Source organism: Sphingobium sp. RC1, assembly GCF_059738765.1.
In genome coordinates, this window is sequence record NZ_AP027306.1 from 1,093,845 (window position 1) to 1,149,753 (window position 55,909).

Sequence of the window (55,909 nt, forward strand, 5' to 3'; positions counted from 1 at the left end):
CAGTGGCATCTATTCCGCGACTGGATCGGTCGAAGCATCGGCCATAGCAGGAAAAGGGCTGGTACAGCGTCTAGCTTCGCCGCGCCTTTCGCTGGAGGCGCATGGGGAGCTGAAGGATCGTGTGCTGGACGGCAAACTGTCCCTGCGTTCTGAAGCGATCGCGCTGAGTGCTGATGGTGCCCTCGATCTGCGTAACTCCGCATTTGATAATATGCTGATCGATGTGAAGCTTGCGCGGCCCCAAGCCTTGCTGAAATCCATGCGGGGCCGCGACGTCACCGCGCGGGTGCGGCTGGATGGTGCCTTCTCCAGCGTCGGCTACGAATATTTGCTGAGAGCCAGACAGCTTGCGTTCGACCGTACGGTGATCAGCGATGTGCGCGCAGAGGGTAAAGGACGCAAGGTCGGCAATGGGCCGTTGCTGATTCCCCTGCACCTGCGTGCGCGGCGGCTGGATGGGCAGGGCGACCTTGTCGAGGGCATCATCCGCAATTTCGTGCTGGATGGCGTGTTGCAGGTCAAGGGGCAGCAGCTCCTTACCAATCCCATGCCGATCCGGTCGGACAAGCTGAGCGGCAAGCTGGTCATGCTCGCCGACCTCAGGACCGGTCGTTATGATTTCGGTCTGGATGGACAGATACGCGGCCTTGCCATTCGTGGTCTCGGCATCGTGGATCTGACGTCCAAGCTGCGGGCAGTCCCCGGAAAAAGCGGCGCGTTCAGTCTCAGCGGCACGGCAATGGCGCGCATGCGACGGTTGGACAATAGTTTTCTGCGGGGCCTGGGTGGCGGCCTGCCGGTGGTGAAGAGCAATCTTTCCCTTGGCGCCGACAAACGCCTGATGTTCACGGGGCTGCGTCTGGAAGCGCCGTTGCTCAGCCTTTCGGCTGATGGGTATCGGCGGCCCGATCGGAGCTTCCATTTTGAAGGCAGCGGCACGCACAAGCGATATGGACCGGTACGCCTGACGCTTGACGGCAGGATTGAGCAGCCGACGATTGACCTGCTGCTTCACCGGCCCCTTGATGCATTGGGCGTCGCCGACATGCGCGTGCATCTGGTCCCGGACGACGCCGGGTATCAATTCACAGCTCTAGGTGGATCGACGCTGGGCGCCTTCAATGGCGAGGGCCAAATCCTGTTGCCGCGCGGTGCTCAGGCGGTTGTGAGGGTGGCGAAGCTCGCCGTGTCGGGAATAACCGCCAGCGGTGATCTGCGTCCTGTGACGGGCGGCCTTGAAGGGCAGCTGAATGTCGCTGGCCCCGTCAATGGCAGCATCGCCTTTGTCCCCGTCAATGACATTCAGCAACTGGTCCTGAAGCTCGACGCCACGGATGCCAGCTTCGATGGCCCCACGGCAATCGCGGTACGTCGCGGCAAGCTGGATGCGACGGTTCTGCTCGATCCCGCCGGGACGTCGATCAATGCCGTGGCGCAGGCCAGAGGTTTGCGGGTAGGTGGCATCCTGATCGGCAGACTGGCGGCCAATGCCGATCTGACCGGCGGGCGTGGAACGGTGAAGGCCAGTCTTTCGGGCCAGCGCGGCCGTCTTTTCGACTTGCAAGGTGAAGCGCAGGTCGAACCCGACCGCATCCGCATCGCGGCGCGAGGTATGGTGGACAAGCGAGCGATCCGGCTGACGCGGCCTGCGCTCCTGACCCGCAGTGCTGACGGTTGGCGACTGTCCCCGGCGACCATCAGCTATGCCGGCGGCTCCCTGCAATTGGGTGGAGAGCTAAGCGGTCTGACGACGCGCATCGAAGGTCGTGTGCAGAAGCTGCCGCTTTCCCTGCTGGATATTGCTTATGATAATCTGGGCCTGGGCGGCACCGCCACAGGATCGCTCAGCTATGTGCATAGCCGGGGGGGCATGCCCACCGGGAAGGCGGAACTACGCGTGCGCGGCCTGTCGCGCTCTGGATTGTCGCTCAGTTCCCGGCCCGTCGATGCCGGGGTGAACGCAGTTCTGACCAATGACCGGCTTGCGGCGCGCATGCTATTCGCCGCCGATGGCCAGACTATTGGGCGGGCGCAGGTCTTGTTGACGCCGCTTGGCACGCAAGGAAGCCTGATCGATCGGTTGAACCGGGCGCCTCTATTCGGTCAGCTGCGATTCCGAGGGACTGCGGATACGCTCTGGCGCCTGACCGGGGTGGAGATAGTCGATATCTCCGGCCCCGTGAGTGTCTCCGCCGACGCGCGTGGTACGCTCGGCAACCCCTTAATTTCCGGCGCGCTCGCGACTGACACGGCATCAATCAACAGCGCTGTGACCGGTATGCGGCTGCATAATGTGAAGGCGCGTGGACGGTTTTCAGGCGCGCAACTGGTCATGTCTAGTTTCACCGCCAATGCAAAGAATGGCGGAACGGTAAGCGGGACGGGCAGCTTCACCTTCGCAGGAATTGCCGGGGTCGGCATGGACTTGCGTTTGCAGGCGGACGATGCCGCGCTGCTGGACCGCGATGACATAGCCGCTACGGTCACCGGCCCGATCACCTTGCGTTCGGACGGCGTCAACGGAACCATTGGTGGCGACCTGCTGCTCAATCGCAGCCGTTTCACCTTGGGCCGTGCAGCCGCAATCGCCCAGATTCCGGAGCTTCGCGTCACAGAGGTCAATCGTAACGGCGAAGAGGTCGAACGGCCCCGCACAAATCGGCCGTGGGCTCTTGCCATCAAGACGCGGGCGCGTAATCGCCTGACGGTCACAGGTTTGGGCCTTGATAGTGAGTGGCGCGCCAATCTGGATATCGGCGGCACCGTGACCAGTCCTGCAATCTCCGGCACGGCAGAGCTTGTTCGTGGAGGTTACACCTTCGCCGGGCGCCGTTTCGAACTGCGTGAGGGCAAGATTCAGTTTGATGGTCGCACGCCAACGAATCCCACGCTCGACATCGATGCGGAAGCCAACGTCAACGACCTCACCGCGATGATCCATGTGGGTGGTACAGGTCTCAGGCCCGATATCAGCTTCACCAGCGTGCCCGCCCTGCCGCAGGACGAACTGCTTTCACGCATATTGTTCGGAACATCGATAACCAATCTTTCCGCGCCCGAGGCGTTGCAACTCGCCTCGGCCGTAGGATCGCTCCAGGGTGGCGGAGGGCTTGATCCGATCAACGCAGTGCGCAAGGCTGCCGGACTTGACCGGCTGCGCATTATCGCCGCCGATCCTACGCAGGGGCAGGGGACCTCAGTTGCGGCCGGAAAATATCTGACGCGCAAGACCTATGTTGAACTCATTACCGATGGCCAAGGCTATTCCGCGACGCGCATGGAATATCAGGTCACCCGTTGGCTTTCTCTGCTGGCGTCGATTTCCACTCTTGGTCGGGAAAGTGCAAACGTCCGCGTATCCAAAGATTACTGACCTTCCCTGCTTCCTGTTCGTTGCCAAAATACCACAATTTCAGCTGTTTATCTCAGGTTCATGAAACCATTGCCTGCCGTGGGACTTCCACCACTTCCTCCTCAAGGAGGTGAGTGACAATGGAGTATCCTATGCGGAAAATAATGGTCGCAACCCTGCTGGCTGGATCGGCCGTCGCGTCTCCTGCCCTGGCACAGGATGCCGGCGCCACTTTCACCGGTCCAAGGGTCGAAGCGATTTTGGGCTATGATCATACTGGCGCGGGCAGCAGCGTGGACAATGACAATAGCAAAGATGACCAGTCCATCGACGGGCTGCTATATGGCGTAGGCGCGGGCTATGATGTCAATCTCGGCAGCGCAGTCGTAGGTGTCGAGGGCGAATTCACGGATTCAACTGCCAAGAGCAGCAGAAACCCATTCACCAGCCAGTTCGGTTTCGGCCGTGTCAGCCAGGGCCGTGACCTGTATGTCGGCGCCCGTGCTGGCATACTCGCCAGCCCCAACACCCTTGTCTATGTGAAGGGTGGCTACACCAACACCAAGCTGAACGTGCTTGCAGGCGACACCGACGAAACAACCGATACCTCCTTCAAGCTCGACGGCTGGAGGATCGGTGGCGGCGTGGAACGCGCCTTCAACCAGAATATGTTCGGAAAGCTGGAGTATCGCTACTCAAAATATGACAGCGCGCACATCGACTTCATGAATGGCGCGACGAGCAGCGAATTTGACATCGATACCGATCGTCATCAGGTCGTGGCCAGCGTAGGCTGGCGCTTCTGACGGGGCGGGGGGATCGGCTTTGCTGATCCCCCATCACGTCTTTCCCGCTATAATGTCGCTTCGATTTCCCGCGCGGCCATGTCGGGGTTTTCCGCGAGGCTGATTGGCCGTCCCACAACAAGGATTGATGCGCCCCGATCCAGTGCTTCCCGAGGTGTGACCGCGCGCTTCTGATCACCCAGGGCGCCGCCTTGCGGCCGGACGCCGGGCACAACGAAAAAGCCGTCCGGCCAGGCACGTTTGGCTAGCGCGACTTCTTCCCCGGAACAGACGATACCGTCCAGGCCGGCACTGCGCGCCAGGTCGGCAAGCCGCGTCACCTGATCCTCAGCCTTGCCGCCAACCCCGATATCCATAAGGTCGCTATTATCCAGGCTGGTGAGTACGGTTACCGCGACGACCTTTGTATTGACGCCCGCAGCTGCTTTTGCATCCTCCAACATTGCTCGCCCGCCCGCCGCATGCACGGTGAGGATTGCTGGTTCGAGGCCATGGAGCGCCTGAACGGCCTTTGCGACCGTATTCGGGATATCGTGCAGCTTCAGGTCGAGAAAGATCGGCAGATCGAATTTCATCATTTCCCGCACGCCGTGATGGCCATGTGCACAGAAGAATTCGAGCCCCAGTTTCAACCCACCTACATGTCCGCGCACACGCCGGGCCAGATCCTGGGCTTTGGTGAGGTCGGGCGTATCAATGGCGACGTAAATGGGGCTGCTCATGCTGTTCCTGTAGCGGGTAGGGAAGGAGAAGAAATGGGAAGGTCGTCGGCGATGCTGGCAGGCGGTAAGGTGGGAGCAGCGGTGGCGGTTGCCGCGATCAGCGCCCGCTCCGTGCTTTCCAGTTTCCTCTTCATCCGCCAACGCGTGGTGCGGGCCATGATCCAGAAGGGAACGGCGCCCACCAGGAAGGCGATGAGTATGGGGAACCAGATACGCGTCTCCCACACGATGTCGCCCCATACCTTGATTTCGGTAGGCCGGTTGTTCGCCTTGCAGAACAAGGCAATCGCGACGGCCAAGACAACCCAGAAGGCAGTCCGCAGGAATTGCATTCGGCATGTCCTCTAGCTGATAATCGAACCAGCTTAGGCCATTTCGGCGTAGTTCGGAAGCGCCTCGTCGGATTTGCTGGTGTCGGGAGGGCAGAAAGTCGCTCCACTGCATGCCGGAACCCTTGTGCCCGCCTGCGCATTTTCCTTGCGGCAAGGAGGTTCAGGACATGGCGGCGCGCGCATATTGGCAGGGGCAAATCAGGTTGGCCCTCGTGTCCATTCCCGTCGAAATCTATGCGGCGACCAAGTCCGGCGCCCAGATAGCCTTCCATCAGATTCACGAGCCCAGCGGCAAGCGCGTCCGCTACGAAAAAACGGTTCCGGGCCTCGGTCCGGTCAAGCCAGAGGACATCGTGAAGGGCTATGAAGTCAGCAAGGGCGACTATGTCTTGCTTCAGCCCGAGGAGATTGATGCGGTCAAGCTGGACAGCAAGAAAACGCTCGAACTCACGCAATTTGTGGACGCTGACGAGATCGACGTCCTCTATTATGAGCGACCCTATTATGTCGTGCCTGCGGATGACCTAGCCGAAGAAGCGTTCATCGTCCTGCGCGAGGCATTGCGGCGCGCGAAGAAGGTTGGACTGGGCCAACTGGCGATGCGCGGCCGGGAATATATCGTTTCGCTAAAGCCTTGCGGACGAGGCATGGTGCTGGAGACTCTTCGCTATGCCGATGAGGTCAATCGTGCCCAGTCCTACTTCCGCGAAATTGAGGATGTGAAGCCCGATCCGGAACTGCTCGACCTTGCCGAAGCGCTCATCGAAAAGAAGACCGCGCCCTTCAAACCCGACAGCTTCCACGACCGCTATGTCGATGCGCTTGAGCGGCTGATCGAAAAGAAGAAGAAGGCCAAGGGGCGCCGCATCATCGAGGATGAGGATGAGGCTCCGGTCAAGCGCAGCGGCAATGTGATCGATTTGATGGCGGCGCTAAAGAAATCCGTCGATACCGGGACGAAAAGCACGCCCGCCAAGAAACCGGCCGCGCGGCGCACCGCCAGCACCAAGGCTACCACGCGCAAGCGGGCCTGACTTATGGCCGAAGCCGACCCCCTTAAGGAATATAACCGCAAGCGCGATTTTACTCGAACGAAGGAACCGGCGGGAAAGCGGACGCGCACCAGCGGCAACAGCTTCATCGTGCAGAAGCATGATGCCACGCGTTTACATTATGATTTCCGACTGGAAGTGGATGGTGTCCTGAAAAGCTGGGCGGTGACACGCGGCCCTAGTCTTGACCCCGCCGACAAGCGTCTTGCCGTTCGCACCGAAGATCATCCGTTATCTTACGCGAGCTTTGAAGGCGCGATCCCAAAGGGCGAATATGGCGGCGGCACCGTGATGCTCTGGGATGAGGGCACCTGGGAGCCGGTCCCCGGGAAAAGCGCGAAGGACCTGGTGAAAGGACATCTTCACTTCGTTCTTCACGGCAAGCGAATGAAAGGCGAGTGGCTTCTGATCCGCCTGAAACCCCGGCCCGGCGAAGGGAAGAGGGAGAATTGGCTGCTCCGAAAGATCGACGATGCCTATGCTGGCCCCGCCGAGGATTTGGTCGGGCGGGAATTGACCAGCATCAAGAGTGGCAGGACCATGGGCGAGATTGCCGCCAACGCGCCAGCGATCTCGCTAAAGGGCAAGCGCGGAAAGGCTTTCGATGCCGCTATGGACGAAGCGAAGAAGGCGACGCCGGTTCAGCCTTCCGCCAAGCGCCGCCGACAGGAAAAAGCACCACCATTTCACGCGCCGCAGCTCGCTACGCTGGTCGATGCCGTCCCCACGGGCAATGGATGGCTGCACGAGATCAAATATGACGGTTATCGCAGCTTGATCAGTGTTTCCGGCAGCCGCGTTCAGCTGTTCACGCGCACCGGTCTCGACTGGACTGACCGCTTCGCGCCGCTGGCGAAGGAAATAGGCGCCATGAACCTTCCCCCCATGCTGATCGATGGAGAAATCGTCGCACTGGGAGCCGATGGAAACCCGGACTTTTCCACATTGCAGCAGGTGTTGAAGGGCGAAGGCAAGGGCGCTCTCCACCTCTTCGCCTTCGATCTTCTTTCACTGGAAGGAGAGGATCTGACATGGCAGCCCAACATCGCCCGTAAGGAAAAGCTAGCGGCTCTGCTGGGTCAGGGTAGCGCGCATGTGCATTTTTCCGATCATATTCTGGGCGCTGGCGAAAAGCTTTTCCGGACGATGTGCGAGGCCGGGCAGGAAGGCATAATCTGCAAGCGAGCGGATGCTCCTTATCGTGGCACCCGAACGAAGAACTGGCTCAAGGTCAAATGCACCCGTCGGCAGGAATTTGTCATTGTTGGATGGACTCCCAGTTCCGCAAGCGGCCGCGCGATCCGTAACATCCTTCTAGCGCAGAATGATGATCAAGGACTCGTCTACGCGGGCAAGGTCGGCACGGGTTTCAATGCGCGGAACAGTGATCAACTGCTTCGCCAACTGAAGGCACGAGCCCGCCAATCCCCTGCCTTGAACGTACCACGCAGCGAAACTCGGGGCGCCAAATGGGTGCGCCCTGACCTGGTGGCCGAAATCGCCTTTGCGGAGTTCACCAGCGACAATGTCGTGCGCCACGGCAGCTTCCTTGGGCTTCGCGAGGACAAGAAGGCGGGTGAAGTAGCTCGGGAGAAGGTGATGGCTGTGCCTGAACAGGAAAGCGGCGTTCATGTCTCAAACCGCGAACGGCTGATCTTTCCGGAGGCGAAGGTGAGCAAGGGGCAGTTGGCCGACTATTATGAAGCGGCCGGGGCGATCATGCTGCCCTGGATAGCGCACCGTCCGATCAGTCTGGTGCGCTGCCCACAGGGAAGGGCGAAGAAATGCTTTTTCCAGAAGCATGACAGCGGCAGTTTTGGAGACCATGTGAAGCACGTCCCCATTCGCGAAAAGGACGGCGACGAGCAGGATTATCTTTATGTGGAAGACATTGATGGGCTGGTCGCTTGCGTTCAAATGGGCACGATTGAATTCCATGGTTGGGGTTCCCGGGTGGAAGATGTCGAAAAGCCCGACCGGCTGATCTTTGACCTCGATCCGGACGAAGGCCTCGACTTTGAGGATGTGAAGAAGGCCGCCCGCGACATTCGCCGCACGCTTGAGGACATAGGGCTCACCAGCTTTCCCATGTTGTCCGGTGGAAAGGGCGTGCATGTGGTTGTCCCGCTTACGCCTGAAGCCGAATGGCCGCAGGTCAAGGATTTTGCCGACCGCTTCGCAAGAGCGCTCGCCGCCGCCGAACCCGATCGTTTCACGGCAACGATGAGTAAGGCCAAGAGGAAGGGCCGGATATTTATCGACTGGCTGCGCAATCAGCGGGGCGCTACGGCAGTGCTCCCCTATGTCGTCAGGGCGCGTGAGAATGCTCCGGTGGCGGTGCCCGTCAACTGGAACGAACTGGAGGATATTGATCGGCCGGGGGCTTTCACTATCGCGGACGTGGATGAATTGGTCGCCCGGGCGGCATCACGAGAGATGCGGGGATGGGGAGAAGCGCGGCAGACGTTGCCCGATTATTGAACTGATATCTGACAGCTATCTTTTCTCCGGCGCGGGCTTGTTGCATAAGCCGATTCACCATGACCAAGTCCGACAAAGACGCGCCCGACGCGGGCGCCCCCGAACAGGCAACAGAAGCAAAGCCCGATCTGGCAACGGCTGCCCGAAAGACAGCGGGCCGAGGCGTATGGATGGGCACCGCAGTCGGCATAGGATCGGCCGCTATCGTTGCAGCGCTTCTGTATACCAATAAAAAACGCGGCTGATTGATTGGTCTAAAAGGGAGGCGGCATGGCCTTCGCTCCACGCCGCCCCATGCTGTGACCCATAGACCGGGTTCTTGTCAGCCTAGATAATAGTGCGAGGCGATTAAGCAGCGCCGCGGCTCAGATAGGTGATGAGTTCGGGCTTGCTTACGGACGTGCTTTTGTCCGCATCGGCTGTCTTGAATGCGCCATCAGCCCAAATTGTGACGTCAGCGGCGGATAGTTTTTCACCGCTGCTTTTCATCTCCTGATCCTTGAGTGCAACCATCCAACGCGAAAACTCGGCCTTGTCGAGTTGTCCGTCTCCATTGGCATCATAGGCCGGGAATTCGCTATCGACGATGGACGCGACGGTATCGGCCGGTGTCGCCGCCGGGCTTTGAGGAGATGTGCTCGCACCTGCCTGTGGGCTGTCGGGCACAGAACCAACCTGTCCGACAGCCGGAACGGCGGCAGACAGCGCAAATGAAAATATGAGGCCGCGTAACATCACTTTCTCCCTCGGCAGCGGTAGAGCGGGTCAGTTGCTCGATAGCTTGACCCATGAATACATGAGTGACGACCGCGTTTCCTGAATATCCATTCAGGCTCGGCAATTCGCCTTTGAAACTGGCTCATCCCGTCCTTGAACGCTGCGATATTCGGGGTAAAAAGTTACTGGTACAGACGCGCGAACCCAATTGAGGGCGCGATTTGCCCTTGAATGGCTGGACTGCTAGGCGGCGCGCGAACTTTTATCAGCAATCAGGATTCGTTCGATGGTCCCGCGCTACGCCCGCCCGAAAATGACAGCTCTCTGGGAGCCCGAGGCTCGATTTCGCATTTGGTTCGAGATCGAGGCGCACGCCACCGAAGCGCTCGGTGAATTGGGCGTGGTGCCCCAATCAGCTGCCAAGGCGCTGTGGGACTGGTGGGCGACCAACCCGACCATAGACGTGCCAGCGATCGACGCCATCGAGGCCGTGACCAAGCATGATGTCATCGCCTTCCTGACCTGGGTTGCTGAGCAGGTCGGCGACGAAGCGCGCTTTATGCATCAGGGCATGACCTCTTCCGACGTGCTGGACACCTGCCTTGCCGTGCAGCTTTCCCGCGCGGCCGACATCCTGATCGAGGATCTGGATCAACTGCTCGACGTCATCAAGCGTCGCGCGTTTGAACATAAATTGACGCCGACGATTGGGCGCAGTCACGGCATTCATGCCGAGCCGGTCACTTTCGGTCTCAAGATGGCCGAGGCCTATGCCGAGTTCAGCCGGTGCCGGACCCGCCTCGTCGCGGCGCGTGAGGAAATTGCGACTTGCGCTGTTTCCGGCGCGGTCGGCACGTTCGCGAATATCGATCCGCGTGTCGAAGAACATGTCGCGGCCAAGTTGGGGCTGGCGGTCGAACCTGTTTCGACCCAGGTCATTCCCCGTGATCGCCACGCGATGTTCTTTGCCACCCTGGGCGTTATTGCAAGCTCGATAGAACGGCTGGCCGTCGAGGTCCGGCATCTGCAACGCACCGAAGTGCTGGAGGCGGAGGAGTATTTCTCCCCCGGCCAGAAGGGCAGTTCGGCAATGCCGCACAAGCGCAATCCCGTTCTGACTGAAAATCTGACGGGCCTTGCGCGCATGGTGCGCAGCTATGCGCTGCCCGCGATGGAAAATGTCGCCCTGTGGCATGAGCGCGACATCAGCCATTCGTCGGTTGAACGCTATATCGGTCCTGATGCTACCATCACGCTCGACTTTGCCCTGGGCCGTATGACCGGCGTTATCGACAAGCTGCTCGTCTATCCCGAACGCATGATGAAGAACCTCGACAAGATGGGTGGTCTTGTTCATTCGCAACGGGTGTTGCTGGCGCTGACGCAGGCGGGCGTTTCGCGCGAGGACAGCTATCGCTATGTCCAGCGCAACGCGATGAAGGTCTGGGAATCGGACGGCCAGCTTTCGCTTCTGGAACTGCTGAAGGCCGATCCGGAAGTATCCGCAGCTCTTACCGCTGAGCAGATCGAAGAGAAATTCGACCTCGGCTATCACTTCAAGCAGGTGGACACCATCTTCCGCCGAGTGTTTGGAGAAGCGTGAGGGGCGGTCGAAAGCTCATATGATAGAAGGGCGCGGAAACGCGCCCTTTTTTATGTTCTGTGGTAGAATACTACAGGCGATCGGCAGCAGCGCATATTGCGCGGCTGACGCCTTTATGGCTTTTGATATGAAAAAAATATGGTCGGGGAGAGAGGATTCGAACCTCCGGCCCCTGCCTCCCGAAGACAGTGCTCTACCAGGCTGAGCTACTCCCCGACCGATAGCGGCATTGCTTGCAACGCCGCTGGGCAGGCGGGGTCTATAGAGGGGGCTTTTCGGGCTGGCAAGCGGCTGGGCGCGCTTTTTTTGACATGGTCAGAGCAGGCCTGCCGCGCGAAAGCTGAACTGGTCCGCGGTGCCCCGGATTATATGATCGGCGAGCTTGACCTCCATGGGCCGGAAGCGGCGAGCGATGGTTCGTGATAGGCGAATGTCGCTCCAACATGGATAGGGGGAGCGCTGGCCGGGGCGCTGCTGTTCGATTGTCAGCCAGTGGCTTTCGCGCAGCAGCAGTTCCTGCACGATGCAACGCCAATCTTCATTGCCATCCACGCGGTGCACGGGGCGCCAATCATCGTCGAGGAGCAAAAATTGCATGTTTGCCGTGATAGTCATCGCAACAAGATGCGGCCGGGCCGATCAGTGATCACGGCCAACTGTCTCCACTGTGGAGGGGAAGGCGGGTAGAATGATCCGAAGCGAAAGCAAGATTGGCTAGCGGCTGTTCGCTCGGCTAAAGCGGGGCGGCGAGTTTGGAATCGTCCCAGCAGGAAAGAACCCCCGTTGACCAATACCGTCATCCCGGCCGAAGCGCATTACGAACAACAATATCTGGACCTGATGCGCCGTATCTGGACGGAGGGGGACGAGCGGATCGACCGGACGGGAGTGGGTACGCGATCTCTGCTGGGTGCGAGCATGCGTTTTTCGCTGGCCGATGATGCGGTGCCGTTGCTGACGACCAAGCGCGTTTACTGGAAAGTCGCGGCGCGGGAGATGCTGTGGTTCCTGACGGGCGACACCAATATCCGCGAGCTTGTGCGCCAGGGCGTGCATATCTGGACCGACTGGCCGCTGGATGCCTATCGCAAGGCGACGGGCGAGGACATCAGCCGGGACGATTTTGAAGCGCGGATCGTCGAGGATGCGGGCTTTGCGAGGCAGTGGGGCGATCTGGGGCCGGTTTATGGGGCGCAGTGGGTGAACTGGCCGCGCTATGAAGTGGTTGGTGACGGGCTCTTCCGGCGGGCGGAAAAGGGGCATAACCAGATTGCGGAACTGGTCGAGGGGATCAGGAACAACCCGGGATCGCGGCGCCTGCTTTTTACCGGGTGGAATGTTGCGGAAGTGGCGCAGATGGCTCTGCCGCCTTGCCATATGACCTATCAGTTCCAGGTGGCGAATGGGCGGCTCAACGGGCTGCTGTTCCAGCGCAGTTGTGACCTTGGCCTTGGATTTGCGTTCAACATTTTCGGGCTGTCGATGATCACGCGGATGTTGGCGCAGCAATGTGATCTGGAGCCGGGGGAAGTCGTCTGGCACGGTGGGGACGTGCATCTTTATCTGAACCATGCCGCACTGGTTGAGGAGCAGATTAGCCGGAAGCCGGAAGGCGCGCCGAAGCTGAGGATAAAGAAGCGGCCGGAAAGCATTTTCGATTATCGGATCGAGGATTTCGAAGTGGTGGACTATAAGCCGCAGAGTCACATTGCGGCGCCGGTGGCGGTTTGAATTCAAGAAGGAAATAGCGGGAAAACGGAACTCTTGCTTTCGGCGAGCGTTGTAATATAATAATTGCATCAAGCAATAATATTGCAAATGCGAGTAGGAGGCAGGATGGGCGACCGGAACGGTTCGGGCGCTGGAAAGGCCGGAACTCAGAGCGGCCAGAATGCCGGAGAGCAGCTTTCGGCGGACGGCAGGAACCTGCCGCCATTGCGGTTGCATGTGCCGGAACCGCAGTTTCGGCCCGGCGATGAAGCCGATTTCGGTCATTTTGACATTCCCCCCGCCGGAACCTCGCGCAGGCCCGATGAGGCGGCGGACGCGGGTACGATGCGGGAAATGGCCTATGACCTTGTCCGCGTGCTGGATGAGGAAGGGCGCGCGGTGGGGCCGTGGGACCCAAAGCTGCCGTCCGAGATGCTGCTCCGCATGCTGCGCGGCATGGCGCTGACGCGGGCGTTCGACGGGCGCATGTTCCGGGCGCAGCGGCAGGGCAAGACCAGCTTTTACATGAAATCGACCGGCGAGGAGGCAGTGTCGATCGGCGCGGCGGCGGCGCTGGCGAGCGATGACATGTGCTTCCCCAGCTATCGCCAGCAGGGGATATTGATCGCGCGCGGCTGGCCGCTTGTGGACATGATGAACCAGATCTATTCGAACAAGGGCGACCGGCTGAAGGGGCGGCAGCTGCCGATCATGTATTCGGCGCGGGAAGCGGGGTTCTTCTCTATCTCCGGCAACCTTGCCACCCAATATCCGCAGGCCGTGGGCTGGGCCATGGCGAGCGCGGCACGGGGCGACACGCGGATCGCGGCCACCTGGTGCGGGGAAGGATCGACGGCGGAAGGGGATTTCCATTCCGCCTGCACCTTTGCCAGCGTCTATCGTGCCCCAGTGATCCTGAACGTCGTCAACAACCAGTGGGCGATCAGCAGCTTTTCCGGCTTTGCAGGCGCGGAGGCGACGACCTTTGCAGCGCGGGCGATCGGCTATGGCATCGCCGGGCTGCGGATTGACGGCAATGACGCGCTGGCGGTCTATGCCGCGACGCGCTGGGCAGCGGATCGGGCGCGGGCCAATCATGGGCCGACGCTGATCGAGCATTTTACCTATCGGACTGAGGGGCACAGCACGTCCGATGATCCGAGCGCCTATCGGTCGGCCGACGAGGGGAGTCACTGGCCGCTGGGTGATCCGATCGCTCGGTTGAAGCAGCATTGCATCGCGGTCGGCATCTGGGACGAGGAACGGCAGGCGGCGATGGACAAGGAACTGGCCGAGCAGGTGCGTGAGGCTGCGAAGGAAGCGGAGAAAAACGGGATTTTGGGGCATGGGCTTCATCAGCCGATGGAGAGCATGTTTGAGGATGTGTTCGAGGAGATGCCCTGGCATCTGCGGGAGCAGCAGCGGCAGATGCTGGATGAAGCTAAGGCGGCTGGGTTGTGAGGGGGGGCGGGTCGTTTTTCCTCTCTCCTTTAGGGGAGAGGATAGCGGAGCTTGCTGGCTTGCCAGCTAGCGGAGTTTGGAGAGGGGGATGGGGTAGAGTTCCCCCTCTCCCAGCTTCGACTAGGCAGCAAGCTGCCAAGTCTGCGCAACCCTCTCCCCTGAAGGGGCGAGGGGAATGAGCGCCCCGCGCCAGATGAGCATGATCCAGGCGATCAACAGCGCTCTCGACGTGATGATGGAGCGTGACCCCGACGTCGTCGTCATGGGGGAGGATGTCGGTTATTTTGGCGGCGTGTTCCGCGCGACGGCGGGGTTGCAGAAGAAATTTGGCAAGAACCGGGTGTTCGACACGCCGATCACCGAGACCGGGATCATCGGCGTCGCGGTGGGGATGGGGGCCTATGGGTTGCGGCCGGTGCCGGAAATCCAGTTTGCCGACTATATCTACCCCGCGCTTGATCAGTTGGTGAGCGAGGCGGCGCGGCTGCGTTACCGGTCGGCGGGGGAGTTTATCGCGCCGATGACGGTGCGGTCGCCCTTTGGCGGCGGGATTTTCGGCGGGCAGACGCACAGTCAATCTCCCGAGGGCATCTTTACCCATGTTTCGGGGATCAAAACGGTGATTCCCTCGACCCCCTATGATGCCAAGGGGCTGCTGATCGCGGCGATCGAGGATAATGATCCGGTGATCTTCTTCGAACCCAAGCGCATTTATAATGGGCCGTTCGACGGTCATTATGACCGCCCGGCGAAAAGCTGGGCGGGGCATCCGGGCGCGATGGTGCCGGAGGGCTATTATCGCGTGCCGTTGGGGCAGGCGCGCACGGTGCGGGAGGGGGAGGCGCTGACCATCCTCTGCTATGGCACGATGGAACATGTGATCGAAAGCACCGTCACGGAGATGGGCGTGGACGCGGAGATCATCGACCTGCGCACGCTGGTGCCGCTGGACATCGAGGCGATCGAGCAGTCGGTGAAGAAGACGGGCCGCTGCCTGATCGTGCATGAGGCGACGCGGACCAGCGGTTTTGGCGCGGAATTGAGCGCACTGGTGCAGGAGCGCTGCTTCTATCATCTGGAAGCGCCGGTGGAGCGGGTGACGGGTTTTGACACGCCCTATCCGCACAGTCTGGAATGGGCCTATTTTCCGGGGCCGGTGCGGATCAGGGAAGCGATTACGAAGATCATGAGGGATTGAGCCATGGCGCTGTTCACGTTCAGGCTGCCTGACATCGGCGAAGGCATTTCCGAGGCGGAGATTGTCGGCTGGCATGTGAAGGTCGGGGACCGGGTGGAGGAAGACCAGCCTATCGCCGACATGATGACTGATAAGGCTACGGTCGAGATGGAGAGCCCGGTCGCGGGTGTGGTGAAGCGGCTGGCCGGGGAGGCGGGTGAGCAGGTCGCGATCGGCGCCATGCTGGTGGAGATTGAGGTCGAGGGTGAAGGGGAGGTCGCTTCCGAAGAGGAGGTGCCGATGCCTTCGGTGGAGGAGATTGCGGCGGAGACGGCGGGAGCACGCGAGGTAGCGGGTTCGTCCGTGAACGGGATTGTTTCTTCGGTTGAGCGGGTTGGAGCGGCTGAGAAAAAGCCCCAAGAGTCCTCTCCCCTTCAGGGGAGAGGGTTGGGAGAGGGGGAGCCAGGCGAAGCGCTCGCGTTACAGCCCCTCTCCCCAGCCTCGCAGGGAGTCACGCGCCTCCCTGCGACCCCTGAAGGGGAGAGGGAGCAGGGCGGTACGCGTCTCCCAGCTCTCCCTAAAGGGGAGAGAGAGCAGGTGCTCGCATCCCCCGCCGTCCGTGCCCGCGCCAAGGAATTGGGGATCGACCTTTCCCAGGTGAAGCCTACCGGCGATCATATCCGCCATTCGGACCTCGACGCTTTCCTGCTTTACGGCGCGGGGCAGGGCTATCGGCCTGCGGGGCACCGCGCGCGGCGGGAGGATGAGGTGGTGAAGGTCATTGGCCTGCGCCGCCGGATTGCTGAAAATATGGCGGCGTCAAAGCGGCATATTCCGCATTTCTCTTATGTGGAAGAGATCGACGTCACCGAGCTGGAGCGGATGCGCGAGCAACTGAATGGCGAGCGTGGGGATCGGCCGAAGCTGACCATGCTACCGCTGTTGATCGTGGCGATTTGCCGGGCGCTGCCGGACTTTCCGATGCTGAACGCCCGCTATGATGACGAAGCGGGCGTGGTGACGCGTTTTGGCGCTGTGCATATGGGGATTGCGACGCAGACGGACGCGGGCTTGATGGTGCCGGTGATCCGGGACGCGCAGGATCGGAATATCTGGCAATTGGCGAGCGAGATCAGGCGGCTGGCCGAGGCGGCGCGTTCGGGCAAGGCCAAGGGGCAAGAGCTTTCGGGATCGACCTTGACGCTGACGTCGTTGGGTGCGCTGGGCGGGGTGGCGACTACGCCGGTGATCAATCGGCCGGAGGTGGCGATTATCGGACCTAATCGGGTGATCGAGCGGCCGGTGTTTCGTGGGCGGGAGGTTGTGGCGGCGAAGCTTATGAACCTGTCGATCAGCTGCGACCATCGGGTAGTGGATGGATGGGATGCGGCGAGTTTCGTGCAGGCGGTGAAGCGGTTGCTGGAGACGCCCGTGCTATTGTTTGCGGAGTGAGAGAATATATGCCCCTCCCTTTCAAGGGAGGGGTTGGGGTGGGTGCGAGCGAAGCGAGCCAGCAACCGATTGAAAAGGCAGAACGCCGCTGGCGCGGCGACCCACCCCCGTCCCCTCCCTTGAAAGGGAGGGGCTATTCTTTGGTTCACCGCATCGTGGCCCTATAACTTAGCCGCGCAGTCTCGCCCGGCGACAGGCGCGTGGGGCTGGTCCAGCGTATATGGGTGATGTCGGCGGGAATGGCCCTGCGAACGCTGCCTAGAGGGGTCGGCAGCCAAAGCTCGTCCAGCCGGCCCCAGCGTTGACCGCCGTCCACCGAAACTTGCATCGACGGATCGGGCGCGGTGAGGAGGGTGCCGCGCGGGATGGCGTTGGTCAGGGCGATACCCTGCACCGGCCCGCGTCCTTCATTCCGGCAGTTGACGACAAAGAGAAGCTGGTCGCCAGGCGCGGCTCGCGAGACGCTGGCAAGGGTGCGGCGGGCTCGGCCGTTGATATCGGTATGGACGCGCTCCACGAACATGTGCGTTTCCATGCGCAGGTTCGTGCGGGCTAGCGAGGGTGGGGACAGCATTGCCCATCCCGCCATGCCCAGCAGCGCCAGTTTACGCATCATCCGTTCAAAGCCCCGATCCCCGTTTCGCTATTGCTTAGGACAGGGGGAACGAAAATTTGGTTAATAGGCCTTAGTCATGTTCGGGCCGATGAATGAAATTGACGGGCTGTGGCGGGCCGGTACACATTGTCGATATGCGGGCAGGATCGATCATTCAGTGACACCTCATGAACAGCTGGAAATCAACCGGCGGCGGGATCGGCTGCTGGCGTCGATCGCGCTGACGACGGGCGTTGGGCTGCTCCTTGCCTTGCCGTTCGCCTTGCGCGAGGGGGCGGAGTTCTTCCTGCCGCTGACGGCGGCGGTCGTGATCGCCATTGCGCTGGTGCCGTTCCTGGAGTGGATGGAGCGGCGGGGTGTGCCTTCGGCCGTGGCGGCGCTGGCGGCGGTGATCGCGTTCCTGGTGGTGGCGAATACCGCGCTGGTGCTGATCGTGGTGCCGGCGGCGGACTGGTTCAGGCTGCTGCCGCAGCGTTTGCCCAAGATTCAGGACAATCTGGCGCCGCTGATCGACTTTTATTCCCAGTTGCAGCATTTCGTTGACGAGACGGTGCAGATGCTGGCGACGGGGCCTGTTGCTGCGGCCCAGACGGCGGCAGTGGATGCGCCGCGATCGCTGTTGCAGTTCGCCGCGACCTCCGCGCCTTCCGCGATCATCCAGATGGTGTTCGCGCTGCTCATCATCTATTTTTTCCTCGCCGGTTGGACGCGGCTGCGGCGGCGGACGATCAACAGCCGGGGCAGCTTTGACGGGGCGATGGCGGTGGCGCGGGTGATCCAGAATGTGGTCGATGCGACATCCGCCTATGTGCTGACGATCGCGACGATCAACCTGTGCCTTGGGCTGGCGGTTGCGTTTGCGCTGTGGCTGATCGGCATGCCTTCGCCGCTGATGTGGGGCGGGATCGTCGCGTTATTGAATTTCGTGCCCTATTTCGGGCCGATGCTGGCTGCGGCTTTGCTGGCGCTGGGTGGCCTCATGGTGTTCGATGATGTGTGGCGGGCGCTGGCGCCTGCGGTGACGCAGATCGGCTTTCATCTGGTGGAGGCGAATGTGATCACGCCGATGGTGCTGGGGCGGCGGCTGACGATGAATCCGCTGCTGATTCTGGTGTCGCTGACTTTCTGGGGGTGGGTGTGGGGGACGCCGGGTGCGCTGTTGGGTGTGCCGTTGCTGATCATCATCCAGACCGTGGTGGCGGCTGCTGGAACCCCGGATATCGCAGGTTTCCTTTTTGAGCGGGGGACGCTGACCGTCGCGCTGCGCGAAGAAAATGACGAGAAAGAAGAAAGTGGCGAAAGAGCCGGTTGACAGGTCCGGCGGTCCCGCATAGATGCCCGCCCACACCGAACGCGGGTGTAGCTCAGTTGGTTAGAGCGCCGGCCTGTCACGCCGGAGGTCGCGGGTTCGAGCCCCGTCACTCGCGCCACTCTTTATGAAGAGTGGATGGTCCTTAAGGGCCGGTTTATCCTAAAATCTGATAGTTGTCATGCCAGCGCAAGCTGGCATCTCAAGCCCTGGCGTTCGGCCTAGCCTCACGAGATCCCAGCCTGCGCTGGGATGACGGAAGTGGGCACTACTAGCGATGGAGTTGGACGTCTTGGCCGCGCCGAACGTATGGCGCGTTAGCCGCGGCGCCAGCGGCCGGTTTCCATCCAGGCGAGCAGGCGCTTCAGCGGCAGGACCCAGATCCAGACGATGCCCAGGAAGACGTAGACTGGCACCTGCGCGATCATCGGCAGGCTGCCGATGAGGCCCGACAGGCTGCCGACCAGGATCGCCCAGAGCGCGATGAGGCCGATGATGATGAGCATGCCCACGGGCTTGCGCCAGCTGGGTTCGTAGGGAGCAGGCTGGCGGTTCACGCGTCGGGTCCTTCGATCAATTCGACTTCGGTGAGGATGATGTGGAGCGGCAGGTCCCACGGATCGGCAGGCAGGGCGTCCTGTTCCTGCACCGACCAGGCGAGGCCGATCCGCAGCGCATCGGGGTAGCGGGCGAAGGCGCGGTCATAATAGCCGCCGCCCTGGCCGAGGCGGTTCATCGCGCGGTCGAAGCCCAGCAGCGGGGCGATGATGACGTCCGGCGTCACGGGCGGGCCGCTCGGTTCAGGATGGTGCGTGCCGTAGAGGCCGGGGTGAAGCTGATCCTCCGGCGTCCATGCGAGGAATTCCATGCTGCCGAGCCGGTCGATGACGCGAGGCAGGGCGAGGATCTTGCCTAGCCCTGCGAGTTGCGGGGCGAGGCGCTGGGCGGGCGCTTCGTCGTCGAGGCCCATGTAGAGCGCGACCGTCTGCGCGTCGGCGAGGCGGCGGGCGAGCGCGGATGGCAGGGCTTTGAACGCCAGCCGATGGGCTAGCGGGTCGAGCGACGTGAGGAAGGCGCGGCGGCGGTCGCGAGCCAGCGTGCGCAGGGTGGTTTTATCGGGGGCGTCGCTCATGCTTTCCGTCTGCTGTTTCGGGCGAGGCGTGCTCCTGGGGCAGGAGCCCAGACCCACCAACTGAACTGGGCTCCTGCCTTCGCAGGAGCACGGTGAGGGTTCAACCGGCGGATGGAAAAAAGGTGACGGGACCGCCTTGGCCGTTTGCTGGAATATCCTCTGACGCCTCAACGTCAGGTGGGGACCATGTAGATCGGGCCTGGACCCGCCCAGGGACAGCCCCCTTGGATGTGATTATCGCCTCAGGGATGTTCGCTAAAGCTCGTACGAGGCAGTACCCGTCGCCCTATATCTAGGCGCCGGATGCCTGCGCGGCAAGCCTGTCGCTGAGCTTTTCTATGCGGGCGGCGAGAGCCTCCACGGCGTGGGCGGTGGCATCGTCCTCATCTTCGCCAAGCGCCAGTTGCTGTTGCCGCCCGATCGCTTCGCGCTTGAGGTCGTTGAGTTCGTCGGCAAGGAAGAGCGCGGCGAACAGGAGCGTGCGCACTTCGGTCAAGCCGGGCGTGTTCTGCTGGGCAAGACGGGCCTTGCGCTCGATCAGGGTGGCGAGGTGGGCGAGATGGGCTTCCTCCCCATCGCGGCAACGGACGGTATAATGACGCCCGGCGATCTGAAGGTTCGTTTCAGCCACGCGAGTCCCCTTTAAGATCGGCGATCAGTTCATCGAGCGAACGCAGTGCCGCCCGTGCGGCGGCCGGGTCCATGCCGGGGGACGCGGAAGAGGCCGGACCCGCGACCGCGAGATCCTGCACATCCTGTTCCAGCCGACTTACCGCGCGCTCCAGTGCGCCGATCGCCTGCATCATTCGGTTGCTTGCCATGACCCACGCATAAACAAAGTTTTCGCCTTGCAAAAGCTGTCATTGGACGGCTTGGCGCTCCCCAAGGTCCTGCCACGGTTGACGCCTTGGGTGCAACGCGACAAAGGGGACCCGATTTCGATTCGCCGGCTCAGCAGGGGGCCGTGAGCCAAGCCAAGGAAGAAGCCAGCCTAGATGACCGTATCCGAAAAGTCGCTCGCCAGCGCCATCCGGGCGCTTTCCATGGACGCAGTGCAGGCGGCGAACAGCGGCCATCCGGGCATGCCGATGGGCATGGCGGACGTCGCGACGGTCTTGTTCAAGGATTATATCAAGTTCGATCCGACCCAGCCCAAATGGGCCGACCGCGACCGCTTTGTGCTGTCGGCGGGGCATGGATCGATGCTGATCTATTCGCTGCTGCACCTGACCGGCTATGCCCGGCCGACCATCGAGGATATCCGTAATTTCCGTCAGCTGAATTCGCCCTGCGCCGGGCATCCGGAGAATTTCGAACTGGCGGGCGTGGAAGCGACCACCGGGCCGCTGGGTTCGGGCCTTGCCACGGCGGTCGGCATGGCGATTGCCGAGCGGCACCTCAATGCGCAGTTCGGCGACGATCTGGTCGATCACCGCACCTGGGTGATCGCGGGCGACGGATGCCTGATGGAAGGCATCAACCATGAGGCGATCGGCCTTGCGGGCCACCTGAACCTTGGCCGCCTGATCGTGCTGTGGGATGACAACAAGATCACCATCGACGGCGCGGTCGATCTGTCCAGCAGCGAAGACGTCCGTGCGCGCTATGTTGCGACCGGCTGGCATGTCGTGTCGTGCGACGGCCATGACGTCGCCGACGTGCGCCGTGCGATTGACGAGGCGCTTGCTGATCCGCGTCCGTCGCTGATCGCCTGCGCCACCAAGATTGGCTATGGCGCGCCGAACAAGGCGGGCACGTCGGGTGTCCATGGTTCGGCGCTGGGCGAGGCCGAAGTCGCGGCGGCTCGTGAGTTTCTGGGCTGGACTGCCGAGCCCTTCGTCATCCCCGAGGATATTGCCGCCGAATGGCGCCGCATTGGTTCGCAGGGCGCAGAAGTGCGCGCCGCCTGGGAAGATCGCTTGGCGGGCAACGGGCAGAAGGCCGAGTTCGAACGGCGCATGGCGGGTGAACTGCCCGCCGACTTCTCGCTCGACGCCTATATCGACACGCTGATCGCTAATCCGCAGAAGGTCGCCACGCGCAAGGCGAGCGAACTGGCGCTGGGCGCGATCAATGATCTGCTGCCCGAAACGCTGGGTGGTTCGGCGGATCTGACCGGATCGAACAACACCAAGACCAAGAGCACCGGGCCGCTGACCAAGGATGATTATTCGGGTCGCTATGTCTATTATGGCATTCGCGAATTCGGCATGGCCTGCGCGATGAACGGCATGGCGCTGCATGGCGGTGTCATTCCCTATGGCGGCACCTTCCTTGTGTTCTCCGATTATATGCGCGGCGGTATCCGCCTTGCCGCGCTTCAGCAGACGCGCGCCATTCATGTGCTGACGCATGACTCCATCGGCCTGGGCGAAGATGGCCCGACCCACCAGCCGATCGAACATGTCATGTCGCTGCGCATGATCCCGAACCTGGATGTTTATCGTCCGGCGGACATCGTCGAGACGGCGGAGTGCTGGGAACTCGCGCTGAAGGACAGCAATGGTCCGTCGGTGCTGGCACTGACCCGCCAGAACCTGCCGCAGTTGCGCACGGAGAAGAGCGAGAATCTCAGCGCGAAGGGGGCTTATCGCCTGCGCGCGGCGACGGCTGGCCGCAAGGTTGTACTGATCGCGACGGGTTCCGAGGTTGAGATCGCAGTTGCGACCGCCGACCTGCTCGAAGCGCAGGGTATCGGCGCTGACGTGGTTTCAATGCCGAGCTGGGCGCATTTCGACGCACAGCCGCAGGCGTATAAGGATGATCTCCTTCCGCACCATGTGCTGCGTTGCTCGATTGAGGCAGGCACGACCTTTGGCTGGGAACGCTATGTTGGCATCGCCGGCTTGCGTTTTGGCATCGACAGCTTTGGCGCTTCGGCCCCGGCGGAAGCACTTTACGACCATTTCGGCCTGACGGCCGCCAAGATCGCGCCGCAGGTTGCGGCCGCGCTCGATCATTAAAAACAACTACCCATTCAGGAGGCTAGTGCAGTGGCAACGAAGGTAGCAATTAACGGTTTCGGACGTATCGGTCGCCTGGTGGCGCGCGCAATCTTGTCGCGCACCGACCATGATCTGGAACTGGTCAGCATCAACGATCTGGGCGATGCCAAGGCGAACGCCCTGCTGTTCAAGCGTGACAGCGTCCATGGTAATTGGGCTGGCGAAGTCAGCGCCGAAGGCGACGCGCTGATCATCAACGGCAAGCGTATTGCCGTCACTGCCGAGCGTGATCCGGCCAAGCTGCCGCACGCGGCGCAGGGCGTCGAAATCGCCCTGGAATGCACCGGCATCTTCGCTTCGAAGGAAAAGGCAAGCGCGCACCTGACCGCTGGCGCCAAGCGCGTCGTGATCTCCGCTCCCGCGACGGGCGTGGACAAGACCATCGTGTTCGGCGTCAACCATGATGCGCTGACCGCCGACGATGTGGTCATTTCGAACGCCAGCTGCACCACCAACTGCCTGGCCCCGCTCGCCAAGGTCCTGCACGACGCCATCGGCATCGAAAAGGGATTCATGACGACGATCCACAGCTACACCAACGACCAGAACACGCTGGACCAGCTGCACAGCGACATGCGCCGCGCCCGCGCCGCCGCGCTGTCGATGATCCCGACCACCACCGGCGCCGCCCGCGCGGTGGGCGAGGTTCTGCCCGAGCTCAAGGGCAAGCTGGACGGCTCTTCGGTACGCGTGCCGACCCCGAACGTCTCGGTCGTTGACTTGAAGTTCATCGCCAAGCGCGGGACGACCAAGGAAGAGGTCAACCAGCTGCTGAAGTCTGCTTCGGAAGCGGGTCCGCTCAAGGGCGTGCTGGGCTATTCGGACGAGCCGCTGGTGTCGATCGACTATAATGGCGATGCGCGCAGCTCGACCGTGGACAGCCTGGAGACCGCCGTCATCGACGGCAATCTGGTTCGCGTGCTCAGCTGGTATGACAATGAATGGGGTTTTTCGAACCGCATGATCGATACGACCGGCGTGGTTGCGGGTCTGCTGTAAAAGAAACCGGGCGGGTCTTAGGACCCGCCCTTTTTCGTCATCCCAGCGAAAGCTGGGATCTGATTTTACGTCCTGCCCACGGGATGAGATCCCAGCTTTTGCTGGGATGACGGCGGGCGGTAGGAGATAGCTGTGGCCAAGCCCTTCAAGACGCTGGACGATATGGGCGACATCAGCGGCAAGACCGTGCTGGTGCGCGAAGATTTGAACGTGCCGATGCAGGATGGCAGCGTCAGCGACGACACCCGCCTGCGGGCGGCGATGCCGACGATCCTGGAGCTGGCGGATCGTGGCGCGAAGGTGCTGATCCTGGCGCATTTCGGACGGCCCAAGGGGCAGAAGAACCCGGAATATTCGCTGTCAAAGATCACGCGTCCGCTGACGCAGGTGTTGGGCCGCGACGTTCAGTTCATCCCCGATTGCTGCGGCGAAGCGGCTGTGGATGGCATCGCTGTGATGCGTCCGGGCGATATCTCGATCCTGGAAAATACCCGCTTCCATCCCGGTGAAGAGAAGAATGATCCGGCGCTGGTGGAAGCTATGGCGGCGATTGGCGATCTCTATGTGAACGACGCCTTTTCGGCTGCGCATCGAGCCCATGCCTCGACCGAAGGGCTGGCGCACAAGCTGCCTGCCTTTGCGGGGCGGTCGATGGAGAAGGAACTGGACGCGCTGCAGGCGGCGCTCGGCGAGCCGGTGAAGCCGGTCGCTGCGGTCGTCGGCGGGGCGAAGGTCTCGACAAAACTCGATGTGCTGAACAACCTGGTCGCCAAGGTCGATCATCTGATCATCGGCGGCGGGATGGCCAACACTTTCCTTCACGCGCGCGGCGTCGATGTCGGCAAATCGCTGTGCGAGAAGGATTTGGCCGAGACAGCCGAGGCGATCTTCGACAAGGCCGAGGCTGCGGGCTGCACCATCCACTTGCCCTATGACGTGGTGGTGGCGAAGGAGTTTGCGGCCAACCCGCCTTCGGTGCGGACATGCAATGTGCATGAGGTCGCCGCCGACGAGATGATCCTGGACGTAGGGCCTGCCGCCGTTGAGGCGCTGGGCGACGCGCTCAAGAACTGCCGGACTTTGGTGTGGAACGGGCCATTGGGCGCGTTCGAGATTGCTCCGTTCGACAAGGCGACGGAGGCGCTGGCCAAGACGGCGGCGGCGCTGACCAAGGAAGGACAGCTGACGTCCGTGGCGGGTGGCGGTGACACGGTCGCGGCGCTCAACCATGCGGGCGTCGCGGGCGACTTTACGTTCGTGTCCACGGCTGGCGGTGCTTTCCTCGAATGGATGGAAGGCAAGGACCTGCCGGGCGTCAGTGCATTGATGGTGTGAACTTCGGGCCGCCATCCCCAAAAATGGCGACCTTTTTCAAATTTCGAAGCCGCCGATGAGGCGGTGCAACCCTTGACGAGAAAGTATGTGCAGATGCTGGATCAGGACATGATGAACAAGATTGCGGGCGGCAACGGCTTTATCGCCGCGCTCGACCAGAGCGGTGGATCGACGCCCAAAGCGCTCAAGGGCTATGGCATCGAGGAAGGTGCGTGGAGCAATGATGAGGAGATGTTCGGCCTCATCCACGATATGCGCAGCCGCATCATCACCTCGCCCTGCTTCAGCGGCGAAAAGGTGATCGGCGCGATCCTGTTCGAGCGGACGATGGACGGTGAGGCGGGCGGCAAGTCCGTGCCTCAGGCGCTGATCGAGCGTGGCGTCGTGCCCTTCATCAAGATCGACAAGGGTCTGGAAGATGAGGCGAACGGTGTTCAGATGATGAAGCCGATGCCGGAACTCGACACGCTGCTGAAGCGGGCAAAGTCGCTCGGCGTGTTCGGGACCAAGGAGCGTTCGGTTATCAATCTCGCGAACCGCGAGGGCATCGCCGCGATCGTCAAGCAGCAGTTCGAGGTTGGCGCGCAGGTGCTGGCCGCAGGGCTGATGCCGATGCTGGAGCCGGAGATCAACATCAAGAGCCCCGAACGCGCCGACGCCGACCAGATCCTGCTTGAGGAACTGCTCAAGGGCCTGGACGCGCTGCCGGAAGGCCAGAAGGTGATGCTGAAGCTGTCGCTGCCGACCAAGGCTGGCCTGTTCGACGCGCTGGTCGATCATCCCAAGGTGCTGCGCGTCGTGGCGCTGTCGGGCGGCTTCTCGCGCGCCGAGGCATGCGTCGAACTGGCGAAGAACCGCGGCATCATCGCCAGCTTCAGCCGTGCGCTGCTGAACGACCTGCGCCAACAGATGAGCCAGGATGAGTTCAACGTGTCGCTGGGTCAGGCGATCGACGAAATCTACACCGCCTCGACCAAGAAGGCGGCGTGATGTGACATGAGGGCTGCTGGCGACAGATGTCAGCAGCCCTCACTCACCTGACGGGCGAAGGATTTTCAGCCTCTGTCATCCTCTTGAGTGCCAAGGCGTCCTGGATGGCATCGGCGTTGATGTCGTTGTTGAAATAGGCCCAGACCGCGCGACCCTGCTGAGCCTGATCGTTCATCCACCCGGCCCATTCGCGCAGATCATCCTCCGCATAGCGTCCCCAATATTTGCCTTGGCCGCCATGGAAGCGGACATAGGCGGCGCGGCCCGTCACCATCCTGGGGCTGGATGATCCGGCCATGTCATGAACGCAGAAGCTGGCGCCATGCCGGTCGAGCAATTCGTAGGTCGCATCTTCATACCAGCTGGGGTGGCGGAACTCGAAGACGGGGAGGATGTCGGCGGGTTGCAGCTTAAGGAAGCTTTCGAGTCGGTCGAGGTTGAAGGTGAGGCTAGGCGGCAATTGATAGAGAATGGGGCCAAGCGTTGAGCCGAAATGGCGGAAGGACGCCATCATCCGCGCCATCGGCTCTTCACAGTTGGTGAGCTTCAGAGCCTGGGTGAGATAGCGGTTTGCCTTGACCGCATAGCAGAATCCGGGCGGGGCCTGGTCGCGCCAACCGTCGACGGTTTCCGGCTTGGGGAGGCGGTAGAAGCTGTTGTTGATCTCCACCGAGTCGAAATGGTCGGCGTAGAAGGCGAACCAGCGCTTCATCGCCAGTTTTTCCGGGTAGAAGGTGCCGTGCCAATGGCGGTAGTTCCATCCTGAGCAGCCGATCCTGATCATGACAGGACAAGCCGCCGCGGCCGAATGCGGTTCCATTCTTTTCCTTAAGCGGCGAAACGCGCTAAGGGCTGCGCATGACCGACTTTACCGATGAAGAGCTGGCGCTCGATCCGCATTTTGCCGACCAGTTCGACAAGGGCTTCCGCCCGCCCTGCCAGCTTTACCTCATATCGCCGCCCGTGATCGACGAGGGTTTCGCGGCACAGCTGACCAAGGCTTTGGACGGCGGCAAGGTGGCGGCGTTCCAGTTGCGGTTGAAGGGCGTGGATGAGGACGCGATCGCCCTCGCGGCCGAGCCGTTGCAAAAGCTGTGCGCGGAGCGGGAGGTCGCCTTCATTATCAACGACAGCGTCGCGCTGGCCAAGCGGCTGGGCGCGGATGGCGTGCATCTGGGGCAGGGGGACGGCGACCCGCGAGAGGCGCGCAAGATATTGGGGCCAAAGGTGCAGATCGGCGTGACCTGCCATGACAGCCGCCACCTTGCGATGGAAGCGGGCGAGGCCGGGGCGGACTATATCGCGTTCGGCGCCTTCTATCCCACGACGACCAAGGAAACGCATCACCGGCCGGAGCCGTCGATCCTTGGCTGGTGGACGACCCTGTTCGAGCTGCCTTGCGTGGCGATCGGGGGGATTACGGCGGATAACGCCGCGCCACTGGTCGAGGCGGGTGCGGACTTTTTGGCGGTGAGCAGCGCGGTGTGGGCGCATCCGGACGGGCCGCGCGCGGGGGTTGCGGCATTTTCGGCTGTGCTGGGAGGGGCTTAGAGGAGCATGGCTTTTAGATCAGCGCCGCTTCCTAATGCCGTTCGCCTGAACGGACTTGGTGATTTAGATCGAACACATTCTGCTCTAAATAAGTCTCGCCGGATGTTAGGGCGTAAACTCATAAATATCGCGTTCGAGGTTTGAGGCAAAAAGGCCCAGCACAAGGAGAGAGGGCGCAGGAATATGTCGATATTTCAAGCCTTCTCGACGCCGTGATGGGCTTTTTTGGTCAAATCCACAGGACGCCAAAATGGCTTCCATCTCGAACCAAAATACGCTTGCAAAGGTGTATGACCTTCGCGGCGCGTATTTTGGCCCGATATGTTCGCCATTTTGGCGCCTCGAACGCGATATTTATGAGTTTACGCCCTAGTTAATGGCAGGAGGCAGCTTTCCTGAGCTTTGCGCGTTTCTCTCCCCGAACATCGGGAGAGTATCGCCTTGAAGACATATCTGCTCGCGCTCACGCTGCTCTGTTCGGCTTGCAAGGTTGCCGTCACCGACGCCAATGAAAGCGGGACAGTGGCTCCCGCAGATCAGAAGGAGGCAGCGCAGGGTGCGGCGGTTAAGCCGGTCGGCGATCCTTATGCCTTTTCCATAGTGCCCGAGCCGGGCGGTGCGCCTGCTCGCGCGGACTCCATCTTGCAGGCGCAGGTGGCGCTTGACCGGGCGGGCTTCTCGCCCGGTGTGCTGGATGGGAAAGAGGGCATGTCCTTCACCGCTGCGCTGAAGGGATTTCAGGAGGCGAAGGGCCTGTCGGCAACTGGCAAATATGATGAAGCGACGGCAAAGGCGTTGCTGGGCGACAAGCCGCCGCCAGCAACATGGCTGGTGACGATCCCTGAGGGCTTTGCGCGTGGTCCGTTCACTACAATTCCCAAGGAATATGCCGATCAGGCGAAGCTGCCCGCGCTTGGCTATCGCAATTTGATCGAGAAGCTGGCCGAGCGATTTCATACCAAGCCTGAAGTGCTGGTGGCGTTGAATGCGCCCAATACAAAGCTGGGGCCGGGGGCTACGGTGCGGGTGCCAGCCGTGGGCACTCAGCCGGTCGCGCAGATCGAGGGGGATGAGCGCGGCTGGGGCAATACGCTCGCCAGCCTGGCGGTCGCGAAGGATCAGCCGCAGGCCGATCATATCGTGGTCGACAAGTCCGAAGGCGTACTGCGCGTGTTCGACGAGGCCAACAAGCTGATCGCGCAGTTCCCGGCGACCATGGGTTCGGAACATGATCCGCTGCCGCTCGGCACGTGGGAGATCAAAGGGATCAGCCGAAATCCCGATTTTCATTATAATCCCGACCTGTTCTGGGATGCCGATGCGAAGGACGAGAAGGCGGTGTTGAAGCCGGGACCCAATGGGCCGGTGGGCGTCGTGTGGATCGACCTTTCCAAGCAGCATTATGGCATCCATGGCACGCCTGAACCGCAGACCATTGGACGCACTGAAAGCCATGGCTGCATCCGGTTGACCAATTGGGATGCAGCAAGGCTGGCGCAGATGGTGAAGAGCGGGGTGAAGGCGGTGTTTCAGGCATGAAGAGGCCGGGGCGGCGAGGATGTGCGGGCATCATAATCGCCGTCCTGCTGTTGCTCCTGTTCCTGAAGATGTGCGTGCGGATCGTTCCGGGTGGCCCGGAAAGGACGGCTTCGCCGCCTCAGCGTCCGGCTGCGGCGGAGGTCGGCTCTCTGCTGATCCCGGTTGAGGGTGTGCCGCCTACCGCGCTGACCGACACTTTCACGCAGGCAAGGGCTGGTGGGGCGCGGCCGCATGATGCGATCGACATCATGGCGGCACGGGGCAGGGCCGTGCTGGCGGCTGCGGATGGGCGTATCGAAAAGCTTTTCACCAGCGCGGATGGCGGATTTACCATCTATGAGCGATCGCCTGACGGGCGGCGTATCTATTATTATGCGCATCTGGATGGCTATGCGCGCGGGCTGGCGGAGGGTCAGAGCGTGCGGCGGGGGCAGAAGATCGCTACGGTCGGCAGCACTGGCAATGCCGATCCGGCAGCGCCGCATCTGCACTTTGCCGTGAATGAGATCACGCCGGGCGAGCCATGGTACAGGGGCCGGGCGATCAATCCCTACCCCTTGCTGGCGCGGCCGATCCGATGAGCCTACTTGCCCTTCGCGGCGGCACGATGTAGAGGCGCGCCCAGCCTTTTAAACAGGTCGGCTCTTTTCACCTTTAGACATATAGGCAGGCTCTTCCCATGAAGATCAGCGGCGTCGAGATTCGTCCCGGCAACAATATCGAATATGACGGAAGCCTGTGGCGTGCCGTCAAGATCCAGCACACGCAGCCCGGCAAGGGCGGCGCCTATATGCAGGTGGAACTGAAGAACCTGATCGATGGACGCAAGAATAACGTCCGTTTCCGCTCGGCCGAGACGGTTGAGCGTATCCGTCTCGACACCAAGGATTTCCAGTATCTCTATGCCGAGGGCGACATGCTCGTCTTCATGGATACGGAAACCTATGAGCAGATCAACCTGCCGCAGGATTTGATCGGTGATGCCGCCGCTTTCCTGCAGGACGGCATGATGGTTGTCCTAGAAATGTATGACGAGCGCCCGATTTCGGTGCAGCTGCCTGAAACCATCGAAGCGACGGTCGTGGAGGCCGACGCCGTGGTGAAGGGGCAGACCGCTTCTGCCAGCTACAAGCCTGCGATCCTGGACAATGGCGTGCGCGTCATGGTGCCGCCGCACATCGTTACCGGCACGCGCATCATCGTCGATGTGTATGAGCGGGAATATGTGAAGCGGGCGGATTGAACTGCTAATTGTTCCCCTCCCGCAGGCGGGAGGGTCGAACGGAGGCACGTGACTCCGTTCGAGGGTGAGCGCGAGCGTCAGCGAGCCCTTGCCTCATTCAAAGCGTTGCATGCGATTGCTGCGCAATCGTGCCCACCCCCGGCCCCTCCCGCTTGCGGGAGGGGGGAGATTGAGTAAATGGTATCCCATTCCGGCCTTCTCACCGTCATGGAACGCGCCGCGCGCAAGGCTGGCGCGAAGCTGCGTCGTGACTTTGGTGAAGTCGAACATTTGCAAGTGTCGCGCAAGGGACCGGCGGACTTCGTGTCCAAAGCCGATCAGCAAGCCGAGCGCACTTTGGTCGAAGAGCTGCAAAAAGCACGGCCGGACTGGGGTTTTCTGCTGGAAGAAGGCGGGGTGATCGAGGGTGATCCCAACAAGCCGCGCTGGATCATCGATCCCCTCGACGGCACCAGCAACTTCCTCCACGGTATCCCGCACTTCGCAATCTCCATCGCCGTCGAAGAGCCGCTTTATGGCGGCAACAAGAGGGAAGTGACGACCGGCCTTATCTACCAGCCGGCGACTGACGAAAGCTATTGGGCGGAAAAGAGCCGGGGCGCATGGCGCCACGACCAGCGTTTGCGGGTGTCGGCCCGCCGCGACCTGGGCGACTGCCTGATCGCGACCGGTATTCCCTTCATGGGCCATGGCGACATGGCGCAGTGGACGCGCATCTTCGGCGCGGTTGCGCCCTCCGTTGCGGGCATTCGTCGCTTCGGTGCGGCTTCGCTTGATTTGGCGCATGTGGCGTCCGGCCGTTATGACGGCTTCTGGGAAAGCGGTCTTCAACCCTGGGACGTCGCGGCTGGATTGCTGCTTGTGCGTGAGGCAGGGGGTTTCGCCACTGATTTCAGAGGCGGCGATCAGCCGATCGAGCGCCGCGAAGTGATCGCGGGCAATGATGCCATCCACAGCAAATTGCACAAGCTTGTGGCTGGCGCGCTGCGCTGAGGCAGGCATTTGTTTCTGTGTAAGAGAAGCAGACTGTTGCGAATCATTCTCACGCCTCGGGGCCTTGCTTCGCTTATGCGGCAGGCCTAAAGCGCGCCCATAGTCATTTTCGCCCAGGGGATTCCGTTGGTCGATCTAGCCGAATATCTGCCGATCCTTATCTTTCTCGGGATCGCATTGCTGCTTTCCGGGGCGTTCGTGTTCCTGCCGATGCTTGTCGGCCGACTGACCGGCGCGCATCAGCCTGACCCGGCGAAGCTGTCGGAATATGAGTGCGGTTTTCCAGCGTTCGAAGAACCGCGCAGCCAGTTCGACGTGCGCTTCTACCTGGTCGCGATCCTGTTCATCATCTTCGATCTGGAAGCCGCCTTCCTCTATCCGTGGGCGGTTAGCCTGGATCAGATCGGCTGGGCCGGTTGGGCGACGATGATGATCTTCATAGCGGAGCTGGTGCTGGGCCTCGTTTATGCGTGGAAGAAGGGAGCCCTAGATTGGGAGTAGAACTGACCAGTCCCGCGCCCGGCACGATGTTGCCCGCGGGGACACAGCCCGACCAGAATTTCTTCAACGCGCTGAACAGTGAAGTCAGTGACAAGGGGTTCCTCGTCACCTCGACCGAAGAGCTGTTCCAATGGGCGCGCACGGGGTCGCTGTGGTGGATGACCTTCGGCCTTGCCTGCTGCGCGGTGGAAATGATCCACGTCAACATGCCGCGCTATGACATGGAGCGTTTCGGCGCCGCGCCGCGCGCATCTCCGCGCCAGTCGGACGTGATGATTGTCGCTGGAACGCTGTGCAACAAGATGGCTCCGGCGTTGCGCAAGGTTTACGACCAGATGTCCAATCCGAAATATGTGATTTCGATGGGCAGCTGCGCGAACGGCGGCGGCTATTATCATTACAGCTATTCCGTTGTGCGCGGCTGCGACCGGATCGTGCCGGTCGACATCTATGTGCCCGGCTGCCCTCCGACTGCCGAAGCGCTGCTTTATGGCGTGATGCAGTTGCAGCGGAAGATACGCCGCATCGGGACGATCGAGCGCTGATATGGGTCATTCTGCACCGAAGATCGTGAACCCCGAGGGTTTCGCGGAAGAAGTCGCCCGGCTGCTGGGATCGATGCTGATCGAAGCGGTCGATCATGCCGATGAGCTGAGCTTCACCGTCGTGCGCGATCGGCTGGCTGAGGCGCTGGATGCGCTGCGCGTACAGGGCGAATATCAGCAGCTGATGGAGATCGCGGGCGTCGATTATCCGGAGCGGGCCGAGCGGTTCGAAGTCTGCTACCACCTGCTTTCCGTCACGCGAAACCACCGCATCCGCGTCAAGGTATCGACCGACGAGGACAAGCCGGTTCCCACCGTCACGCACATCTGGCCGGTCGCGGGCTGGCTGGAGCGTGAGGTGTTCGACATGTACGGCGTGATCTTCGAAGGCAACGCCGACCTGCGCCGCATCCTGACCGATTATGGCTTCAAGGGGCACCCGCTACGCAAGGACTTCCCGCTCACCGGCTATGTCGAGATGTGGTATTCCGAAGAGGATAAGCGCGTCGTCTATAAGCCGGTTCAGCTGGCCCAGGATTTCCGCCAGTTCGACTTCATGAGCCCGTGGGAAGGCGCGCAATATGTGCTGCCGGGCGATGAAAAGGCTCCGCAGGCTCCCGGCGCGCCGACGCCTGCCGCCGCTCCTCCTCCGCCTCCGGCCGCGCCCAAGGGTGCGCCTGCGGGCGAAACGCCCAAGGTGACGGAGAAGAAGGAAGATACCGGGGCGGGCGAGCCCGCCAACAAGGAAGCTGCCAAGGCGACCGATGAAAAGCCGCTAGCTGCAGACGCCAAGACCACGCCGGTGCGTCGGTCGCGCACCGCGAAGGCTGAAACCGGTGAAGCGGACGCGGCCAAGCCGAAGCGCACGCGCAAGCCGAAAACTCCCGCCAAGGATGAGGGGGGTGAAGCCTGATGGCCCATTATCTCGACGAACTCGAGCACAAGACCAGCGCGGATGATCCGACGTTGGGCGATACCGAGATTCAGAACTACACGATCAACTTCGGCCCGCAGCATCCCGCGGCGCACGGCGTGCTGCGCCTTGTCATGGAGTTGGATGGTGAGATCGTGGAACGGTGCGATCCGCATGTCGGCTTGCTGCATCGTGGCACCGAGAAGCTGATCGAGTACAAGACCTACCTTCAGGCGCTGCCCTATTTCGACCGGCTCGACTATTGCTCGCCCATGGGGATGGAGCACAGCTATGTGCTGGCGATCGAGAAGCTGCTGAACCTGGAAGTGCCGCTCCGTGCGCAATATCTGCGCGTGTTCTTCGCGGAACTGACGCGCATCAAGAACCACATGCTGAACCTGGGTTCGCACGTCATGGACGTCGGCGCAATGACGCCCAACCTGTGGTTGTTCGAACTGCGCGAAGACTGCATGAACTTCTATGAGCGGGCTTCGGGCGCGCGCATGCATGCGGCCTATTTCCGGCCCGGCGGTGTGCATCAGGACGTGCCGCTCAAGCTGCTGACCGACATCGCCGACTGGCTCGACACGCGACTGCCGCGCCTGTTCGAAGACGCGATTTCGCTGGTTGCGGACAATCGCATCTTCAAGCAGCGTAACGTCGATATTGCCGTGGTGAGTAAGGAAGATGCGCTGAAATGGGGCTTTTCGGGACCCATGCTGCGTGGTTCGGGCATCGCCTGGGATCTTCGCAAGTCGCAGCCCTATGATGTTTACGACCGGATTGATTTTGACATCCCGGTCGGCACCAATTTCGACTGCTACGACCGTTTCATGGTGCGCGTCGAGGAAGTGCGGCAGTCCGCGCGGATCATGAAGCAGTGCCTCAACGAGATACCGGAAGGCCCAGTCCTTTCGTTCGACCGCAAGGTTGCGCCACCCCGCCGTGGCGAGATGAAGCGGTCGATGGAAGCGCTTATCCATCACTTCAAGCTGTACACTGAGGGCTTCCACGTTCCGGCGGGCGAAGTCTATGTGGCGACGGAAAGCCCCAAGGGCGAGTTCGGCGTCTATCTGGTCAGCGACGGGACCAACTCGCCCTATCGCTGCAAGATCCGCCCGACGGCGTTTTCGCACCTGCAGGCGATGGATTTCATGATGAAGGGCCACATGCTGGCCGACACCACCGCCGTCCTTGGCGCGATGGACATCGTGTTCGGAGAATGTGACCGCTAATGGCTGACGCAGTTCATATCCCTGACGAAGCGGAAACGCGCGCCCGTTGGGGCGCTTTCGCGTGGACGCCGGACAATGCCGAGCAGGCGAAGAAGGTCATCGCGCGCTATCCCGCCGGCCGTCAGCAATCGGCGGTGATGCCGCTGCTCGACCTCGCCCAGCGTCAGGTAGGGGCGGAAACGCAGACCAATGGGTGGCTGCCGGTGCCGGTGATGGAATATATCGCCGATCAGCTCGAGATGCCGTATATGCGGGTCTACGAGGTCGCGACCTTCTATACCATGTACAACCTTGCGCCGGTCGGCCGCTATCATGTGCAGGTTTGCGGCACGACGCCATGCATGCTGCGCGGCTCCGACGACGTGTTCTCGGCCTGCAAGAACAAGGGGTTGGTCAAGGGCGGCACGACGCCGGACGGCCTGTTCACGCTGAGCGAAGTCGAGTGTCTGGGCGCCTGTGCCAACGCGCCGATGGTTCAGATCAACGACGATAATTTCGAAGATCTGACCTATGACAGCATGAGCGCGATCCTTGACGATCTCGCCGCTGGCAAGCAGCCCAAGATCGGGCCGCAGATCGAGCGTCAGACGAGCTGCCCGGAAGGCGGTCCGACCACGCTCAAGGAGATGGTTTCGGAAAATCACGATTATCGGGGGAAGTGGGCGTAATGGCTTATCCCTATTCCGTCACCCCAGCGGAAGCTGGGGTCTCCATCCTCAGCGCGCGCACGCCTGAGATGCCAGCTTTCGCTGGCATGACGAATGCTGGAGGCCGCGCATGAGCGACGTCATCGCACCCCTTGCGGACAAGGACCGCATCTTCACCAACGTCTATGGCTTCCAGGACTGGGGCATCGACGCGGCGATGAAGCGCGGTGATTGGGATAACACCAAGGCGCTGCTGGAGATCGGCCAGGACGAAATCATCGAGCGCATCAAGGCTAGCGGATTGCGTGGCCGTGGTGGGGCAGGCTTCCCGACCGGCATGAAGTGGAGCTTCATGCCCAAGGAAAGCAAGGATGGCCGTCCGAGCTTCCTCGTCATCAATGCGGACGAATCCGAGCCGGGTTCCTGCAAGGACCGCGAGATCATCCGGCACGATCCGCACAAGCTGATCGAGGGCGCGCTGGTCGCCGGCTTCGCGATGCGGGCGCGCGCTGCCTATATCTATATTCGCGGCGAGTTCATTTATGAGGCGAAGATACTCTTCGCCGCTGTCGCGCAGGCTTACGAAAAGGGCTTCCTCGGCAAGAACGCATGCGGTTCCGGTTATGATTTCGACGTCTTCGTCCATCGCGGTGCGGGCGCCTATATCTGCGGCGAGGAAACGGCGCAGATCGAAAGCCTGGAAGGTAAGAAGGGCCAGCCGCGCCTGAAGCCGCCTTTCCCGGCGGGGGCGGGGCTCTATGGCTGCCCGACGACCGTGAACAACGTGGAATCGATCGCGGTGTCGCCGACGATTCTGCGCCGTGGGTCGGAATGGTTCTCCAGCTTCGGCCGTGAAGGGAACAAGGGCACCAAGCTGTTCCAGATCAGCGGCCATGTGAACAAGCCCTGCGTCGTCGAAGAGTCGATGGGCATCAGCTTCAAGGAGCTGATCGACCGGCATTGCGGCGGCATTCGTGGCGGCTGGGACAATCTGTTGGCGGTGATCCCCGGCGGTTCGTCGGTTCCGCTGGTTCCCGCCGCACAGATCATGGACGCGCCGATGGACTTTGATGGCCTGAAGGCTGTCGGGTCTGGTCTCGGCACGGCGGCGGTGATTGTCATGGACAAGTCGACCGACATAGTCCGTGCGATCAGCCGTTTGTCCTACTTCTACAAGCATGAGAGCTGCGGCCAGTGCACGCCGTGCCGTGAAGGCACAGGCTGGATGTGGCGCGTGATGGAGCGGCTGCGTTCGGGTGAGGCCGACATTGGCGAGATCGACATGTTGCAGCAGGTCACCAAGCAGGTCGAAGGCCACACCATCTGCGCGCTCGGCGACGCGGCGGCATGGCCGATCCAGGGCCTGATCCGGCACTTCCGTCCCGAGATCGAGCGGCGGATCAATGAGCGCGGCGCGCCTGTGATGGAGGCGGCGGAGTGATGTTCTTTGGCGGCCGCCGCAAGAAAGCGACAGAAGCAGCGATGGCCGCTTTACGGCCGGTAATTGCGACTGCTCAAATCTCGGGCATGTCGACGCATATGTATTTTGACCCCTATGTGCTGGGGTATCTGTCTTTCATGGCATCCTTTTTTGCCAAAGCGGAAACTAATAATCGGGTCAAATCCTCGGATTTGGGTTTCGCGATGCAAGATGCGTTCACGAATGTTTGTAACGTGAACGGGGCAGAAATGACGAGGAATGTGATTGAACTTGTGCAATCCCAAGACCCTGATTTCCTGCGCGGTTCAGACGACGCCAGTGTCGCTTGCTACTATACAGTCGGCTTAATGAACGATGCTGCTGATGTTCAGTTGCTGCGGGACGCGCAGGCATTTGCGGATGCTGTCGGCGGTTCGCTGGTTGGTGGCGACCGTCGATCCGCTGTAGGCGGTGCGATAATGCAGCTCACTTTTAATAATCGGATTCGCGAACTTCGCGGCGAGGTAGGCAATGCCTAAAGTCAAAGTAGACGGCGTAGAACTCGAAGTCCCGGCTGGCGCGACGGTCCTGCAGGCTTGCGAGATGGCGGGGAAGGAAATTCCGCGCTTCTGCTATCATGAGCGTCTGTCCATCGCAGGTAATTGCCGCATGTGCCTGGTCGAGGTGAAGCCTGGGCCGCCGAAGCCTCAGGCGAGCTGTGCGCTGCCGGCTGCCGACAATCAGGAAATCTTCACTCAGACCGAGATGGTCAAGAAGGCGCGGGAAGGGGTGATGGAGTTCCTTCTCATCAACCACCCGCTCGACTGCCCGATCTGCGATCAGGGCGGCGAGTGCGATCTGCAGGACCAGTCGGTGGCCTATGGCCGGGGCGGCAGCCGCTTTGAGGAAAATAAGCGCGCCGTTACCGAGAAATATATGGGTCCGATCGTCAAGACGGTCATGACCCGCTGCATCCAGTGCACCCGCTGCGTGCGCTTTGCTGAGGAAGTCGCTGGCGTGCCGGAAATCGGCGCCATCTATCGCGGCGAGAATATGCAGATCACGACCTATCTCGAGCATGCCGCGAAGAGCGAGCTGTCGGGCAATGTGGTCGACCTGTGCCCGGTCGGTGCGCTGACGTCGAAGCCTTATGCGTTTGAGGCACGGCCTTGGGAGTTGCGTAAGACGGCGGCGATCGACGTGATGGATGCGGTCGGCACCAATATCCGCCTCGACAGCCGTGGCCGTCAGGTGCTGCGCGCCGTGCCGCGCATCAACGATGACGTGAATGAAGAGTGGGCGAGCGACAAGACCCGGCACAATGTTGATGGTCTGGTGCGCAAGCGGCTCGACAAACCTTATGTTCGCAAGGACGGCAAGCTGGTTCCCGCCACCTGGGAAGAGGCGTTCAAGGCGATCGCCGCCGTCCAGCATGGCGGGTCGGTTGCGGCGCTCGCGGGCGACCTGCTCGATTGCGAGACGATGTTCGCGGGCAAGCTGCTCGTCGAAAAGCTGGGCGGCACGATGTTCGAAGGGCGTCAGACGGGCTTGGCTTATGACGTGTCGAGCCTGTCGGCAGTCAACTTCAACACGACGCTGAATGGCATCGAGACGGCTGACGCGATCCTGCTGATCGGCACCAACTTGCGCTGGGAAGCGCCGCTGGTGAACACGCGGATCCGCAAGGCGATCAAGAAGGGCGCGAAGGTCTTCGCGCTCGGGCCTCAGGTCGACTTGACCTACAAGGTCGAATGGCTGGGCAATGACGCGTCGTTGCTTGCCAAGCTTCCGGAAGCGGTGGTCGAGGCATTCGGCAAGGCGGCGCGTCCGGCGATGATTGTAGGCGGCGGCGTGCTGGCCAAGGACGGTGCGCATGGCGATACGTTGGCGCTGGTCGAGGCGCTGGGCCTGATCAAGGATGGCTGGAACGGCTATAATGTCCTGCACTTCGCGGCAGCGCGTATGGGCGGGCTGATGCTCGGCTATGCAACGCAGGGCGGGATCAAGGCTGTGGCTGCGGCCAAGCCGAAGCTGCTCTTCTCGCTTGGCGCTGATGAAGTCGATTATTCGGCGTTCGAAGGCAGCTTCAAGGTTTACATCGGCCACCATGGCGACAAGGGCGCGCATGCGGCGGACGTGATCCTGCCGGGCGCAAGCTATGCCGAAAAGGCAGGCACCTACGTCAATCTGGAAGGCCGAGTACAGCGCGGTGAAAAGGCCGTGTTCGCGCCGGGCGATGCGCGTGAGGACTGGTCGATCCTGCGTGCGCTTTCTGAAGTGCTGGGCGCGACGCTGCCGTTCGACAGCTTCGACGCGCTGCGCGCCGAAATGGCGAAGGCCGTTCCGGCGCTGGGCGTGGAAGGCCTGGCCGATTATGGCTGGTCCGCGCCCAAACTGCCGGGCGGCGCGAGCGGCGAATTTGGTTCGCCGATCAAGGATTTCTACCTGACCAACGCCATCTGCCGCGCCAGCCCGACGATGCAGCAATGTTCGGCCGAGCTGATCCATGGGACAAGCTTCGCGGAGGCCGCAGAGTGACCGCTTTCTTCCAAAATTTCGGAATGCCCTTCGAAGGCGCGTGGCTGCTTTCGACGATCATCGGTATCTTGGTAATCGCCCTGCCGCTGATGCTGGCGGTGGCGATGATCATCTATGCCGACCGGAAGATCTGGGCGGCGATGGCGCTGCGCCGTGGTCCGAACGTGGTTGGTCCTTTCGGGCTGCTCCAGTCCTTTGCGGACGGCGCCAAGGTGTTCCTGCAGGAAACCATCATTCCTTCGGCCGCCAATCGTGCGCTCTTCCTGATCGCGCCGATCATCACCTTCACCGTGGCGTTGATCGCCTGGGCGGTGATCCCGTTCCAGGCGGGCGTGGTGTTGGCGAACATCAATGTCGGCCTGCTCTATATCCTCGCCATCAGTTCGCTCGGTGTTTACGGCATCGTGCTGGCGGGTTGGGCGTCGAACTCCAAATATCCCTTCTATTCCGCGATCCGCGCGAGTGCGCAGATGATCAGCTATGAAGTCTCGATCGGCTTCATCCTGGTGTGCGTCGTGCTGTGGGCTGGCAGCTTCAACCTGACCGCGATCGTGGAAAGCCAGCGCGGCTATTATGGGTTCATCAACGGGCATGCGTTCAACCCGCTGCTCTTCCCGATGGCGATCATGTTCCTGATCTCAGCCATGGCCGAAACCGGGCGCGCGCCTTTCGATCTGACCGAGGCGGAAAGCGAATTGGTCGCGGGCTACCAGACCGAATATTCGTCGATGTCGTTCGCGCTATACTGGCTCGGCGAATATGCCAACGTGCTGCTGATGTGCGCGCTGAACGCGATCCTGTTCTGGGGTGGTTATCTGCCGCCGATTGATTGGGCGCCGCTCTATTATGTGCCGGGCATCCTCTGGCTGTTCGCCAAGATTCTGTTCTTCTTCTTCGTCTTCTCCTGGGTGAAGGCGACGGTGCCGCGCTACCGTTATGACCAGTTGATGCGTCTGGGCTGGAAGGTGTTCCTGCCGACCTCGCTCTTCTTCGTCTTCCTGGTTTCGGGCTTCCTCATGTTTACGCGCTACGGAGGCGCTCAATGAGCCTCGGTTATTACGTCAAATCCTTCACCCTATGGGAATTTGTGAAGGCGCATTGGTTGACCTTGAAATATTTTTTCAAGCCAAAGGCGACGATCAATTATCCCTATGAGAAGAACCCGATTTCGCCGCGGTTCCGGGGAGAGCATGCGCTGCGTCGTTATCCCAATGGGGAAGAGCGCTGCATCGCGTGCAAGCTGTGCGAGGCGGTCTGTCCGGCGCAGGCGATCACCATCGAGGCGCAGCCGCGTGATGACGGTAGCCGCCGCACGACGCGCTACGACATCGACATGACAAAATGCATCTATTGCGGTTTCTGTCAGGAAGCCTGCCCCGTGGATGCGATCGTCGAAGGGCCGAATTTCGAATTTTCGACCGAAACCCGCGAGGAGCTTATCTTCGACAAGGCGAAGCTCCTTGAAAATGGCGACAAGTGGGAGCGGGCGCTGGCCGCGAACCTTGCCGCCGATGCACCCTATCGTTAAGCCGCGACCCGATCGAAGAGGATATATGATCCTGTGATTCACGTGCTTGCCTTTTACCTGTTCGCCACTTTGGTGGTGTGCAGCGGCGCGCTGACGATCCTGTCGCGCAATCCGGTTCATTCGGTGCTGTGGCTAATCCTTGCGTTCTTCAACGCGGCGGGCCTGATGGTGCTGCTGGGTGCTGAGTTCATCGCGATGCTGCTCATCATCGTCTATGTGGGTGCGGTCGCCGTATTGTTCCTGTTTGTCGTCATGATGCTCGACATCGACTTCGCGGAATTGCGGGCTGGGTTCGTCGATTATCTGCCCTTTGGCATGCTGGTCGCCCTGGTTTTGCTGGCCGAGATTGTGCTGGGGATCGGCATCTGGAGCGCGGGGCCGATCGAGCTTGCCCAGCGCGCGGCACCTGTGAACCCGGAGCTGTCGAATATCCAGGCGATCGGGACGCTGCTCTACACGCGCTACATCTTCCTGTTCGAAGCAGCGGGCATCGTTCTGCTGGTGGCGATGATCGGCGCGATCGTGTTGACCCATCGTGCACGCGGCGGCGTGAAGGGTCAGAATATCGCCCGTCAGAACCGCCGCCGTCCGCAGGATGCCGTGCGCAACGTCAATCAGCCCGTGGGGCAGGGGGTGGAGCTGTGACGCACCCCTATTCCGTCATGCCAGCGCAGGCTGGCATCTCAGGCCGGATCGTTCGGCGTATGAGGCATGAGACCCCAGCTTTCGCTGGGGTGACGGCCTCTTTTATGGGAATGCCGTCATGATCGGCCTTCAGCATTATATGGTGGTCAGCGCGATCCTGTTCGTGATGGGGGTGCTGGGCATCTTCATCAACCGTAAGAATGTCATCATCATCCTGATGGCGATCGAGCTGATCCTCTTGAGCGTGAACATCAACCTTGTCGCCTTCAGCGCCTTCCTGGGCGATTTGGTGGGGCAGGTGTTCAGCATGTTCGTGCTGACCGTCGCGGCGGGTGAGGCTGCCATCGGCCTTGCTATCCTCGTCATATATTTCCGCGGTCGCGGCACCATTGCCGTCGATGATGTCAACCGGATGAAGGGCTAAAGCTCGATGATCCAGCTTATCGTCCTTCTTCCGCTCATCGCGGCTGTCATCGCGGGCCTTGGCAACAAGGCACTGGGTAAGCTGCCTGCGAAGATCATCACTACCGGCGCGCTCTTCGTTTCCTGCGCGCTTAGCTGGCCGATCTTCATCGCCTTCCTGACCGGGCACGCGGAATCCTATGTGGCGCCTGCCTTTACCTGGATTCAGTCGGGCAGCTTTGACGCGCAATGGGCGCTCCGTGTCGATGCGATGACGGCGGTCATGCTGGTGGTCATCACCAGCGTGTCGAGCCTCGTCCACCTCTATAGCTGGGGCTATATGGAGGAGGAGCCGGATCAGCCGCGCTTCTTCGCCTATCTCTCGCTTTTCACCTTCGCGATGCTGATGCTCGTGACGGCCAACAATCTGTTGCAGATGTTCTTTGGCTGGGAAGGCGTCGGTCTTGCCTCCTATCTGTTGATTGGCTTCTGGTTCCGTAAACCGAGCGCGAACGCGGCCGCGATCAAGGCGTTCGTCGTTAACCGCGTCGGCGACCTTGGCTTTATGCTGGGTATCTTTGGCACCTATCTGGTGTTCAACACCATATCGATACCGGAAATTCTCGCCGCCGCGCCGTCGATGGCCGGTTCGACGATCGGATTCCTCGGCCATCGTTTCGACACGATGACGGTACTCTGCCTGCTTCTGTTCGTGGGCGCGATGGGCAAGTCGGCGCAGCTTGGCCTCCACACTTGGCTACCGGATGCGATGGAAGGCCCGACCCCGGTGTCGGCGCTGATCCATGCTGCGACCATGGTGACCGCGGGCGTGTTCATGGTTTGTCGCCTGTCGCCGATGTTCGAAACCTCGCCGACGGCGCTGGGCTTCGTCACCTTCATCGGCGCCGCCACCTGCCTGTTCGCGGCGACGGTCGGTACGGTGCAGAACGATATCAAGCGCGTCATCGCCTATTCGACCTGTTCGCAACTGGGTTATATGTTCTTTGCGGCGGGCGTTGGCGCTTATGGCGCGGCGATGTTCCACCTTTTCACCCACGCCTTCTTTAAGGCGCTGCTGTTCCTGGGCGCTGGATCGGTGATCCACGCGATGCATCATGAGCAGGACATGCGCTATTACGGCGCGTTGCGGAAGGAGATCCCGATCACCTTCTGGACAATGACGCTGGGCACGCTCGCCATTACCGGCGTCGGACTGCCGCTAGCTGGCATTGGCTTTGCGGGTTTCTACTCCAAGGATTCGATCCTGGAGTCAGCCTTCGCAGCGGGGGGGTATGGCACCGGCGCGTTTCTGGTCGGCGTGTTCGCGGCGCTTCTCACCAGCTTCTACAGCTGGCGCCTGGTGTTCCTCACTTTCTTCGGCAAACCGCGCTGGGCCGCTTCGGAGCATATCCAGCACGCCATTCACGGTCATCATGAATCGCCGGATGAAGAGACCTCACATGACGATCACGCGACGCACGGGCACGAAAGTGACGCGCATGCGACGCATGGCGGGACCGGCGGATATCATCCGCATGAAAGCCCGTGGGTCATGCTCGTGCCGCTGGTGGTGCTGAGCCTGGGCGCGGTATTCGCTGGCTTCCTCTTCCACGACCAGTTCATTGGCCCCGAGGGCGGCGTCGAGTTCTGGAAGGGCGCCCTTTCGTTCGACAGTCACCTGATGCATGCGAGCCACGAGGTGCCCAACTGGGTCAAGTTCGCGCCGTTCACGGTGATGCTGACCGGCTTCGTCATTGCGTGGCTTAGCTACATCAAGAATACCGATTGGCCGCGCCGCTTTGTTGCCGAGTTCGGGGTGCTGTACCAATTCCTGCTCAACAAATGGTATTTTGACGAGCTGTATCACTTCCTGTTCGTAAAGCCTGCCTTCGCCATCGGCCGCTTCTTCTGGAAGTTCGGTGATGTCGGCTTCATCGACCGCTTCGGCCCCAATGGGCTCGCCGCCCTGGTCGTGCAGGGCAATAAAGTCACCCGTCGGCTTCAGTCCGGCTACCTCTACACATACGCGCTGGTGATGCTGATCGGCCTCGCCGCGGCCGCAACCTGGGCGATGACACGATAATGGACGGCTTCCCCATCCTTTCCCTGATGATGGCAGTGCCGATGGCAGGGGCCATCGCCTGTCTCTACGCGGGCGCCAATCAGGCGCGCTGGATCGCACTGCTAGCGACACTCGTCGATCTGGCGCTCGGCGTCCTGCTCTGGTCGAATTTCGACCAGTCGGGCGGCGCCGCGCAGTGGCAGTTTCAGGAATATGCGCCGATCTTCGGCCGCTTTGCCTGGGCGCTGGGGATCGACGGCATCGCGCTGGTGCTGATCATGCTGACCGTTTTCCTGATGCCGATCTGCATCGGGGCGAGCTGGCAGGCGATCGAGAAGCGCGTCGGCGAATATATGGCGGCCTTCCTGTTCATGGAGGTGCTGATGATCGGCGTCTTCACGGCGCAGGATCTGTACCTCTTCTACGTGATGTTCGAAGCTGGCCTGATCCCGATGTACCTCATCATCGGCATCTGGGGTGGCGCGGATCGCATCTACGCGAGCTACAAGTTCTTCCTCTATACGCTGCTCGGATCGGTGCTGATGCTGATCGCGATGATGTGGATGGTGCACGACGCGGGCACCACCGACATCCCGACGCTGATGGCCTATAATTTCGATCCGCATGTGCAGACCTGGCTGTTCCTGGCCTTCTTCGCGAGCTTTGCCGTCAAGATGCCGATGTGGCCGGTTCACACCTGGTTGCCGGATGCCCACGTGCAGGCGCCGACGGCCGGTTCGGTCATTCTGGCGGGCGTGTTGCTGAAGATGGGTGGCTACGGCTTCATCCGTTTCTCGCTGCCGATGTTCCCGGAAGCTTCAGCGCAGCTGGCCTGGCTGGTCTGGGGTCTGTCGATGGTGGCGGTGGTTTACACCAGCCTCGTCGCGCTGGTGCAGACCGACATGAAGAAGCTGATCGCCTATTCCTCGGTCGCGCATATGGCGATCGTGACGGTCGGCCTGTTCGCATTTAATCAGGCGGGCATCGAAGGCGCGATGATGGTGATGCTGGGTCATGGCCTGGTTTCGGGTGCGCTGTTCCTGTGTGTCGGTGTCATCTACGACCGTCTGCATACCCGTGAGATTTCGCGCTACGGCGGCCTTAGCATCAACATGCCGAAATATGCGGTGCTGTTCCTGCTGTTCACCATGGCGTCGGTTGGCCTGCCGGGCACGAGCAACTTCGTGGGTGAGTTCCTGGCGCTGATGGGTATCTATCAGGCGTCGAGCTGGGTGGCGCTGGTCTGCACGACGGGCATTATTTTGGGCGCGGCCTATATGCTCTATCTCTACCGCCGCATTGCTTATGGCGAACAGAAGAATGCCGATGCAGCGGCGATGCCCGACCTGTCGATGCGGGAAATGTGGCTGCTGGCGCCGATCGCGGCTGCCGTGCTGTGGATGGGCATCTATCCCGAAAGCTTCCTGGCGCCGATGCGGTCTGACATTCGTGCGCTGGAAGCCCGCATTGCCTCTGCGGCTCCAGCGGGCGATTCCAGGATCAAGATGGGTCCCGCTGTCGTGTCGGCGACGGCTCATCACGGCGAAGACCATAGTGCAATGTCCCATGAAAAAGCGTCGGGGGAGGCGCACTGATGATTGATTCCGCTTCCCTTCTTGCCGTTCTGCCGGAGCTTGTCCTTACGGCGGGTGGGCTGGTCCTCCTGCTGATCGCCGCTTTTGGCGGTGACGGGACCGCGCGTGCCGTCAACTGGCTGTCGGTGCTAACGCTGCTCGTTGCGGGTTTGATGCTGCCGGTTTCCCTGGCGCATGGGCCACTCGCCTTTGACGGGCTGGTGCGTGCCGATGCGTTTTCGGTTTTCGCCAAGGCGCTCATTTATGGTTCGGCCGGTGCCGCAATCTTGTTGGCGCCGCGCTACTTCCTCGTCGATGGCGCGTTGCGGCCGGAATATCCCATTCTGATCCTGTTCAGCAGCATTGGCATGGGCATGATGGTGTCGGCCGGTGATTTGCTGACCCTTTACGTCGGATTGGAGATGCAGAGCCTGGCCGCCTATGTGCTGGCGAGCTTCATGCGTCAGGATGAGCGGTCTTCCGAAGCGGGCCTTAAATATTTCGTGCTCGGGTCGCTGGCGAGCGGTATCCTGCTCTATGGCACGGCGCTGCTTTACGGCTTTACCGGCAGCACGAGCTTTGATGGCATCGCCGTCGCGTTGGGTGATGGCGTGGGCAAGGGCGAACTGTTCGGCATGGTGTTCCTGCTGGCCGGTCTTGCCTTCAAGATGAGCGCTGTGCCGTTCCATATGTGGACGCCCGACGTTTACGAAGGCGCGCCGACGCCGGTTACGACCTTCTTCGGCAGCGCGCCCAAGGTTGCGGCGATGGCTTTGACCGTGCGTGTCGCGATCGAGGCGCTGGGTCCCGCCGGGCTTGACTGGCAGCAGATCGTTATCTTCGTGGCGCTGGCTTCGATCATCTTCGGCGCGGTGGCGGCGATCGGCCAGACGAACATCAAGCGGCTGATGGCCTATTCGTCGATCAACAATGTGGGCTTCGCGCTGATCGGCCTTGCGGCCGCTACCCCAGCGGGTGTGGCAGCGACGATGAGCTATATGGCGATCTATGTCGTCATGACCATTGGTGGCTTTGCCTGCATCCTGCAGATGCGGGATGCCGAAGGGCGTCCAGTGGAGAGCATTGCGAGCCTTGCGGGTCTGTCGCAGTCGCGCAAGGGGCTGGCCGCAGCGCTGGCGATCTTCATGTTCTCCATGGCCGGTATCCCGCCGCTGTTCGGTTTCTGGGCGAAGTTCCTGGTGTTCGATGCGGCGGTGGCTGCGGGGCTGACCGCGCTGGCGGCGTTCGGTATCGCGGCTTCGGTAATTGGCGCATTCTATTATCTCAAGATCATCAAGACGATGTATTTCGATGAGCCTGCCGCAGCTTATGAAGCGCGGGGCGGGGCTGTTGAGAATATCATTCTGACCGCCTGCGCGGCTGTGATCGTCGTCGGATATCTGTTGAACCCCGTGCTGGACAAGGCAAGCGCGGCGGCTGCGGCGTCGCTGTTCTGAGCGACATCCGCTTCGTCGAAGAGACCGGATCAACCAACGCCGACATGCTGGCGTTGGCGGATCAGGGCATCGCCGAAGGGACGTGGTTACGCGCCGGTCGGCAGACGGGGGGGCGCGGCCGTATGGGGCGGGCCTGGGAAAGTCCTGCTGGCAATCTTTATTGTTCCACGCTGGTGCGCCTGCGCGCCGGTGATCCGCCGCCGCATCTGCTGGCTCTGGTTGCCGCAAATACCGTTCATGCGCTGGTAGCCCCTCTGTGCGAGGGGCAAGCGCGGATCAAATGGCCCAATGATGTTCTGGTCGATGGCGCGAAGATCGCTGGCATCCTGCTCGAACGCGCCGGAGATTCCATCGTCGTGGGGATCGGTATCAATGTAGTCGGCCATCCGGAAGGGCTGGACCGGCCTGTCACCAGTTTGGCGGCACAGGGGGCGGCGGACGCGCAGGCGAGTGCCTTGATCGAGAGATTGGCCGAGCTGTTCGCCCATTGGCTGGCGATCTGGCGCGCGCAGGGGTTGGATCCGGTGCGGGCTCATTGGCTGCTCAATGCGCATGCCAGCGGCACCGCGATGCGGGTTGTGCAGCCTGACGGCGAGACTGTGGAAGGCACATTCGATACGCTTGACCAGCAGGGCATGCTGATCCTCCGCTTGGCGAATGGCGATACCCGTGCCATTCATGCGGGCGACATCCTTCTCATCTGATATCCGGGGACGGGCCATGCTTCTCGCGATCGACGCGGGCAATACCAATGTGGTTTTCGCACTGCTTGAAGGGCGGGAGATTCGCGCCCGTTGGCGGATCGCGACTGATCCGCGCCGGACGGCGGATGAATATGCCGTGTGGCTGAACCAGTTGCTGATGCTGGAAGGCTATGCCCTTGCGGATGTCGATGCGGTGATCATCGCCACCGTTGTTCCCCGCGCGCTGCATAATCTTCAGGTGCTGGCGGAGAAATATTTCAAGACCACTGCGCTTGTCGCGGGTCAGGCCCCGGTTGAATGGGGCATTGAACTGGACGTGGCGGAGCCCGCTTCCGTGGGTGCCGACCGGGTTGTAAACGCCATTGCCGCCCACCATTTGTACGAAGGCGATTTGATCGTCATCGATTTTGGAACCGCGACCACCTTCGACGTCATCGATTATCAGGGGACGTACAAAGGTGGCATCATTGCGCCGGGTATCAACCTGTCGCTCGATGCATTGGTCGCGGCCGCTGCCAAGCTTCCAAAGATTGCCATTGCGCCACCGGAGAACCGTTCGGTTATCGGTCGCACGACGGAAGCGCAGATGCATATCGGTGTGTTCTGGGGCTATGTCGCGATGATGGAAGGGCTGGTTGCCCGGACGCGGGCGGAGATTGGCCGCCCAGCCAAAGTAATTTCGACAGGCGGCCTTGCTGTCCTGTTTGATGAAAATAGTGAAATTTTCGATGCGATCGCGCCGGACCTGACCATTTTGGGTCTCGCGCTGTTGCACGAACGGAGTTTGAAGAACTGATGATACCTAAAGACGAGCTGCTCTTCCTGGCCCTGGGCGGGTCGGGAGAGATTGGCATGAACGTCAATCTCTATGGCTGCCAGGGCAAGTGGGTGATGGTCGATCTTGGCCTGACCTTTGCCGACCCGGCTTATCCGGGCGTTGATCTGGTGCTGCCCGATCTGTCCTTCATCGAAGAGCGTCGCGACGACCTGCTGGGCATCGTGCTCACCCATGGGCATGAAGATCATATCGGGGCCATCCCCTATCTGGCCGCTGACCTTGGCGTGCCGCTATATGCGACGCCGTTTACGGCGGGCCTCATCAGGCTGAAGTTGGAGGAAGAAGGGCTGACCAAAGAGGTCGAGCTGAATGTGATCGACAATGAAGGCAGCTTCGCGCTGGGGCCATTTGGCTTCCGCTATGTGCCGCTGGCTCATTCGATTCCCGAGGGCAATGCCGTGCTGATCGACACGCCTTACGGACGTGTTTTCCACACGGGCGACTGGAAGATCGATGAGAAGCCATTGCTGGGCCAGCCTTCGACCCCCGAGGAGCTGACCGCGATCGGTGATGAGGGGGTGCTGGCGCTTGTTTGCGACAGTACGAATGTTTTCAATTCCGAGGCGAGCGGCTCCGAAGCCGATGTGCGCGAAGGGCTGATGCAGACGATCACCGGCGCGAAGGGGCGGGTGCTTGTTACCACTTTCGCCTCCAACGCGGCGCGTTTGCAGACGCTCGGCGAAGTGGCGAATGCGGTGGGACGCAAGCTGTGCGTTGCCGGGCGATCGCTGGACCGGATCATCTCGACCGCTAAGGCAGCAGGATATCTCAAAGACTTCCCACGGACGGTCGATTGGGATGACGCGATGGCGCTGCCCCGCAACGAGGTGATGATCATCGCCACGGGCGGGCAGGGTGAAGCGCGTGCCGCCTTGTCTCGCGTTGCTTTCGACAGTCATCCGATCAAGCTGGACACTGGCGACCTGGTGGTTTTCTCGTCCAAGCAGATACCGGGTAACGAGATCGCGATTGGGCGTATTCAAAATGCCCTGGCGACCAAGGGTGTGCTGATGGTGACGGATCGCCAGGCCGAGGTCCATGTGTCGGGCCATCCGGGGCGGCCCGAACTTGAAGCCATGTATCGCTGGGTGCGGCCGCAAATTTTGCTGCCCGTCCATGGCGAGCGACGGCACATGGCGGAGCAAGCGCGGCTCGGTCTGGCCAGCGGTGTCCCCAGCGCCGTTGTGCAGTCCAATGGCGATTTGCTGAGGCTGGCCCCCAATGGTCCCGAGATCATCGGGCATGAGGCCACGGGGCGGCTCGTTCTGGATGGCGATGTGATACTGCCTGCGGACGGTTCCACGATGAACGAGCGCCGCAAGGTCGCGCTGCATGGGCAGATCAGCGTGGCGGTTGCGCTCGATCGCAAGGGCAAGCTGATGGGTGAGCCCGCATTGCGTACCCAAGGCGTGCCGGTGGAAGAGGATAAGGAAGCGTTCTTGGCGGAGGCGGCTGACGAGGCGGCGCAGGCTGTGTCGAAGGGGCCGCTAGAGGAAGAGGCGTTGCGCGAGCGGGTACGGCTGGCGGTGCGGCGGACGGCCACGCGCTGGACGGGCAAGAAGCCGGTGGTGGACGTTCTGCTCATTCGCGCCTAAGGCTCCGCATCATGAACTGGTACGCAATCCTGGCTATTTATGTGCTGTTCTGGGTGATCAGCGCGTTCATCGTTCTGCCTTTCGGCATCCGGACGCCCGACCAAACGGGTGAGGTGATGCTGAAAGGGCAGGCTGACAGCGCGCCCAGCAACTTCCGGCCCGGCATCGTTGCGTTACGTGCGACGGTCCTGTCGGCGCTGTTGTTCGGGCTATATTATGCCAATTATGTCGAGGGCTGGGTCACGCTGGAGCGGCTGACGCATCCTTCATGATGGCCGTAGGATAGTGTTCGCTCCGAGGCGGTCGCGGGCTTCGACAAGCTCAGCCCGGACACGGGCTGAGTTGTGCGGATAGCTGATCTGCTCAGTGCAGGCCGACCGCCGGTATAGCGCTGTCCATCGACAACATCATGATGATCAGTTCCGACCGGGATTTGATGCCGAGCTTCTGAAAGATGCTGTGCAGGTGCACCTTGACCGTTCCTTCGGTCAGGCCGCACCGCGCGGCGATTTCGCGATTGCGGAGGCCGGCCCGGATAAATCCGGCGATCTCCATTTCCCTGTCGGTCAGGCTGGAAAGCGCGTTGTTGTCGTTGGGCGGGGCCGAGATGCTGTGCACAAGCGCCTGTTCCATCACGGCGGGCGCAATGCTTTTGTTGCCGCCCAGAACCTGCGTGATGCAGGATAGCAGTTCGTTGGGATCGCTATCCTTCAGGACCACGCCATCCACACCGAGCTTTATCGCCTCCAGCGTCTGGTCAGGGCGAATGTGGACCGTCATGAAGATCACGGGAACGTTGCTGCCGCTGTCGCGGATGGCAGACAGGATCGCGAGGCCGCCACCGTCCTTCATGCTCACATCCAGGATCAGCAGGTCCGGCTGATCATTCTGGAGGCGGGAGATGGCTTCACTGACAGAACGCGCGCAGAAGACGACGTCATGCCCGTGCGAGCTCAGAAACTGCGCCATGCCATCAAGGAAGATGGGGTGGTCGTCGACTATCGCAATCTGAGCCATCATATTGGGGACCTCGGCAAGGATGAAGGTAATCTAATCGAAATTAATGAATTCATGCTTAAGTTGTGGAAATAGGCGGTGCCGCCGATCTTGCCCAACCGTTTCATGATGGACTGCGATTGCAATTCGAAGTCGCCGGTATAGCTTTGCTGCTCGATCCCCCGGTCGCCCGGATTGTCCTTGAGCGCGATCATTATCTCATCGTCGGCCTGAGCAAGTGAGACGGTAATATGCTGGGCGGCGGCGTGCTTTACGGCGTTGGCGGTAGCCTCCCGGAGCAGGAACTCCACTTCCGCTGCCGTTTCGGACGTGACCATCATGGGATGGTCTACCGGGTTCAGCCGACACTCAATTCCCCATTGCAGGGCAATGAAGCGGCAGCAGCTTTCGACATCGCGGACCAGATCGACATCGTCCGGGCTGGTCCCGGTCACATTGAGCAGGCGGCGCAGATGAGCCTGTTCGGCGGTGACGAGTTCTTCCATTGCATGGAGTTCGGCCAGGTGATGCGGGGCATCGATAGCGGCAAGCCCATGCTGTGCCGTCACAAGTCGGACGCGAAGGGCGGCAAGGGTCTGAAGAACGCTGTCGTGCAGATCGCGGCTGAGCGCGAGCCGCGCTTCGGAAAAAGTTCGATCGCGCCAGGCGAGCAGGAAAAAATGCCTTTCGAGGAAGAGTTCGAGCCCCTCCTGGATGCGGAGCGCGCGGAGCAGGGCGGCAGGCGACCAGCCATGGCGCGTGCCGACGAAAATGCGGCCGCGCAGCTCACCGGCCTGAACCTGAAAGCTCAAACCCTGACCTGCGCCCAGCAGGTCGGATATCGCTTCCGTCAGGTGAGACGCCTTTTCATTTCGCGTGATGCCGAGGCGATTGCGCAATAACAGGCGGCTCGATTGACCGGAATAGAGAAAGGGCACTTCCGGTGGTGCGATGCCCAGCAATGCTTCCACCTGCGGCTGCGGCAGGCTGATGGCATGGACGCCGTCGCCATTGATAAGCTCGCAGTTGATGGGGCCATCGTCCATCTGCCAGACGAGAGCGCAATAGCGGGCCGCCATCAGTTCCGATATTTGCTCCACCACGAAGCGCGGAAGAGATTTTTGGAAAGACAGCCCGACGGCCTGCAATCGTTCCGACCAATCGATCAGCCGCCTTTCCAGGATCGACATACTGAGCATCGCTGCGGCGATGGTGCAGCCGATGATGACCGTGATCCCGTCGATCGCCCGGTCCACCTCTGCCACATGGCGTTCGGCAGCCCAGCTTTCGTAGGAACCCCGCGCCAGGAAAGCGAGAACGAGGCAAAGGGCAAGGACGATTATCGAACCACGGCCAAAGCGCTCCGACGCCGACCAGGCAACGAAGAACAGGCAGGCGAGGGCTGCTATCTGCAAAGGCTGGCATAGGGCGATCACCGTCAGGAATATGATCGCGTCCAGGATCAGTGACAGAGGCCGGAGCAGCAAGCCCAGCGGCGGCGCCAGCATATGCTGCACAATGCCGAACAGGGTCCAGAGCCAGACGCCACCTTGCAAAAGTGCGATGGTGCGGGCGAAGTCAGGTTCGTCGTTGAACATCGCGCCGATCTGCCACGTGGCGGCAACGGCAAAGGCGACGCGGGATACGGCAAAACCCAGCGTCGGCGATCGACCCAACCAAAGCACCAGGCGGTCCATCGCGGAAGATGACGCCTTGGGCATATTCAACATGGTGGCTTGTCCCCCGACTCCCACCAGGATGTTTCACCACAGGCGGGCAACAGAAACAACCTATATCGACCCGCCATCTGGGGCGTCCCCAGCAGTGGCGCGACGGGCTTTGCACAGTTAAGGATGACGCATGGCCGTGCTGATCACTCCTGCCCTGGTTTGCGGGGTCCGTTCCCATGGCGAACATGGAGCGATCGCGCGCCTTCTGACGCCGGACCATGGGCTGTTGGCGGGCTACGTGCGTGGAGGCCGATCCCGCGCCTTGCGGCCGGTGCTCCTCCCCGGAAATAGCGTAAAGGCGGAGTTCCGTGCCCGCACCGAAGAGCAGCTTGCCGGGCTGACCGTTGAAATGGAGCATAGCCGGGCACCTTTGTTATCCGAGCCCTTGCCCGCCGCGGCGATCGACTGGGTCTGCGCGCTGACGGCGGCGGCTCTACCGGAAGGGACGCCATATCCGACACTCTATCAGGCTATGGATGGCGTGCTGGGCGCGATCGATGCGGCGCCAGCCGCGCGGGGATGGGCGGCGGCGCTGGTGCGATACGAACTGTTGTTGTTGGCGGAACTGGGCTTCGGCCTCGATTTCGGCCGGTGCGCAGCGACGGGTGGGGCCGAAGACCTGGCCTTTGTCAGCCCGCGCAGCGCAGCGGCGGTCAGCAGGGCGGGTGCTGCGGGATATGAGAGTCGGTTGCTGCCGCTACCGCCTTTTCTGCTGGAGGGAGGCAGCGGCGACTGGCCCGGCATATTGGACGGATTACGGCTAACCGGCTTTTTTCTGGAACGGTCCGTGCTGACCGATTGGAGGGCGGACGCGCTGGCCGCGCGCGAAAGGCTGGTCGACAGGTTGAAAAGAGCGGTTGCGTGAGGCGCGGTGGCTTCATAAGGGGCGGCCACGACATTGAAGGAGTTTTCGCGCCATGTTGATCGCCCTGTTCCCCGGAGATGGTATCGGCCCAGAGATCATTGCGCAGGCACGGCGCGTGCTCGACGCCTTGGCGATTGATGGCCTGACTTATGAGCAAGGGCTGGTTGGCGGTGCGGCTTACAAGGCCGTGGGCCACCCGTTGCCGCCCGAGACGCTGGACATAGCCCGCCGCGCGGACGCCATCCTGTTTGGCGCTGTCGGTGATCCCGATTGCGACTCGCTGGAGCGGCACTTGCGGCCGGAGCAGGCGATCCTTGGGCTGCGCAAGGCGCTGGGGCTGTTTTCTAACCTGCGTCCCGCGAAGGTCTTTCCGGAGTTGGCCGATGCTTCTGCCCTGAAGAAGGAGGTGGCGAGCGCCATCGACCTGCTGATCGTGCGTGAAACCAATGGCGACGTCTATTTCGGCGAAAAGGGCATGCGCAAGACGGCGGACGGCCTGCGCGAAGGCTATGACGTCATGTCCTATAATGAAGAGGAGGTGCGCAAGATCGCGCATCAGGGCTTCCAGGCTGCGCGTGCCCGCCGGGGCAAGCTCTGCTCGGTGGACAAGGCCAATGTTCTGGAAACCAGCCAGCTGTGGCGTGACGTGATGATCGAAGTTTCGGCCGAATATCCCGACGTTGCCCTGTCTCACATGTATGTGGACAATGCCGCGATGCAGCTGGTGCGCGATCCGGGCCAGTTCGATGTGATTGTCACCGGCAACATGTTTGGCGATATCCTGTCGGATCAGGCGAGCATGTGCGTCGGATCAATCGGCATGCTGGCTTCGGCGACCCTCAACGACAGCAAGCAGGGCCTGTACGAGCCGATCCATGGATCGGCCCCCGACATCGCCGGGCAGGGCAAGGCCAATCCGCTGGCAACGGTCCTGTCGGCCGGGATGATGCTGCGTTACTCGCTGGGCATGCCGGAACAGGCCGACCGGATCGAGGCTGCGGTTGCCAAGGCGCTTGCCAATGGCGCTCGCAGCCCTGACCTTGGCGGAAACATGACTACGGTCGAGGTGGGCGACGCGGTACTGGCGGCTTTGAAGTAAGGAAGAAGCGATGAAGCGCAGGAGCGGGCAGGACCCGGCGATCACCAAGAACTGGCGGCCTGCTACGCTTGCGGTGCGGGGCGGCAGCGCGCGCAGCGAGTGGGGCGAAACGTCCGAAGCGCTGTTTCTGACCAGCGGCTATTGCTACGACCGTGCCGAAGACGCGGCGGCGCGCTTCGCGGGCGAGCAGCAGGGCATGACCTACAGCCGCCTGCAAAACCCGACGGTCGAGATGCTGGAAAAGCGCATCGCGCTGCTGGAAGGCGCTGAAGCCTGCCGTGCGACGGCCACCGGCATGGCGGCGATGACGGCGGCGCTGCTGTGTCAGTTGTCGGCGGGTGACCATGTCGTGGCTGGGAAGGCGCTGTTCGGGTCATGCCGCTGGCTGACAGACACGCTGCTGCCCAAGTTCGGGATCGAGACGACCACCGTCGATGCAACCGACAATGCTGCCTGGGAAGCGGCGGTGCGGCCCAATACCAAGGTGTTCTTCTTCGAGACGCCCGCCAACCCCACTATGGATGTCGTGGACCTGGAGGCGGTGTGCGGCATCGCCAAGAAGCACGGCATCACGAGCGTCATCGACAATGCCTTCGCCACGCCAGCGCTTCAGCGGCCGATGGAATTCGGAGCAGATGTGGTCGCCTATAGCGCGACCAAGATGATGGACGGGCAAGGCCGTGTCCTGGCCGGTGCGATATGCGGCACCGAGGATTTCATCATCAACACACTGCTGCCGTTCCACCGCAACACCGGGCCGACGCTGAGCGCGTTCAACGCCTGGGTGGTGCTGAAGGGGTTGGAGACGCTGGACCTGCGCATCCGCCGTCAGAGCGAGAACGCCCTTAAGGTAGCGAAGTTTCTGGAGGGCCGGGTGGCGAAGGTCCTTTATCCGGGGCTGGAAAGCCATCCGCAATATGCTCTGGCAGCAAAGCAGATGGAGATGGCCGGGCCTATATTCTCGCTTTATGTCGGCGGTGGACGGAAAGAGGCCCATGGCCTGCTTAACGGGCTGGAGTTGGTCGATATCAGCAACAA

The 55,909-nt window shown here is 61.5% G+C and carries 54 protein-coding genes, 2 tRNA genes and 1 other RNA gene (2 of these 57 only partly in view); 43 read left to right on the top strand and 14 right to left on the bottom strand.

Annotation, left to right across the window (positions count from 1 at the left end; translation table 11 throughout):
* Nucleotides 1–3,373 carry the 3' portion of a translocation/assembly module TamB domain-containing protein gene (locus AC6JBC_RS05375; RefSeq protein ID WP_498025796.1) on the top strand. Its footprint begins 803 nt before the window's first position, so 3,373 of the gene's 4,176 nt are visible here — the last part of the coding sequence; the start codon falls outside the window, past its left edge; the stop codon is at nt 3,371–3,373.
* A gap of 131 nt (nt 3,374–3,504) precedes the next feature.
* Nucleotides 3,505–4,158: an outer membrane protein gene (locus AC6JBC_RS05380; RefSeq protein ID WP_498025797.1), complete on the top strand. Its 654-nt coding sequence runs from the start codon at nt 3,505–3,507 to the stop codon at nt 4,156–4,158.
* Nucleotides 4,159–4,205: 47 nt separating this feature from the next.
* On the opposite strand, the gene pyrF is transcribed toward AC6JBC_RS05380, so the two are convergent.
* Together pyrF and AC6JBC_RS05390 are read right to left on the bottom strand one after the other, a co-directional pair.
* Nucleotides 4,206–4,880 carry an orotidine-5'-phosphate decarboxylase gene (gene pyrF, locus AC6JBC_RS05385; RefSeq protein WP_498025799.1) on the bottom strand — a complete coding sequence of 225 codons (675 nt, stop codon included), beginning with the start codon at nt 4,878–4,880 and terminating at the stop codon, nt 4,206–4,208.
* On the bottom strand, nt 4,877–5,212 hold the full coding sequence (locus tag AC6JBC_RS05390) for a hypothetical protein (protein ID WP_498025800.1): 336 nt from the start codon (nt 5,210–5,212) through the stop codon (nt 4,877–4,879). The genes pyrF and AC6JBC_RS05390 overlap by 4 nt, the downstream gene beginning before the upstream one ends.
* Before the next feature lie 167 nt (nt 5,213–5,379).
* Here AC6JBC_RS05390 and ku point away from each other — a divergent pair, with 167 nt between their 5' ends.
* The 3 genes from ku to AC6JBC_RS05405 are packed head-to-tail and all read left to right on the top strand — an operon-like array spanning nt 5,380 to nt 8,990.
* On the top strand, nt 5,380–6,246 hold the full coding sequence (gene ku / locus AC6JBC_RS05395; protein ID WP_498025802.1) for a non-homologous end joining protein Ku: 867 nt from the start codon (nt 5,380–5,382) through the stop codon (nt 6,244–6,246).
* Nucleotides 6,247–6,249: 3 nt separating this feature from the next.
* Nucleotides 6,250–8,745, top strand: coding sequence for a DNA ligase D (gene ligD / locus AC6JBC_RS05400; RefSeq protein WP_498025804.1), 2,496 nt, complete (start codon nt 6,250–6,252; stop codon nt 8,743–8,745).
* A gap of 59 nt (nt 8,746–8,804) precedes the next feature.
* On the top strand, nt 8,805–8,990 hold the full coding sequence (locus tag AC6JBC_RS05405; protein WP_449471522.1) for a hypothetical protein: 186 nt from the start codon (nt 8,805–8,807) through the stop codon (nt 8,988–8,990).
* Between the two features lie 103 nt (nt 8,991–9,093).
* Here the strand turns inward: AC6JBC_RS05405 and AC6JBC_RS05410 are convergent, their stop codons facing one another.
* The gene (locus AC6JBC_RS05410; RefSeq protein ID WP_498025805.1) at nt 9,094–9,480 is read right to left on the bottom strand and encodes an EF-hand domain-containing protein; all 387 of its coding nucleotides are present in this window, start codon (nt 9,478–9,480) and stop codon (nt 9,094–9,096) included.
* A gap of 268 nt (nt 9,481–9,748) precedes the next feature.
* On the opposite strand from AC6JBC_RS05410, the gene purB reads away from it, so the two are divergent.
* A complete protein-coding gene (gene purB, locus AC6JBC_RS05415) occupies nt 9,749–11,065 on the top strand; it encodes an adenylosuccinate lyase (protein WP_498025806.1) in 1,317 nt (438 codons plus the stop codon).
* Between the two features lie 139 nt (nt 11,066–11,204).
* On the opposite strand, the gene AC6JBC_RS05420 is transcribed toward purB, so the two are convergent.
* Nucleotides 11,205–11,281 (bottom strand) — tRNA-Pro (locus tag AC6JBC_RS05420).
* A gap of 99 nt (nt 11,282–11,380) precedes the next feature.
* The gene (locus AC6JBC_RS05425; RefSeq protein WP_498025807.1) at nt 11,381–11,662 is read right to left on the bottom strand and encodes a JAB domain-containing protein; all 282 of its coding nucleotides are present in this window, start codon (nt 11,660–11,662) and stop codon (nt 11,381–11,383) included.
* A 243-nt stretch (nt 11,663–11,905) separates the two neighbouring features.
* On the opposite strand from AC6JBC_RS05425, the gene thyA reads away from it, so the two are divergent.
* The 4 genes from thyA to AC6JBC_RS05445 all read left to right on the top strand — a co-directional run bounded on the left by thyA (nt 11,906) and on the right by AC6JBC_RS05445 (nt 16,865).
* On the top strand, nt 11,906–12,796 hold the full coding sequence (gene thyA / locus AC6JBC_RS05430) for a thymidylate synthase (RefSeq protein WP_498026005.1): 891 nt from the start codon (nt 11,906–11,908) through the stop codon (nt 12,794–12,796).
* 105 nt (nt 12,797–12,901) lie between these two features.
* Nucleotides 12,902–14,236 (top strand): 3-methyl-2-oxobutanoate dehydrogenase (2-methylpropanoyl-transferring) subunit alpha, encoded by a 1,335-nt coding sequence (locus AC6JBC_RS05435; RefSeq protein WP_498025809.1) that lies wholly within the window; start codon nt 12,902–12,904, stop codon nt 14,234–14,236.
* Nucleotides 14,237–14,429: 193 nt separating this feature from the next.
* Nucleotides 14,430–15,434 (top strand): alpha-ketoacid dehydrogenase subunit beta, encoded by a 1,005-nt coding sequence (locus AC6JBC_RS05440; RefSeq protein WP_498026006.1) that lies wholly within the window; start codon nt 14,430–14,432, stop codon nt 15,432–15,434.
* 3 nt (nt 15,435–15,437) lie between these two features.
* On the top strand, nt 15,438–16,865 hold the full coding sequence (locus AC6JBC_RS05445; protein WP_498025811.1) for a dihydrolipoamide acetyltransferase family protein: 1,428 nt from the start codon (nt 15,438–15,440) through the stop codon (nt 16,863–16,865).
* A gap of 145 nt (nt 16,866–17,010) precedes the next feature.
* Here AC6JBC_RS05445 and AC6JBC_RS05450 read toward each other — a convergent pair whose 3' ends face one another.
* Nucleotides 17,011–17,481: a hypothetical protein gene (locus AC6JBC_RS05450; protein WP_498025812.1), complete on the bottom strand. Its 471-nt coding sequence runs from the start codon at nt 17,479–17,481 to the stop codon at nt 17,011–17,013.
* A gap of 157 nt (nt 17,482–17,638) precedes the next feature.
* On the opposite strand from AC6JBC_RS05450, the gene AC6JBC_RS05455 reads away from it, so the two are divergent.
* Nucleotides 17,639–18,793 (top strand): AI-2E family transporter, encoded by a 1,155-nt coding sequence (locus AC6JBC_RS05455; protein WP_498025813.1) that lies wholly within the window; start codon nt 17,639–17,641, stop codon nt 18,791–18,793.
* 41 nt (nt 18,794–18,834) lie between these two features.
* Nucleotides 18,835–18,911 (top strand) — tRNA-Asp (locus AC6JBC_RS05460).
* A gap of 196 nt (nt 18,912–19,107) precedes the next feature.
* Here AC6JBC_RS05460 and AC6JBC_RS05465 read toward each other — a convergent pair.
* The 5 genes from AC6JBC_RS05465 to AC6JBC_RS05485 form a co-directional block, all read right to left on the bottom strand.
* Nucleotides 19,108–19,296, bottom strand: coding sequence for a DUF2842 domain-containing protein (locus AC6JBC_RS05465; RefSeq protein ID WP_498026007.1), 189 nt, complete (start codon nt 19,294–19,296; stop codon nt 19,108–19,110).
* A 47-nt stretch (nt 19,297–19,343) separates the two neighbouring features.
* Nucleotides 19,344–19,922, bottom strand: coding sequence for a 5-formyltetrahydrofolate cyclo-ligase (locus AC6JBC_RS05470; protein ID WP_498025815.1), 579 nt, complete (start codon nt 19,920–19,922; stop codon nt 19,344–19,346).
* A 124-nt stretch (nt 19,923–20,046) separates the two neighbouring features.
* Nucleotides 20,047–20,203: non-coding RNA, 6S RNA (ssrS, locus tag AC6JBC_RS05475), on the bottom strand.
* 11 nt (nt 20,204–20,214) lie between these two features.
* The gene (locus tag AC6JBC_RS05480) at nt 20,215–20,553 is read right to left on the bottom strand and encodes a cell division protein ZapA (RefSeq protein ID WP_498025817.1); all 339 of its coding nucleotides are present in this window, start codon (nt 20,551–20,553) and stop codon (nt 20,215–20,217) included.
* On the bottom strand, nt 20,546–20,743 hold the full coding sequence (locus AC6JBC_RS05485; protein WP_498025818.1) for a hypothetical protein: 198 nt from the start codon (nt 20,741–20,743) through the stop codon (nt 20,546–20,548). The genes AC6JBC_RS05480 and AC6JBC_RS05485 overlap by 8 nt, the downstream gene beginning before the upstream one ends.
* 174 nt (nt 20,744–20,917) lie before the next feature.
* On the opposite strand from AC6JBC_RS05485, the gene tkt reads away from it, so the two are divergent.
* From tkt to AC6JBC_RS05505, 4 genes are all read left to right on the top strand, one after another.
* Entirely contained in the window at nt 20,918–22,885 is a 1,968-nt protein-coding gene (tkt, locus tag AC6JBC_RS05490; protein ID WP_498025819.1) for a transketolase, read from the top strand.
* A gap of 30 nt (nt 22,886–22,915) precedes the next feature.
* A complete protein-coding gene (gap, locus tag AC6JBC_RS05495; protein WP_498025820.1) occupies nt 22,916–23,926 on the top strand; it encodes a type I glyceraldehyde-3-phosphate dehydrogenase in 1,011 nt (336 codons plus the stop codon).
* A 132-nt stretch (nt 23,927–24,058) separates the two neighbouring features.
* On the top strand, nt 24,059–25,261 hold the full coding sequence (locus tag AC6JBC_RS05500; RefSeq protein ID WP_498025822.1) for a phosphoglycerate kinase: 1,203 nt from the start codon (nt 24,059–24,061) through the stop codon (nt 25,259–25,261).
* Nucleotides 25,262–25,354: 93 nt separating this feature from the next.
* Complete coding sequence (locus AC6JBC_RS05505) at nt 25,355–26,251, top strand: fructose bisphosphate aldolase (protein ID WP_498026008.1); 897 nt, start codon at nt 25,355–25,357, stop codon at nt 26,249–26,251.
* A 43-nt stretch (nt 26,252–26,294) separates the two neighbouring features.
* Here AC6JBC_RS05505 and AC6JBC_RS05510 read toward each other — a convergent pair whose 3' ends face one another.
* Entirely contained in the window at nt 26,295–27,035 is a 741-nt protein-coding gene (locus AC6JBC_RS05510) for a DUF72 domain-containing protein (RefSeq protein WP_498025824.1), read from the bottom strand.
* Nucleotides 27,036–27,109: 74 nt separating this feature from the next.
* On the opposite strand from AC6JBC_RS05510, the gene thiE reads away from it, so the two are divergent.
* From thiE to AC6JBC_RS05630, 24 genes are all read left to right on the top strand, one after another.
* The gene (gene thiE / locus AC6JBC_RS05515) at nt 27,110–27,802 is read left to right on the top strand and encodes a thiamine phosphate synthase (RefSeq protein WP_498025825.1); all 693 of its coding nucleotides are present in this window, start codon (nt 27,110–27,112) and stop codon (nt 27,800–27,802) included.
* A 441-nt stretch (nt 27,803–28,243) separates the two neighbouring features.
* Nucleotides 28,244–29,341, top strand: coding sequence for a L,D-transpeptidase family protein (locus AC6JBC_RS05520; protein WP_498025826.1), 1,098 nt, complete (start codon nt 28,244–28,246; stop codon nt 29,339–29,341).
* Complete coding sequence (locus AC6JBC_RS05525; RefSeq protein WP_498025827.1) at nt 29,338–29,922, top strand: M23 family metallopeptidase; 585 nt, start codon at nt 29,338–29,340, stop codon at nt 29,920–29,922. The genes AC6JBC_RS05520 and AC6JBC_RS05525 overlap by 4 nt, the downstream gene beginning before the upstream one ends.
* A gap of 98 nt (nt 29,923–30,020) precedes the next feature.
* Nucleotides 30,021–30,584 (top strand): elongation factor P, encoded by a 564-nt coding sequence (gene efp, locus AC6JBC_RS05530; protein ID WP_498025828.1) that lies wholly within the window; start codon nt 30,021–30,023, stop codon nt 30,582–30,584.
* 177 nt (nt 30,585–30,761) lie between these two features.
* Nucleotides 30,762–31,577 (top strand): inositol monophosphatase family protein, encoded by an 816-nt coding sequence (locus tag AC6JBC_RS05535; RefSeq protein WP_460987694.1) that lies wholly within the window; start codon nt 30,762–30,764, stop codon nt 31,575–31,577.
* Between the two features lie 126 nt (nt 31,578–31,703).
* Nucleotides 31,704–32,078 carry an NADH-quinone oxidoreductase subunit A gene (locus AC6JBC_RS05540; protein WP_464788393.1) on the top strand — a complete coding sequence of 125 codons (375 nt, stop codon included), beginning with the start codon at nt 31,704–31,706 and terminating at the stop codon, nt 32,076–32,078.
* Nucleotides 32,069–32,623 carry a NuoB/complex I 20 kDa subunit family protein gene (locus AC6JBC_RS05545; RefSeq protein WP_380800685.1) on the top strand — a complete coding sequence of 185 codons (555 nt, stop codon included), beginning with the start codon at nt 32,069–32,071 and terminating at the stop codon, nt 32,621–32,623. Before AC6JBC_RS05540 ends, AC6JBC_RS05545 begins: the two co-directional genes overlap by 10 nt.
* A gap of 1 nt (nt 32,624) precedes the next feature.
* Nucleotides 32,625–33,536: an NADH-quinone oxidoreductase subunit C gene (locus tag AC6JBC_RS05550; RefSeq protein WP_498025830.1), complete on the top strand. Its 912-nt coding sequence runs from the start codon at nt 32,625–32,627 to the stop codon at nt 33,534–33,536.
* Nucleotides 33,536–34,771: an NADH-quinone oxidoreductase subunit D gene (locus AC6JBC_RS05555; RefSeq protein WP_498025832.1), complete on the top strand. Its 1,236-nt coding sequence runs from the start codon at nt 33,536–33,538 to the stop codon at nt 34,769–34,771. The genes AC6JBC_RS05550 and AC6JBC_RS05555 overlap by 1 nt, the downstream gene beginning before the upstream one ends.
* Nucleotides 34,771–35,439, top strand: a complete 669-nt coding sequence (nuoE, locus tag AC6JBC_RS05560; RefSeq protein WP_498025833.1) for an NADH-quinone oxidoreductase subunit NuoE — start codon at nt 34,771–34,773, stop codon at nt 35,437–35,439. Before AC6JBC_RS05555 ends, nuoE begins: the two co-directional genes overlap by 1 nt.
* 109 nt (nt 35,440–35,548) lie before the next feature.
* A complete protein-coding gene (nuoF, locus tag AC6JBC_RS05565) occupies nt 35,549–36,859 on the top strand; it encodes an NADH-quinone oxidoreductase subunit NuoF (protein WP_498025834.1) in 1,311 nt (436 codons plus the stop codon).
* The gene (locus tag AC6JBC_RS05570; protein ID WP_498025836.1) at nt 36,856–37,377 is read left to right on the top strand and encodes a hypothetical protein; all 522 of its coding nucleotides are present in this window, start codon (nt 36,856–36,858) and stop codon (nt 37,375–37,377) included. Before nuoF ends, AC6JBC_RS05570 begins: the two co-directional genes overlap by 4 nt.
* On the top strand, nt 37,370–39,376 hold the full coding sequence (gene nuoG / locus AC6JBC_RS05575) for an NADH-quinone oxidoreductase subunit NuoG (protein ID WP_498025837.1): 2,007 nt from the start codon (nt 37,370–37,372) through the stop codon (nt 39,374–39,376). The genes AC6JBC_RS05570 and nuoG overlap by 8 nt, the downstream gene beginning before the upstream one ends.
* The gene (gene nuoH / locus AC6JBC_RS05580; protein ID WP_498025839.1) at nt 39,373–40,422 is read left to right on the top strand and encodes an NADH-quinone oxidoreductase subunit NuoH; all 1,050 of its coding nucleotides are present in this window, start codon (nt 39,373–39,375) and stop codon (nt 40,420–40,422) included. The genes nuoG and nuoH overlap by 4 nt, the downstream gene beginning before the upstream one ends.
* The gene (gene nuoI / locus AC6JBC_RS05585; RefSeq protein WP_498025841.1) at nt 40,419–40,904 is read left to right on the top strand and encodes an NADH-quinone oxidoreductase subunit NuoI; all 486 of its coding nucleotides are present in this window, start codon (nt 40,419–40,421) and stop codon (nt 40,902–40,904) included. Before nuoH ends, nuoI begins: the two co-directional genes overlap by 4 nt.
* A gap of 33 nt (nt 40,905–40,937) precedes the next feature.
* On the top strand, nt 40,938–41,549 hold the full coding sequence (locus tag AC6JBC_RS05590; protein WP_196225737.1) for an NADH-quinone oxidoreductase subunit J: 612 nt from the start codon (nt 40,938–40,940) through the stop codon (nt 41,547–41,549).
* Between the two features lie 118 nt (nt 41,550–41,667).
* Complete coding sequence (gene nuoK, locus AC6JBC_RS05595; protein ID WP_004211745.1) at nt 41,668–41,973, top strand: NADH-quinone oxidoreductase subunit NuoK; 306 nt, start codon at nt 41,668–41,670, stop codon at nt 41,971–41,973.
* Between the two features lie 6 nt (nt 41,974–41,979).
* Nucleotides 41,980–44,034 carry an NADH-quinone oxidoreductase subunit L gene (nuoL, locus tag AC6JBC_RS05600; RefSeq protein WP_498025844.1) on the top strand — a complete coding sequence of 685 codons (2,055 nt, stop codon included), beginning with the start codon at nt 41,980–41,982 and terminating at the stop codon, nt 44,032–44,034.
* Nucleotides 44,034–45,608: an NADH-quinone oxidoreductase subunit M gene (locus tag AC6JBC_RS05605; protein WP_498025845.1), complete on the top strand. Its 1,575-nt coding sequence runs from the start codon at nt 44,034–44,036 to the stop codon at nt 45,606–45,608. Before nuoL ends, AC6JBC_RS05605 begins: the two co-directional genes overlap by 1 nt.
* Nucleotides 45,608–47,044: an NADH-quinone oxidoreductase subunit NuoN gene (nuoN, locus tag AC6JBC_RS05610; protein WP_498025847.1), complete on the top strand. Its 1,437-nt coding sequence runs from the start codon at nt 45,608–45,610 to the stop codon at nt 47,042–47,044. The genes AC6JBC_RS05605 and nuoN overlap by 1 nt, the downstream gene beginning before the upstream one ends.
* 44 nt (nt 47,045–47,088) lie before the next feature.
* Nucleotides 47,089–47,748: a biotin--[acetyl-CoA-carboxylase] ligase gene (locus AC6JBC_RS05615; protein WP_498025849.1), complete on the top strand. Its 660-nt coding sequence runs from the start codon at nt 47,089–47,091 to the stop codon at nt 47,746–47,748.
* A 16-nt stretch (nt 47,749–47,764) separates the two neighbouring features.
* Nucleotides 47,765–48,544 (top strand): type III pantothenate kinase, encoded by a 780-nt coding sequence (locus AC6JBC_RS05620; protein WP_498025850.1) that lies wholly within the window; start codon nt 47,765–47,767, stop codon nt 48,542–48,544.
* Nucleotides 48,544–50,181, top strand: coding sequence for a ribonuclease J (locus AC6JBC_RS05625; protein ID WP_498025852.1), 1,638 nt, complete (start codon nt 48,544–48,546; stop codon nt 50,179–50,181). The genes AC6JBC_RS05620 and AC6JBC_RS05625 overlap by 1 nt, the downstream gene beginning before the upstream one ends.
* 11 nt (nt 50,182–50,192) lie before the next feature.
* Nucleotides 50,193–50,453, top strand: coding sequence for a DUF1467 family protein (locus tag AC6JBC_RS05630; protein WP_498025853.1), 261 nt, complete (start codon nt 50,193–50,195; stop codon nt 50,451–50,453).
* Nucleotides 50,454–50,544: 91 nt separating this feature from the next.
* Here the strand turns inward: AC6JBC_RS05630 and AC6JBC_RS05635 are convergent, their stop codons facing one another.
* Together AC6JBC_RS05635 and AC6JBC_RS05640 are read right to left on the bottom strand one after the other, a co-directional pair.
* A complete protein-coding gene (locus AC6JBC_RS05635; protein ID WP_464788410.1) occupies nt 50,545–51,201 on the bottom strand; it encodes a response regulator in 657 nt (218 codons plus the stop codon).
* A complete protein-coding gene (locus AC6JBC_RS05640) occupies nt 51,198–52,907 on the bottom strand; it encodes a sensor histidine kinase (protein ID WP_498025854.1) in 1,710 nt (569 codons plus the stop codon). Before AC6JBC_RS05640 ends, AC6JBC_RS05635 begins: the two co-directional genes overlap by 4 nt.
* Nucleotides 52,908–53,037: 130 nt before the next feature.
* Here AC6JBC_RS05640 and recO point away from each other — a divergent pair, with 130 nt between their 5' ends.
* The 3 genes in view from recO to metZ are tightly spaced (at most 52 nt apart) and all read left to right on the top strand, a layout consistent with a single transcriptional unit that may run on beyond the window.
* Nucleotides 53,038–53,772: a DNA repair protein RecO gene (recO, locus tag AC6JBC_RS05645; RefSeq protein WP_498025855.1), complete on the top strand. Its 735-nt coding sequence runs from the start codon at nt 53,038–53,040 to the stop codon at nt 53,770–53,772.
* Nucleotides 53,773–53,824: 52 nt separating this feature from the next.
* Nucleotides 53,825–54,871 carry a 3-isopropylmalate dehydrogenase gene (leuB, locus tag AC6JBC_RS05650; RefSeq protein ID WP_498025856.1) on the top strand — a complete coding sequence of 349 codons (1,047 nt, stop codon included), beginning with the start codon at nt 53,825–53,827 and terminating at the stop codon, nt 54,869–54,871.
* A gap of 10 nt (nt 54,872–54,881) precedes the next feature.
* Nucleotides 54,882–55,909, top strand: partial view of an O-succinylhomoserine sulfhydrylase gene (gene metZ, locus AC6JBC_RS05655; RefSeq protein WP_498025857.1) — the 5' portion only. Its footprint extends 181 nt past the window's final position; the window shows 1,028 of its 1,209 coding nt (coding positions 1–1,028); its start codon is at nt 54,882–54,884; its stop codon lies beyond the right edge, outside the window.

Excerpts from the sequence above, each read along its gene's own strand:
- AC6JBC_RS05390 (WP_498025800.1), bottom strand. The coding sequence starts at position 5,212 with ATGCAATTCCTGCGGACTGCCTTCTGGGTTGTCTTGGCCGTCGCGATT.
- ku (WP_498025802.1), top strand. The coding sequence starts at position 5,380 with ATGGCGGCGCGCGCATATTGGCAGGGGCAAATCAGGTTGGCCCTCGTG.
- thiE (WP_498025825.1), top strand. The coding sequence starts at position 27,110 with ATGACCGACTTTACCGATGAAGAGCTGGCGCTCGATCCGCATTTTGCC.
- efp (WP_498025828.1), top strand. The coding sequence starts at position 30,021 with ATGAAGATCAGCGGCGTCGAGATTCGTCCCGGCAACAATATCGAATAT.
- AC6JBC_RS05435 (WP_498025809.1), top strand. The coding sequence starts at position 12,902 with ATGGGCGACCGGAACGGTTCGGGCGCTGGAAAGGCCGGAACTCAGAGC.
- nuoG (WP_498025837.1), top strand. The coding sequence starts at position 37,370 with ATGCCTAAAGTCAAAGTAGACGGCGTAGAACTCGAAGTCCCGGCTGGC.
- AC6JBC_RS05470 (WP_498025815.1), bottom strand. The coding sequence starts at position 19,922 with ATGAGCGACGCCCCCGATAAAACCACCCTGCGCACGCTGGCTCGCGAC.
- AC6JBC_RS05615 (WP_498025849.1), top strand. The coding sequence starts at position 47,089 with ATGCTGGCGTTGGCGGATCAGGGCATCGCCGAAGGGACGTGGTTACGC.
- AC6JBC_RS05405 (WP_449471522.1), top strand. The coding sequence starts at position 8,805 with ATGACCAAGTCCGACAAAGACGCGCCCGACGCGGGCGCCCCCGAACAG.
- AC6JBC_RS05630 (WP_498025853.1), top strand. The coding sequence starts at position 50,193 with ATGAACTGGTACGCAATCCTGGCTATTTATGTGCTGTTCTGGGTGATC.
- nuoL (WP_498025844.1), top strand. The coding sequence starts at position 41,980 with ATGATCCAGCTTATCGTCCTTCTTCCGCTCATCGCGGCTGTCATCGCG.
- recO (WP_498025855.1), top strand. The coding sequence starts at position 53,038 with ATGGCCGTGCTGATCACTCCTGCCCTGGTTTGCGGGGTCCGTTCCCAT.
- AC6JBC_RS05525 (WP_498025827.1), top strand. The coding sequence starts at position 29,338 with ATGAAGAGGCCGGGGCGGCGAGGATGTGCGGGCATCATAATCGCCGTC.
- thyA (WP_498026005.1), top strand. The coding sequence starts at position 11,906 with ATGCGCCGTATCTGGACGGAGGGGGACGAGCGGATCGACCGGACGGGA.
- tkt (WP_498025819.1), top strand. The coding sequence starts at position 20,918 with ATGACCGTATCCGAAAAGTCGCTCGCCAGCGCCATCCGGGCGCTTTCC.
- AC6JBC_RS05425 (WP_498025807.1), bottom strand. The coding sequence starts at position 11,662 with ATGCAATTTTTGCTCCTCGACGATGATTGGCGCCCCGTGCACCGCGTG.
- nuoE (WP_498025833.1), top strand. The coding sequence starts at position 34,771 with ATGGCTGACGCAGTTCATATCCCTGACGAAGCGGAAACGCGCGCCCGT.
- AC6JBC_RS05555 (WP_498025832.1), top strand. The coding sequence starts at position 33,536 with ATGGCCCATTATCTCGACGAACTCGAGCACAAGACCAGCGCGGATGAT.
- AC6JBC_RS05535 (WP_460987694.1), top strand. The coding sequence starts at position 30,762 with ATGGTATCCCATTCCGGCCTTCTCACCGTCATGGAACGCGCCGCGCGC.
- nuoK (WP_004211745.1), top strand. The coding sequence starts at position 41,668 with ATGATCGGCCTTCAGCATTATATGGTGGTCAGCGCGATCCTGTTCGTG.
- AC6JBC_RS05450 (WP_498025812.1), bottom strand. The coding sequence starts at position 17,481 with ATGATGCGTAAACTGGCGCTGCTGGGCATGGCGGGATGGGCAATGCTG.
- AC6JBC_RS05625 (WP_498025852.1), top strand. The coding sequence starts at position 48,544 with ATGATACCTAAAGACGAGCTGCTCTTCCTGGCCCTGGGCGGGTCGGGA.
- AC6JBC_RS05465 (WP_498026007.1), bottom strand. The coding sequence starts at position 19,296 with ATGCTCATCATCATCGGCCTCATCGCGCTCTGGGCGATCCTGGTCGGC.
- nuoI (WP_498025841.1), top strand. The coding sequence starts at position 40,419 with ATGAGCCTCGGTTATTACGTCAAATCCTTCACCCTATGGGAATTTGTG.
- AC6JBC_RS05635 (WP_464788410.1), bottom strand. The coding sequence starts at position 51,201 with ATGATGGCTCAGATTGCGATAGTCGACGACCACCCCATCTTCCTTGAT.
- AC6JBC_RS05485 (WP_498025818.1), bottom strand. The coding sequence starts at position 20,743 with ATGGCAAGCAACCGAATGATGCAGGCGATCGGCGCACTGGAGCGCGCG.
- AC6JBC_RS05640 (WP_498025854.1), bottom strand. The coding sequence starts at position 52,907 with ATGTTGAATATGCCCAAGGCGTCATCTTCCGCGATGGACCGCCTGGTG.
- purB (WP_498025806.1), top strand. The coding sequence starts at position 9,749 with ATGGTCCCGCGCTACGCCCGCCCGAAAATGACAGCTCTCTGGGAGCCC.
- AC6JBC_RS05410 (WP_498025805.1), bottom strand. The coding sequence starts at position 9,480 with ATGTTACGCGGCCTCATATTTTCATTTGCGCTGTCTGCCGCCGTTCCG.
- nuoN (WP_498025847.1), top strand. The coding sequence starts at position 45,608 with ATGATTGATTCCGCTTCCCTTCTTGCCGTTCTGCCGGAGCTTGTCCTT.
- AC6JBC_RS05620 (WP_498025850.1), top strand. The coding sequence starts at position 47,765 with ATGCTTCTCGCGATCGACGCGGGCAATACCAATGTGGTTTTCGCACTG.
- AC6JBC_RS05505 (WP_498026008.1), top strand. The coding sequence starts at position 25,355 with ATGCTGGATCAGGACATGATGAACAAGATTGCGGGCGGCAACGGCTTT.
- AC6JBC_RS05440 (WP_498026006.1), top strand. The coding sequence starts at position 14,430 with ATGAGCATGATCCAGGCGATCAACAGCGCTCTCGACGTGATGATGGAG.
- AC6JBC_RS05605 (WP_498025845.1), top strand. The coding sequence starts at position 44,034 with ATGGACGGCTTCCCCATCCTTTCCCTGATGATGGCAGTGCCGATGGCA.
- AC6JBC_RS05550 (WP_498025830.1), top strand. The coding sequence starts at position 32,625 with ATGGGTCATTCTGCACCGAAGATCGTGAACCCCGAGGGTTTCGCGGAA.
- pyrF (WP_498025799.1), bottom strand. The coding sequence starts at position 4,880 with ATGAGCAGCCCCATTTACGTCGCCATTGATACGCCCGACCTCACCAAA.
- AC6JBC_RS05380 (WP_498025797.1), top strand. The coding sequence starts at position 3,505 with ATGCGGAAAATAATGGTCGCAACCCTGCTGGCTGGATCGGCCGTCGCG.
- ligD (WP_498025804.1), top strand. The coding sequence starts at position 6,250 with ATGGCCGAAGCCGACCCCCTTAAGGAATATAACCGCAAGCGCGATTTT.
- leuB (WP_498025856.1), top strand. The coding sequence starts at position 53,825 with ATGTTGATCGCCCTGTTCCCCGGAGATGGTATCGGCCCAGAGATCATT.
- nuoF (WP_498025834.1), top strand. The coding sequence starts at position 35,549 with ATGAGCGACGTCATCGCACCCCTTGCGGACAAGGACCGCATCTTCACC.
- AC6JBC_RS05445 (WP_498025811.1), top strand. The coding sequence starts at position 15,438 with ATGGCGCTGTTCACGTTCAGGCTGCCTGACATCGGCGAAGGCATTTCC.
- AC6JBC_RS05510 (WP_498025824.1), bottom strand. The coding sequence starts at position 27,035 with ATGATCAGGATCGGCTGCTCAGGATGGAACTACCGCCATTGGCACGGC.